The sequence below is a fragment of the Pseudomonas sp. LBUM1671 genome, from assembly GCF_059695685.1.
On the sequence record NZ_CP166782.1, the window covers coordinates 6265208 to 6322878 of the forward strand.

At 58.6% G+C, this 57671-nt stretch carries 48 protein-coding genes and 1 pseudogene (1 of these 49 cut by a window edge); 20 read left to right on the forward strand and 29 right to left on the reverse strand.

Translation table 11 applies throughout. From position 1 onward, the window contains the following. Together ACA060_RS28980 and ACA060_RS28985 are read left to right on the forward strand one after the other, a co-directional pair. Positions 1–37: the 3' end of a dihydroorotase gene (locus tag ACA060_RS28980; protein ID WP_497314624.1), read on the forward strand. It extends 1301 nt beyond the left edge of the window; 37 of the gene's 1338 nt are visible here — the last part of the coding sequence; the start codon falls outside the window, past its left edge; it ends in the stop codon at positions 35–37. A 30-nt stretch (positions 38–67) separates the two neighbouring features. Beyond that, positions 68–973 carry a His/Gly/Thr/Pro-type tRNA ligase C-terminal domain-containing protein gene (locus ACA060_RS28985; protein ID WP_497314626.1) on the forward strand — a complete coding sequence of 302 codons (906 nt, stop codon included), beginning with the start codon at positions 68–70 and terminating at the stop codon, positions 971–973. A 77-nt stretch (positions 974–1050) separates the two neighbouring features. Here ACA060_RS28985 and ACA060_RS28990 read toward each other — a convergent pair whose 3' ends face one another. Further along, positions 1051–1572 (reverse strand): DUF3617 domain-containing protein, encoded by a 522-nt coding sequence (locus tag ACA060_RS28990; RefSeq protein ID WP_461978026.1) that lies wholly within the window; start codon positions 1570–1572, stop codon positions 1051–1053. Positions 1573–1703: 131 nt separating this feature from the next. On the opposite strand from ACA060_RS28990, the gene cls reads away from it, so the two are divergent. Further along, a complete protein-coding gene (cls, locus tag ACA060_RS28995) occupies positions 1704–3143 on the forward strand; it encodes a cardiolipin synthase (protein WP_109626890.1) in 1440 nt (479 codons plus the stop codon). Here cls and cfaB read toward each other — a convergent pair. The 8 genes from cfaB to hflK (ACA060_RS29035) all read right to left on the reverse strand — a co-directional run bounded on the left by cfaB (position 3140) and on the right by hflK (ACA060_RS29035) (position 12426). Continuing rightward, a complete protein-coding gene (gene cfaB, locus ACA060_RS29000) occupies positions 3140–4324 on the reverse strand; it encodes a C17 cyclopropane fatty acid synthase CfaB (RefSeq protein WP_109626891.1) in 1185 nt (394 codons plus the stop codon). The genes cls and cfaB overlap by 4 nt on opposite strands. Before the next feature lie 85 nt (positions 4325–4409). Beyond that, positions 4410–5198 carry an HvfC/BufC N-terminal domain-containing protein gene (locus ACA060_RS29005; protein WP_109626893.1) on the reverse strand — a complete coding sequence of 263 codons (789 nt, stop codon included), beginning with the start codon at positions 5196–5198 and terminating at the stop codon, positions 4410–4412. After that, positions 5189–6034 carry an MNIO family bufferin maturase gene (gene bufB, locus ACA060_RS29010; RefSeq protein WP_497314629.1) on the reverse strand — a complete coding sequence of 282 codons (846 nt, stop codon included), beginning with the start codon at positions 6032–6034 and terminating at the stop codon, positions 5189–5191. The genes ACA060_RS29005 and bufB overlap by 10 nt, the downstream gene beginning before the upstream one ends. 64 nt (positions 6035–6098) lie before the next feature. Beyond that, positions 6099–6353, reverse strand: a complete 255-nt coding sequence (gene bufA2 / locus ACA060_RS29015; protein ID WP_109626897.1) for a BufA2 family periplasmic bufferin-type metallophore — start codon at positions 6351–6353, stop codon at positions 6099–6101. Positions 6354–6474: 121 nt separating this feature from the next. Continuing rightward, the gene (locus ACA060_RS29020; protein WP_497314631.1) at positions 6475–8385 is read right to left on the reverse strand and encodes a cation-translocating P-type ATPase; all 1911 of its coding nucleotides are present in this window, start codon (positions 8383–8385) and stop codon (positions 6475–6477) included. Next, positions 8382–9440 (reverse strand): protease modulator HflK, encoded by a 1059-nt coding sequence (gene hflK, locus ACA060_RS29025; protein WP_497314633.1) that lies wholly within the window; start codon positions 9438–9440, stop codon positions 8382–8384. The genes ACA060_RS29020 and hflK (ACA060_RS29025) overlap by 4 nt, the downstream gene beginning before the upstream one ends. Beyond that, positions 9437–10471 carry a protease modulator HflC gene (hflC, locus tag ACA060_RS29030; protein ID WP_497314635.1) on the reverse strand — a complete coding sequence of 345 codons (1035 nt, stop codon included), beginning with the start codon at positions 10469–10471 and terminating at the stop codon, positions 9437–9439. The genes hflK (ACA060_RS29025) and hflC overlap by 4 nt, the downstream gene beginning before the upstream one ends. Continuing rightward, positions 10468–12426 carry a protease modulator HflK gene (gene hflK / locus ACA060_RS29035; RefSeq protein WP_497314637.1) on the reverse strand — a complete coding sequence of 653 codons (1959 nt, stop codon included), beginning with the start codon at positions 12424–12426 and terminating at the stop codon, positions 10468–10470. The genes hflC and hflK (ACA060_RS29035) overlap by 4 nt, the downstream gene beginning before the upstream one ends. Before the next feature lie 217 nt (positions 12427–12643). On the opposite strand from hflK (ACA060_RS29035), the gene lpdA reads away from it, so the two are divergent. After that, positions 12644–14044 carry a dihydrolipoyl dehydrogenase gene (gene lpdA, locus ACA060_RS29040; RefSeq protein WP_497314639.1) on the forward strand — a complete coding sequence of 467 codons (1401 nt, stop codon included), beginning with the start codon at positions 12644–12646 and terminating at the stop codon, positions 14042–14044. A 126-nt stretch (positions 14045–14170) separates the two neighbouring features. Here the strand turns inward: lpdA and ACA060_RS29045 are convergent, their stop codons facing one another. Continuing rightward, positions 14171–14644: an Lrp/AsnC family transcriptional regulator gene (locus tag ACA060_RS29045; protein ID WP_497314640.1), complete on the reverse strand. Its 474-nt coding sequence runs from the start codon at positions 14642–14644 to the stop codon at positions 14171–14173. Positions 14645–14789: 145 nt separating this feature from the next. Between ACA060_RS29045 and ACA060_RS29050 the strand changes: the two genes are divergently transcribed. Beyond that, complete coding sequence (locus tag ACA060_RS29050) at positions 14790–15419, forward strand: LysE family translocator (RefSeq protein WP_109635909.1); 630 nt, start codon at positions 14790–14792, stop codon at positions 15417–15419. A gap of 3 nt (positions 15420–15422) precedes the next feature. On the opposite strand, the gene ACA060_RS29055 is transcribed toward ACA060_RS29050, so the two are convergent. The 6 genes from ACA060_RS29055 to ACA060_RS29080 all read right to left on the reverse strand — a co-directional run bounded on the left by ACA060_RS29055 (position 15423) and on the right by ACA060_RS29080 (position 23806). After that, positions 15423–17540 (reverse strand): hypothetical protein, encoded by a 2118-nt coding sequence (locus ACA060_RS29055; protein WP_497314642.1) that lies wholly within the window; start codon positions 17538–17540, stop codon positions 15423–15425. After that, on the reverse strand, positions 17527–18723 hold the full coding sequence (locus ACA060_RS29060) for a DUF3142 domain-containing protein (RefSeq protein ID WP_497314644.1): 1197 nt from the start codon (positions 18721–18723) through the stop codon (positions 17527–17529). Before ACA060_RS29060 ends, ACA060_RS29055 begins: the two co-directional genes overlap by 14 nt. A 182-nt stretch (positions 18724–18905) precedes the next feature. Further along, positions 18906–19733 carry a class I SAM-dependent methyltransferase gene (locus ACA060_RS29065; protein ID WP_497314646.1) on the reverse strand — a complete coding sequence of 276 codons (828 nt, stop codon included), beginning with the start codon at positions 19731–19733 and terminating at the stop codon, positions 18906–18908. Then, positions 19727–20884, reverse strand: a complete 1158-nt coding sequence (locus tag ACA060_RS29070) for an acyltransferase family protein (protein ID WP_497314648.1) — start codon at positions 20882–20884, stop codon at positions 19727–19729. Before ACA060_RS29070 ends, ACA060_RS29065 begins: the two co-directional genes overlap by 7 nt. Positions 20885–20936: 52 nt before the next feature. Then, positions 20937–22235: a glycosyltransferase gene (locus ACA060_RS29075; protein ID WP_497314650.1), complete on the reverse strand. Its 1299-nt coding sequence runs from the start codon at positions 22233–22235 to the stop codon at positions 20937–20939. Beyond that, positions 22229–23806 (reverse strand): glycosyltransferase, encoded by a 1578-nt coding sequence (locus ACA060_RS29080; RefSeq protein ID WP_497314652.1) that lies wholly within the window; start codon positions 23804–23806, stop codon positions 22229–22231. The genes ACA060_RS29075 and ACA060_RS29080 overlap by 7 nt, the downstream gene beginning before the upstream one ends. 428 nt (positions 23807–24234) lie before the next feature. Between ACA060_RS29080 and ACA060_RS29085 the strand changes: the two genes are divergently transcribed. The 8 genes from ACA060_RS29085 to ACA060_RS29120 are packed head-to-tail and all read left to right on the forward strand — an operon-like array spanning position 24235 to position 33221. Beyond that, the gene (locus ACA060_RS29085; protein WP_497314654.1) at positions 24235–25149 is read left to right on the forward strand and encodes a GDP-mannose 4,6-dehydratase; all 915 of its coding nucleotides are present in this window, start codon (positions 24235–24237) and stop codon (positions 25147–25149) included. Beyond that, complete coding sequence (gene gmd, locus ACA060_RS29090) at positions 25146–26117, forward strand: GDP-mannose 4,6-dehydratase (protein ID WP_109626923.1); 972 nt, start codon at positions 25146–25148, stop codon at positions 26115–26117. Before ACA060_RS29085 ends, gmd begins: the two co-directional genes overlap by 4 nt. A gap of 3 nt (positions 26118–26120) precedes the next feature. After that, a complete protein-coding gene (locus tag ACA060_RS29095) occupies positions 26121–27563 on the forward strand; it encodes a mannose-1-phosphate guanylyltransferase/mannose-6-phosphate isomerase (RefSeq protein ID WP_497314656.1) in 1443 nt (480 codons plus the stop codon). After that, positions 27564–28361, forward strand: coding sequence for an ABC transporter permease (locus ACA060_RS29100; protein ID WP_109626927.1), 798 nt, complete (start codon positions 27564–27566; stop codon positions 28359–28361). Further along, the gene (locus ACA060_RS29105) at positions 28361–29611 is read left to right on the forward strand and encodes an ABC transporter ATP-binding protein (RefSeq protein WP_497314658.1); all 1251 of its coding nucleotides are present in this window, start codon (positions 28361–28363) and stop codon (positions 29609–29611) included. Before ACA060_RS29100 ends, ACA060_RS29105 begins: the two co-directional genes overlap by 1 nt. Beyond that, entirely contained in the window at positions 29608–30975 is a 1368-nt protein-coding gene (locus tag ACA060_RS29110; RefSeq protein ID WP_497314660.1) for a glycosyltransferase family 4 protein, read from the forward strand. The genes ACA060_RS29105 and ACA060_RS29110 overlap by 4 nt, the downstream gene beginning before the upstream one ends. Next, complete coding sequence (locus ACA060_RS29115) at positions 30959–32089, forward strand: glycosyltransferase family 4 protein (RefSeq protein ID WP_497314662.1); 1131 nt, start codon at positions 30959–30961, stop codon at positions 32087–32089. The genes ACA060_RS29110 and ACA060_RS29115 overlap by 17 nt, the downstream gene beginning before the upstream one ends. A gap of 1 nt (position 32090) precedes the next feature. Continuing rightward, positions 32091–33221 carry a glycosyltransferase family 4 protein gene (locus ACA060_RS29120; protein ID WP_497314664.1) on the forward strand — a complete coding sequence of 377 codons (1131 nt, stop codon included), beginning with the start codon at positions 32091–32093 and terminating at the stop codon, positions 33219–33221. Between the two features lie 103 nt (positions 33222–33324). Here ACA060_RS29120 and ACA060_RS29125 read toward each other — a convergent pair whose 3' ends face one another. The 8 genes and pseudogenes from ACA060_RS29125 to ACA060_RS29160 all read right to left on the reverse strand — a co-directional run. Further along, a complete protein-coding gene (locus ACA060_RS29125) occupies positions 33325–33702 on the reverse strand; it encodes a DUF6124 family protein (RefSeq protein WP_497314666.1) in 378 nt (125 codons plus the stop codon). 365 nt (positions 33703–34067) lie between these two features. Continuing rightward, positions 34068–35003 carry an IS110 family transposase gene (locus ACA060_RS29130; protein ID WP_497312732.1) on the reverse strand — a complete coding sequence of 312 codons (936 nt, stop codon included), beginning with the start codon at positions 35001–35003 and terminating at the stop codon, positions 34068–34070. 311 nt (positions 35004–35314) lie between these two features. Then, positions 35315–37345, reverse strand: a complete 2031-nt coding sequence (locus tag ACA060_RS29135; protein ID WP_497314668.1) for a pyridoxamine 5'-phosphate oxidase family protein — start codon at positions 37343–37345, stop codon at positions 35315–35317. A 63-nt stretch (positions 37346–37408) separates the two neighbouring features. Beyond that, positions 37409–38035: a glutathione S-transferase family protein gene (locus tag ACA060_RS29140; protein WP_497314670.1), complete on the reverse strand. Its 627-nt coding sequence runs from the start codon at positions 38033–38035 to the stop codon at positions 37409–37411. A 131-nt stretch (positions 38036–38166) separates the two neighbouring features. Then, entirely contained in the window at positions 38167–39069 is a 903-nt protein-coding gene (locus ACA060_RS29145; protein WP_497314672.1) for a LysR family transcriptional regulator, read from the reverse strand. A 760-nt stretch (positions 39070–39829) separates the two neighbouring features. Continuing rightward, positions 39830–40264, reverse strand: a complete 435-nt coding sequence (locus ACA060_RS29150; protein WP_497314674.1) for a universal stress protein — start codon at positions 40262–40264, stop codon at positions 39830–39832. Positions 40265–40330: 66 nt separating this feature from the next. Continuing rightward, positions 40331–43063 (reverse strand): cation-transporting P-type ATPase, encoded by a 2733-nt coding sequence (locus ACA060_RS29155; RefSeq protein WP_497314676.1) that lies wholly within the window; start codon positions 43061–43063, stop codon positions 40331–40333. Positions 43064–43462: 399 nt separating this feature from the next. After that, a pseudogene (locus ACA060_RS29160) lies at positions 43463–44521 on the reverse strand (hypothetical protein); the annotation flags it as partial. 342 nt (positions 44522–44863) lie between these two features. On the opposite strand from ACA060_RS29160, the gene nhaA reads away from it, so the two are divergent. From nhaA to ACA060_RS29190, 6 genes are all read left to right on the forward strand, one after another. After that, positions 44864–46060, forward strand: coding sequence for a Na+/H+ antiporter NhaA (gene nhaA / locus ACA060_RS29165; protein WP_109626950.1), 1197 nt, complete (start codon positions 44864–44866; stop codon positions 46058–46060). A 185-nt stretch (positions 46061–46245) separates the two neighbouring features. Continuing rightward, positions 46246–47700, forward strand: coding sequence for a TrkH family potassium uptake protein (locus tag ACA060_RS29170; protein ID WP_497314678.1), 1455 nt, complete (start codon positions 46246–46248; stop codon positions 47698–47700). A 10-nt stretch (positions 47701–47710) separates the two neighbouring features. Further along, positions 47711–47809, forward strand: a complete 99-nt coding sequence (locus tag ACA060_RS29175) for a hypothetical protein (RefSeq protein ID WP_497314680.1) — start codon at positions 47711–47713, stop codon at positions 47807–47809. 217 nt (positions 47810–48026) lie between these two features. Beyond that, positions 48027–48980, forward strand: a complete 954-nt coding sequence (locus ACA060_RS29180) for a TAXI family TRAP transporter solute-binding subunit (RefSeq protein WP_497314682.1) — start codon at positions 48027–48029, stop codon at positions 48978–48980. A gap of 81 nt (positions 48981–49061) precedes the next feature. Next, positions 49062–51089 carry a TRAP transporter permease gene (locus ACA060_RS29185; protein WP_497314684.1) on the forward strand — a complete coding sequence of 676 codons (2028 nt, stop codon included), beginning with the start codon at positions 49062–49064 and terminating at the stop codon, positions 51087–51089. Then, positions 51086–51475, forward strand: a complete 390-nt coding sequence (locus ACA060_RS29190) for a DUF1850 domain-containing protein (protein ID WP_497314686.1) — start codon at positions 51086–51088, stop codon at positions 51473–51475. The genes ACA060_RS29185 and ACA060_RS29190 overlap by 4 nt, the downstream gene beginning before the upstream one ends. A 67-nt stretch (positions 51476–51542) precedes the next feature. Here ACA060_RS29190 and dctM read toward each other — a convergent pair whose 3' ends face one another. The 5 genes from dctM to ACA060_RS29215 all read right to left on the reverse strand — a co-directional run bounded on the left by dctM (position 51543) and on the right by ACA060_RS29215 (position 55950). Next, positions 51543–52826 carry a C4-dicarboxylate TRAP transporter large permease protein DctM gene (dctM, locus tag ACA060_RS29195; RefSeq protein WP_497314688.1) on the reverse strand — a complete coding sequence of 428 codons (1284 nt, stop codon included), beginning with the start codon at positions 52824–52826 and terminating at the stop codon, positions 51543–51545. After that, on the reverse strand, positions 52823–53455 hold the full coding sequence (locus ACA060_RS29200) for a TRAP transporter small permease (RefSeq protein ID WP_109626960.1): 633 nt from the start codon (positions 53453–53455) through the stop codon (positions 52823–52825). The genes dctM and ACA060_RS29200 overlap by 4 nt, the downstream gene beginning before the upstream one ends. Before the next feature lie 67 nt (positions 53456–53522). Beyond that, positions 53523–54518 carry a TRAP transporter substrate-binding protein gene (locus ACA060_RS29205; RefSeq protein WP_497314690.1) on the reverse strand — a complete coding sequence of 332 codons (996 nt, stop codon included), beginning with the start codon at positions 54516–54518 and terminating at the stop codon, positions 53523–53525. Between the two features lie 274 nt (positions 54519–54792). After that, positions 54793–54954, reverse strand: coding sequence for a hypothetical protein (locus ACA060_RS29210; RefSeq protein WP_497314692.1), 162 nt, complete (start codon positions 54952–54954; stop codon positions 54793–54795). A 93-nt stretch (positions 54955–55047) separates the two neighbouring features. Continuing rightward, on the reverse strand, positions 55048–55950 hold the full coding sequence (locus ACA060_RS29215) for a universal stress protein (protein WP_497314694.1): 903 nt from the start codon (positions 55948–55950) through the stop codon (positions 55048–55050). A 388-nt stretch (positions 55951–56338) separates the two neighbouring features. Between ACA060_RS29215 and ACA060_RS29220 the strand changes: the two genes are divergently transcribed. Next, positions 56339–57313 carry a TerC family protein gene (locus tag ACA060_RS29220; RefSeq protein ID WP_497314696.1) on the forward strand — a complete coding sequence of 325 codons (975 nt, stop codon included), beginning with the start codon at positions 56339–56341 and terminating at the stop codon, positions 57311–57313. Positions 57314–57671 lie beyond the last annotated feature (358 nt).

A 57671-nucleotide genomic window follows, 5' to 3' on the forward strand; every position in this document is an offset into this window, starting at 1 on the left:
CAACTGCCAGGGTTTACCCCTACGGTTTATGCGCTAACGCGCGTTTATTGCACTCGAGAGCACCGACATGATTCACATCACCCTGAGCGATGGTTCATTGCGTGAATACGACCAACCGTTGTCGGTGTATGAGTTTGCCGCGAGCATCGGTGCCGGGCTGGCAAAAGCGGCCGTGGCCGGCCGGGTGGACGGTGTTCTGGTGGACTGTGAATTCATGATCGAGGCCGATGCCCGGGTCAGCATCGTTACGCCTCAAGAGCCCGATGGGCTGGAGATCTTGCGACGCTCCTGCGCCTTGATGCTGGCGGTGGCCATCAAGCAGCTCTATCCAAAAGCGCAATTGCAGACTGGATCGGCGCTGGGTGATGGCTTCTTTTATGAGTTTGCGTTCGAGCGTCTGTTAAATCTGGTCGACCTTGCCGCCATAGAAGCGCGCATGAGGACCCTGGCGGCCACCAACCATTCGATCCGGCGCCGCAAGCCGGTATCCGGATCGGCACCCACGCAGAGGTCATTGCCCTACCTCCTCGGGGATTTCGAATGTGTGTCATCGGGCCCGCACGTTCCCGCCACCCGAGTGTTGCAAGCATTCGCGCTCGATCACATCAGCGGCACCGCGCCGCAGCGGATCTATGGCACTTGCTGGAGCTGCCAACAGGAACTGGAAGACTGGCGATCGCCGCCGCACGTAATCATCGTCAGCATGGACGAGCGTCAGGCGGATTACGCACAGTCCGTGACCGAGGCCTTGCGCCGAAGCGGCGTGCGCGCGCGTGCGGATCTGCGCAATGAGAAAGTCCGCCACAAGATCCGCGAGCACAGTCAGCAAGTGCCCTATCTGGTGGTGATCGGCGAGAAAGAAAAAGCAGGCGGGTTTGTCAGTGTGCGCAGCCGCACCGGGGAAGATTTCGGCAGGATGGCTGTGGAGGCAGTGTGCGACTGGTTGAGGTCAATAGGCATTGCGAGGGTCTGAACTGACGCCATCGCGAGCAGGCTCGCTCCCACAGGATTCACACCGACCCTGTAGGAGCGAGCCTGCTCGCGATGCTTTTAAGCCCTCGGCTTAACGGTCCCGCAATCCTGCCCCAACCAAACCGCACGGGTATCAAGGCTACCCTTCTGCTGAAGGCCGGTCGCATTGAACGTGCCGTTGACCTTGGTGGTGAACTCACGATCACTGAGGAAAGTGGCAACACCCGCACCTTGCGCTTTCGGACAGCTGAAGCGGAATTTCCACTGATTACCGCTGCGCTCAGTGATTTCCTGTTTGCAGCCCGATTGCGGATCCGTCAGCGGAATATTGTCTGACTTCACTTGCTCCGGCGTCAGACACGCCCGAATGCCTTTTCCGCCCATGGTGATGCCCTGCTTCTCCAGCTGCGCACGTTGTTGCGGGGTCATCTGGCCTTGCAACTGACCGAGGATCAACTGCAAATCCGGCAGGTTCTGGTCATCGACCTTCATGTTGCTCGTGGTCAATTCCCACAAACCTGGCTGCAGCATCTGCGCCTGAGCGGCCACAGGAAGTGCCAAACCAAAAGCCACGGCCAAACCCAGCAGACGAACGTTCATCGAGTAACTCCTGATCAGTAGTGGCCGTTAGACGTCAGCCAATGGCTTCGGTTCATGGGCCAATTAAATAGCGACATTCTGCACGGAACATGGTCTGTTAAGCATTGAATCTTCAGGAGCAAGGCTGCCCCATGGATTACTTTGGACCGCACATTTTCGGCTACATGATTGCACTGCTTCATACGCTGGGCCTGATCGCAGCCATTCACGCCGTACTCACCGTCCGGACCGCCCAAGGATCCATCGCCTGGGCCCTGTCGTTGATCTTCATGCCTTACCTCACGCTTATCCCGTACCTGGTCTTCGGCCGCAGCACCTTCGATGGCTACATCAAGGCCCGGCGCCAGGCCAACGAGGAAATGCGCAAGGCCATCTCCGAGCTCAACTGGCGGCCCTGGGTAGAAGAAGCGCTGACCGCTCGTGCTTCCAGTGCATACGCCTCCCTGAGAGCGATGCCGAAACTGGGGCGCATGCCGTGCCTGGCGAACAACGAAGTGCGTTTGCTGATCAACGGCCAAGCCACCTTCGACGCGATTTTCGAAGCCATCGACAACGCCAAGGAAGCGGTGCTGATTCAATTCTTCATCATCCACGACGACCGCCTCGGCCAGCGCCTGCAAACCCTGCTGTTGAAGAAAGCCGCCGAAGGCGTGGCAATCCACTTGCTGTACGACCGCATCGGCAGCCATTCCCTGCCCCACAGTTACGTGCAACCGTTGCGTGATGGCGGCGTCGAGGTCAAAGCCTTCGCCACCCGCAGCGGCTGGCTCAACCGCTTCCAGGTCAACTTCCGCAATCACCGCAAGATCGTCGTGGTCGACGGCATTCTGGGCTTTGTCGGCGGGCATAACGTCGGCGACGAATACATGGGCGAGAAACCACCGTTGGCACCCTGGCGTGACACCCACGTCCGCGTGCGCGGGCCGGTGGTGGCCTGCATGCAGGAATCGTTTGCCGAAGACTGGTTCTGGGCGGCGCGGTCGTTGCCACCGCTGATCCTGCCGGACGTGTACCCGGACGACGGTGTGCTCTGCCAATTGCTCGCCAGTGGCCCGGCCGATTCCTACGAAACCTGTTCGTTGTTCTTCGTCGAAGCCATCCATGCGGCGACAGAACGGGTGTGGATCACCAGCCCTTACTTCATTCCCGACGAAGCGGTGTTCGCGGCGTTGAGACTGGCGGTACTGCGCGGCGTGGATGTGCGGCTGCTGCTGCCATCACGACCGGACCACCGAATCGTCTACGCGGCTTCAAGTCTCTACGCCTTCGAAGCGGTACGCGCAGGCGTGCGAGTGTTTCGTTACCAGCCGGGTTTCCTGCATCAGAAGGTGGTGTTGATCGACAGCGAAATCAGCGCCATCGGCAGCGCCAATCTGGACAACCGATCGTTCCGGCTCAATTTCGAAGTGATGCTGCTGACCGTCGACAGCGCGTTCGCCGCCGAGGTGGAACAGATGCTCAACGATGACTTCGCCCAAGCCCACGAGATCGCCAAAGAAGAAAGCCGGGAGACCCGCCGCCTGCAACAGGTCGGCATGCGGATCGCCCGGCTTATTTCGCCGATTCTCTAAAGGTAGATGTCGTCTCGCGTCCAAGGCAGTTCATGGCTGCCATCGGCGTGGGCTTTCACCGCGAGGATCTGGTGCAGGTTGATCCAGCCTCTGGCGAACGCATAGGCGCATCCCGCCAGGTACAACCGCCAGATCCGCAGCGCCTGTTCCGGAACCAGTTTTGAAGCCGCTTCCAGATTGTCCTCCAGGCGTTCGCTCCAATGGTCCAGGGTGCGCGCGTAGTGCAGTCGCAGACTCTCGACGTCGACGATCTCCAGCCCCGCTTCGCTGATCTCGGCGGAGATCATCGACAGGTGCGGCAACTCGCCGTTGGGGAACACATACTTCTCGATGAACTCCCCGGCACCGCGTCCCACGGGTCGGCCATCCGTGTGCTTGGCGGTGATCCCGTGGTTCATCACCAGACCGCCCTCTTTCACTGCGCCGAACAAGGTCTTGCAATACTCGGCCAGGTTGGCGTGGCCGACGTGTTCGAACATGCCGACGCTGACCACTTTGTCAAAGCGCCCGTCCTGAGGCAAATCGCGGTAGTCGAGCAATTGCAGTTCAACCAAATCGTCCAGGCCTTCGGCGGTGACTCTTTCACGGGCCAGGGCCAGTTGCTCTTTACTCAGAGTAATCCCGAACACTTTGGCGCCGAACTCACGGGCCGCAAAGCGGGCCAGCCCTCCCCAACCGCAACCGACATCCAGCAGGTATTCGCCGGGTTGCAGCCGCAGCTTGCGGCACAGGTGGCGGAATTTGGCTTGCTGGGCTTGCTCCAGCGTTTCACTGCCGGTCTCGAAATAGGCGCAGGAATACGCCATGTCGCTGTCGAGCCATAGCTGGTAAAACGCGTTGGAAAGGTCGTAGTGGTAGGAAATCGCCTTCGCGTCGGTTTCCTTGTCGTGGACGGTGCGCACAGGCTGACTGTCGTCGTCCTCGCTCAACAACGCCTGGCTCCATTCATCACAGACGCGGATCACGTCGCTGATGGAGCCTTCGAGTTCAAGCTTGCCTTCGACAAACGCCGCTCCGAGCGCGTCCAGGCTTGGGTGGGTAAACTGGGTAACCATTTGTGGGTCCTTGACCACAATAGTGACGCTGGGCGCCGGCCCCAGGTTGAATTCATGGCCGTCCCAGAGTCGCAGGCGTAGCGGTAACTGCAGATTCTGTAAGGCCGGTGGAAGTTGCGCGAGCATGGAAAATCCCCCCTTGTTTCAGACGTCTGATGTGAGGTTAGACCATCCTGGAAAAATAGCTGGCTATCGATTTAATAGCCGTTTTCTATGATTCGCGGCGCTGTAACCAACCGTCATGAATCCACTGTTTCAGCCATGTAACAGCTTGAAGTGGTGCACCCTCACCATAGATGACTGCTAATTCGGAACACAGTTCAGCAAAACTCCAGCCGTGCTGAAACATACCTTTTAGAGCGGTTGCCTCGGCAGATTCGAGACTCCGGTAATGACAAACCAATTCGCTGCGCCAGATGACGACAACCTGGTGCGCCTCCAATCCTGTGCTCCCTGGAAACGCGGTTTCATCCTTCACTGCTCGCCACAGTGCGACGCTGTTGAAAGCACATTCCAACCACTGCACGGTGGTACCGGGACAGACTCGCAGCATCGGCCAGTCTTGCGGTGGCAAAGTGGCCATGTCCTGCATCGTCAGCGGTCGGGAATCAGGTGCGTCAAACGCCAGGGTGAAAGCCCATTCAAGCGCGGCTAACTCGGCAAGCGCAGCACTTTGTTCAGGTACCAGGTGCTGACGGATGAACATTTCAAAACCTTTACCGAGCCACCTCAAACTGAAATGTGTTGAGGGTGACTGGCGAATGTAAGCCGCGGCGAGCTGTGCGAATTCATCGTCGCCCAACCAATGCCAGATGGCCGGATAGTCCCCACGCAACACTTCCTGAAGCCGCGCCTGATAGGCGTTGTGATAGATCGCCAAACCAGTATTTACATCGAGTGTCGGGCCGCCGATCAGGCTTGCTCCCAGCTTGGGATCGGCTATTGCCCGCTCCCCTGACAGGTAATCCTCAAAGGCCAGTTGCCAATCGTTCAGACGCATTTCAGTCTCCGGGCCAGCACGCTATCGCCTAGCTCCCGGACCTTTTGCAATTCAGTCAGCAGCTCTGCAAAAGGCGGGAGGTGATCATCGCGTTCCAGAAGCGTGGCGACCGGGCCGAGGTGTTCGAGGGTTTTTTGATAGAGCGTCCAGACCGAATCACTCACGGGCTGATCATGGGTGTCGATCACGTAATGTCCGTAATCGCTGTGCCCTGCCAGGTGCAGTTGGCGAATCTTGTTCGCCGGCAAACCTTGGATGAACGTCCACGGATCGAAGCCGTGATTGCGCGAACTCACATAGACATTGTTCACGTCCAGCAACAGCTCGCAGTCGCTCAGTCGGCTGAGGGCTTCAAGAAACTCCCACTCGCTGAAATCGTCGCCAGCGCTACGCACATAACTGGAGACATTCTCCAGCACCAACGGCCGCTGCAAAACGTCCTGAACCTGTCGCACTCGGCCCGCCACGTAATGAAGGCTTTCCTCGGTGTAAGGCAACGGCAACAGATCATGAAGCTGATGAGCGTTGCCGCGGCTCCAGCACAGGTGATCGGAGATCCACGCGGGTCTCACTCGCTCAGCCAATAATTTGAGTTGATTCAGATAGTCTGGATCGAGGGCGTGAGGTCCGCCGATGGACAACGACACGCCATGCATCACCACCGGATAACGCTCGGCAATGGCGTCGAGGTAGTACAAAGCTTTGCCGCCCTGAACCATGAAGTTTTCGGAGACGACTTCGAACCAGTCAACGGGGGGCGACTGCTCGAGAATCTGTTGGTAGTAAGCACTGCGCAAACCCAGGCCGTAGCCCAGGCAAGGAAGGGATGCAGACATTTTGCGGACTCCTCGCAAAGTGGCCGCAGTGGCGCAAACCACTGCGGCGGCATGCAGTAGTCGATTACTCGCCGACCTTGCCACCTGCTTTCACACACTCGGTCTGAGTCATTGCCTTGAAGCCGTGACCTTTGCAAACACCCTGGCCCTTGCAGGCATTTTCAGCAGTCTTGCAATCGTTCATGCCTTTGCAAGAAGTCACGCCGTAGCAATGAACCTGAGCAGTGTCCGCGGCTTGGGCCTGAGTGGCGACACCGGCAAACAGGGTGGCAGCAGCGAAGGCGAGAGCAGCACCGGCGGTGGCGTTTTTGAAGTTCATTTTTATATCCTCGGTAATCGTCAGTGGTGTCGGCTGGACGGCTTGTCCAGTCCCGACACAGCACTAGAGCGCAGTGCCCCCAACGGCGTTACAGAGGGAGTAAAAAAGAGTTTCGCGCCCCTTAAAGCTCGTCCTTCAACTTGAGCAATGGCTCCTGAAAGCGCAGCAACCGTCCAGCGTTACCGAGTACCAGCAACGTGCTGAGGTTATGCAGCAACGCTGCGATCATTGCCCCCGCTGCACCGAGCCAGCCGAACGCGGCGAAGGCAACAATCGCCAGGGTCCAGCCCAGCCCGATGATCACGTTGACCTGCAAGGTCTGCCGACATTGGCGACTCAACCGCACACAGGTGCCGAGGCGACGCAGGTCGCTGCCGATCAGCACGATGTCCGCCGACGCCAGCGCGATGTCCGCACCACCCGCGCCCATGGCCACACCCACGACGCCGGCCTTGAGTGCCAATGAATCGTTGATGCCATCCCCCACCACCATCGGCCGGAAACCGTTGCCGATCTCCGCCAGCACGCGATTAAGTTTGTCCTCGGGCAAGGCCTGCGCTTCAACGTCGCTGATGCCGACATCGCGCGCCAGCGTGTGCGCCACGCTGTGCCGGTCACCGGTGAGCAGCAACTGACGGCCCAACCCCAGTTCACGTAATTCGCTCAAGGCAAATCGCGCCTCAGGTTTGACGCTGTCGGCCAGCAACAGCCAGGCAAGGAATTCACCGTTGAGTGCCAGCCCGGCAATCGGGCCATCGTGTTCGGGAACGACTGAAGTGGCGATGCCCAGTTGCGCGAACAACTCCGGGCGACCGAGCGCCGCCTCGCCTTGCTCCGTCATCGCGACGACGCCCAGACCTTGGCGCTCGTGGATGTCCGAGAGCAGCAGAAAATGTTCCTGAGTGACCAACCCGGCGAGCGCACGGCTGACCGGATGACTGCTGGCCGAGCCGAGGCTGGCGGCGAGTTTCAGCACGTGACTGCGGTCCGCCAACGGGCTGTCGATGGACTGCAAGCGCAAGGTGCCAAAGGTCAGGGTTCCCGTTTTGTCGACCACCAGCGACGTCAGGTCCGCCAACTCTTCCAGAAACGCCGAACTACGGATCAGAATCCCGTGCCGCGCCGCCACCGCCACGCCGGCAATTGCCGTGGCCGGTGCCGACAAAACCAACGCGCAAGGACACGCCGCCACCAACACCGCGAGCATCGCCTGGGCATCGTTGGTGACAAACCAGGTCACCGCGGCCAATAGCAACACCAACACCATGTAGCTGCCGGCGTAACGTTCGAGCAAACGGGTGATCGGCGGCTTCGAACGCTCCGCGCTTTGCATGAGGGCGATGACTTTACCGAGGGTCGATTCGCTGCCCGTGCGCGTCACTTCGAGGCGCAGCAGACCGTCGAGGTTGATCGCCCCGCCAAAAACCTGCATGCCGACGCCCGCCTCGACCGGCACCGACTCACCGGTGATCGATGCCGTGTCGAGGCTCGCCTGACCGGACAACACCCGACCATCGGCCGGCACCCGGTCACCGGCCCGCACCTCGACAATGTCGCCGGATTTAAGTGTGCCGTTGTCGACCTCGACGATGGCACCGTCCCCCTGAACCTTGCGTGCGTGACTGCGGGTCAGTTTGCCGAGCGCACGAATCGCTTCCTGGGAACCGATCACACTGCGCTCTTCCAGTACGTGGCCGAAGATCATGATGATCGGCAACAACGCGGCGGTCAGCAGATCACCCGTGGCCCAGGCGCCGAGCATGGCGAGGGCGATCAACTGATCGGTGATTCCGTGCAGGCTCGGATAACGCAAGCTGTACCACGCCGATCGCATCACCGGCACAGCCACCAGTAAGGAAGCAAAACCCAACAGCAATTGACTGACGCCGATCTGTTCCGGCGACAGCCAGCGCCAGACCAAACCGAGGCTGAGCAAGCCAAGGGCGAGCATGGCCAGGGTCAATTGGCGTGCAGCGCTGCGTTGTTCAGCCGAGGACAACAGGCTCGGTGCGGCGGCAGTTTCGGCGGTCATTGTGCGGCTCCCTGAATGATCAGGCGGGTATCGTCTTTCGGGTTGACCGTCGTCACCGAGCCGGCCTGGCCGAGAATCTTCGGCATTCGCTCGCGGTAGATACGCAGCAACATTTGCGGGTCGGTGCCCTGCTGTTGCGCCTTGGCCAGGCTCAACACCGTGGCCGTATCGGCCGAGGCTTTGGCCAGTCGTTCGCTCGCCTGGGCGTGGGCGACTTGCAGTGTTCGATCGCCTTGTTCATTGGCGGTCTGGGTCAACTTCTCGGCCTCGGTGCGCGCATTGGCGACGGCTTTATCCGCTTGCTGGCTGGCGGTCAGCACCGCATTGAACGCATTCACTGCTGGGCCGGGCAGACTTGATTGCACGTCGACTCGCGTCACTTCGATACCCAGTCCCTGCCCTGTCGCGGTCAGCTCGGCCAGTCGTTGATTGATGCCCTGCACCAAATCACCGCGCAGGCGTTCGCGGCGTTCGGCCGCCTGATTGTCGGAGCCGATCAGCTCCGGTCGTGCCACCAGAATGGTGTCGAGGTCGCGTGCGGCGGTGAGTGCAACGGCACTGCGAGTGACCAGTCGATCGAGTGCCGGCAGCACATGTTCACCTTGAAGCACGAAGGCATAAGGTTCGGTGATCTTGTAGAAAACCCGCACATCCAGTTGAACCACGCCCGCGTCACCGGTCAGCAAATAGCCCGAGCCAGCAAGCGCATCGCTCAGCGGAGTCGCGAAAGACGCTAGTCGGTCGGCCTGCAATGCAGCATCGCTGCGAAGCAGATTTTCTACCCGACGCTCGATCACCCGATCGGCTGCCGGCAACAAAATCACTTGCTCGAAGGGACGCGGCCACGCCAACAGCAACCCGGCATTCTGGATGCGATCCAGCGCGCCGAAGTGCAGGACCACAGCGCGATTCTGTGGATCGATCTGCCGCACATTGGAGAATGCCCAAGCTAGCGCGGCGAGAATTGTCACGCCGTATAGAGCCAGAAAAGCCAACCGCCCGGCCTGAATCCAGGGGCTACTTAACTCAAGTGTTCCACGTGGAACTAAATTCATGGCTGCGCCCCGGACTTGTTATCGAGGGTCGGCGGACCGTCAACCAACACCCGGAAAGGCGCGGCATCGGTGCGCAAAATCAGTTTGGTGCCTGGGGTGACGATCGTGCCCAAGGTGTCAAGGGAGCGCAGCAAGTTGTAAAGCTGCGGCGAACCGGCGTAGGCACGACCATAAATCTGCGCCGCTTCGACCCGTGATTGGGCTTCAATATCAGCCGCTTTGACCGTTGCATCGGCTTGCACGATGCGCGCATCACGCTCGGCAGCCGACCGGATTTGCGCGGCCTCTCGTTTGCCGATGGCGGTGCGTTCAGTGGCAATTGTTTCACGCTCGGCACGCATGCGATCGACGGTGGCGGTTAGCGTTACCGACGGCAGAGTCAAACGCTCGATGCCCACTTGCAGCACCCGGACGCCATACGTGGTCAGCAACTGTTGGTCGATCTGTTTACGCAGCTGCGCTTCGAAATCGGCAATGTGCACTTGATTGGCGTCGGTGTTCACCAGGTTGGCCAGATCAAAACTGCTCGCGGTGGTTTCCAGCGCAGAACCGACAAACGTACGAATCTGCCGCGCCGCTTCGTCCGGCTGATTCTGCACGGCGCGCATAAAGCGCTGCACGTTGTCTGGATCACCCTGCACCTGCCACGCCACGTACGCTTGAACAATGATGCGCAAACCGTCGCGCGTGCCCACATCCTGCAAGCCGCTGGAGGTGGTGCGCAGCCGCAAGTCGACAGGAATCGCCGCTTCAAACGGGGCCGGCCAGCGCCAGCCAAGGCCCGGCTCCAGCAACACCCGCGACGGATTGCCGAAGCGAGTGATCACCGTGGCTTCTCCCGAGCGAACCTGCACCAGACTCGCTGCCGCGATGGCGAATGCTACGAGCAACGCGGCCCAGCCCATGCGCCGCCACGGGAATGGACCGGCTTCCTGTGGATCACCGTGATGGTGGTGACCGTGGTGATGTCCGCCATGGCCGTGATCGTGGCCGGCGTGGTCGTCATGATCGTGAGTGTGCGACTGGCTCAATGGGCAGCTCCTGGCTGAGCGCTGGTGCGCGGCGACGCAGGATCGGCCGGCAGCGTGAAGGTTCGTAAGTCGATGGTCGGTGCATTGCCGCTGCCGCCGAGACGATGATCGAGCACCAGCAATTTGGCGTTGGCCAGGCCTTGGGTCAGTTGGCTGAGATACTGCTCCAACACGAACGCCTGGCCGGCGCTGGCATAAGCCTTTTGCTCGGCCGTGAATTTCAGATCAGCCGCCTGGGCGGTGGAATTGATTTCACGCGCACTGGCAGTCGCTTGATCGCGAGCGATGCTGGCCTGCAATTGCGCCTGATTGGTCGCCTCGGCTGCCGCGCCGCGTTCACGGGAGATCAACGCCTGGGCACCAATCTGCGCTGCTTGAACACCGTGATAAGCATTGGCCGCACCGGCCGGCGGATGGATCGCCTCCACCACCGTCGCGAGAATTTCCACGCCGCTGTCAAGTTTCTGCAGATCAGATTGCACGGCGCGACCGATCTCTTCGGCCAGCCCTACCCTGTCTTCGCCGAGCAAACCATCGAGGGTTCGCGAGGCAAAGTCGTGAACCAGAATCCGGCTGGCGGTGCTGCGAATCAACGTCGGTACATCGGCGCTGTTGTACGTCGCGGCCAGCGCCGCTTGATCGGTCAGACCGATGCGATAGACAAAACGCACGTCCATGTTGACGATTTGAAAGCTCTGCTTGTCGGCACGGCTGCTGGCGATGACCTGGGATTTATCGTTCACATGACTGGCGTCCCACAAGCGATTGGCTATCGCCGGCGCCGGGCCTTCCGCCGGCTCCAGGACGACTGGCGCCGACGTTTCGCCAACGCTCGTTGCCAACTCATGAACCACGCCGTTTTCAACATTCAGCACCCGACCCAATGGCCACGGCAGACCAGCGTGCAAACCTGGACCGAACACTTCCACCGGTTTGCCGAAACGTTCGTAGATGCCCCGCCCTTGCAGCGGTATTTCGTGAACGCCGGTGAGCGACCATCCGACAATCGCCACCACCGTCATCACCGGCAAAAACGCCCGACGCATGTAGGTGAAGGCCCAGATCTGCCGCAGGTCGATACCGAAGCGGTTATGCAATTCGTGCTGCAACGCCAGCAACGGTTGTGGTGGCCAGCGCAGCATGTCGGCGACAAAACTACGCGCCAGCAATGTCGGTTCAAGTTGTTCACGGCGAGGACTGAACAGCGACAGCACGGCGCGCAGCAGCAACTCGAATGCGACCAGTCCTGGCAGCAAGCCGATCAATACGGCGAGGCGTACCGGCCAGACCGAGGTTTCGCTACCGAACAACAAACACAACGCGCTGAGTACCAGGCAAATGATCGCCACCCGGCTCAGTTGCGCCAACGGCCCCGCTTCCGGCCATTGGGCGATGTTTTCCTGGGCGAGCTGACGCTCAAGCACCAGCAAACCGAAGGCCAGCAACAACGACAGCGCGGCGCCAACACTCGCCGATAAACCCAATGCAGCGGGCGGCAGCGCGAGGTTCCAGAACTGACTGATGCTGAAGATCGTTAACAGCGCCCAACCGGCGAGCCAGAGGGTTGGTGCGCCGATCTGCCCGAGCATGCGCACCCAGCGCTGGCTGAGTCGCTCCAGCAGCCGTTCATACCAGCCTTCAGGAGCAACGGTTTCTTCCGTTACCACTACCGGCAGCGTCGGGCTCATCGCTTGTGCGCGCCACTGAGTCACCCACCACGCCGATTGCAGTCCCGCAATCAGCACCAGCAAACCGGCACTTTGACTTACCAGCAACGGGGCCCACAACGACAGCGGCGCAAACAACCCGACGAAAAACGCCAACAATAGACCGACCGCCGCCAAGGCACTCAGGCCGATGGCGAACTGACGTAATCGCCGCCCTTGAAAGACCGCCTGCTGAAAGCGCGGCAGCCCGGCTACCTGCGTTCCATCGACTTCGAGATCGACTTGCATACCACCCCAGTGCTTATCATTAGCTGTATCGCAATTCGTTACGATATAACGAAAGTGGTGAAATTTTTGTACTAATTCGCTCTATCTAAAGATGCCCAACCTGTCGCCTTGCTGAAGCCTTGACCGAAATAGTCACAAACGCACATATTACGTCCGTAATTTTAATCAAAGACTACGGTTATCCAGCCCATTCCCCTTTCAGTCCAGGAGTACATCCATGAGCACTTATGACGTCGTGATACTGGGCGGTGGCCCGGGCGGTTACAACGCAGCGATCCGCGCAGGTCAGCTGGGCCTGAAAGCGGCGTGCGTGGAAGGCCGGGCGACGCTCGGCGGCACCTGCCTCAACGTCGGTTGCATGCCGTCCAAGGCGCTCTTGCATGCCTCGGAACTCTACGACGCGGCCATGGGAACAGAATTCGCCAACCTGGGGATCGAGGTCAAACCCACCCTTAACCTCGCCCAGATGATGAAGCAGAAAGATGAAAGCGTGACCGGGCTGACCAAGGGCATCGAGTTTCTGTTTCGCAAAAACAAAGTCGACTGGATCAAAGGCTGGGGCCATATCGACGGGCCGGGCAAAGTGACGGTGACCGACAGCCAGGGCGCCAAGACCGAACTGAACGCCAAGGACATCATCATTGCCACCGGCTCCGAGCCCACTCCCCTGCCCGGCGTCGAGATCGATAACAAGCGCATCCTCGACTCCACCGGCGCGCTGTCACTGGCTGAAGTGCCGAAGCACTTGGTGGTGATTGGTGCCGGCGTGATCGGCCTGGAACTGGGCTCGGTGTGGCGACGCCTGGGCGCTCAAGTGACGGTGGTCGAATTTCTCGACCGCATCTGCCCCGGTGTGGACGCAGAAGCAGGCAAAACCCTGCAGCGTTCATTAAGTAAACAGGGCATCAGCTTCAAGTTGAGCTCGAAAGTGACCAGCGCCACCACCTCGGCAAACGGCGTTCAGCTCAGCGTGGAGCCGGCGGCGGGCGGCACCGCCGAGCTGCTCGAAGCCGATTACGTGTTGGTGTCCATCGGTCGCCGTCCTTTTACCCAAGGCCTGGGGTTGGAAAACGCCGGCCTCACCACCGACAAGCGCGGCATGCTCGCCAACAAGGGACACCGCACCGAAGCTGCGGGCGTGTGGGTGATCGGCGATGTCACGTCCGGGCCGATGCTCGCCCACAAGGCCGAAGATGAAGCCATGGCCTGCATCGAGCAGATCGTCGGCAAGGCGGGAGAGGTCAACTACGACCTGATCCCCAACGTCATTTACACCAAGCCTGAGTTGGCCAGCGTCGGCAAGACGGAAGAGCAGCTCAAGGCTGAAGGCCGCGCGTACAAGGTCGGTAAATTCCCTTTCACCGCCAACAGCCGGGCGAAGATCAACCACGAGACCGAAGGCTTCGCCAAAGTGCTAGCCGATGAACGCACCGACGAGATTCTCGGCGTGCACCTTGTAGGACCGAGTGTCAGTGAAATGATTGGTGAGTATTGCGTGGCCATGGAGTTCAGCGCTTCGGCTGAGGACATTGCGTTGACTTGCCACCCGCATCCGACACGGTCCGAGGCGTTGCGTCAGGCGGCGATGAATGTCGAGGGGATGGCGACGCAGATGTAAGCCAGCCTGCCAGATTGATGCCGGCCGTCAGGCCGCCTTCGCGAGCAAGCCCGCTCCCACACTGGTTTTGTGAACGCCACAAATCCCCTGTGGGAGTGGGCTTGCTCGCGAAGGGGTCGACTCGGTCTAAAGCGGCAAATGCCCCAACGGCAACGCCCCCGGCGTCTTCACCGTGTGAATCGCAAAGTTGCTGCGGATATCACTCACACCCGGCAATTTCAGCAATCGCTCCGTGAGAAAGCGGTCATACCCGCGCAAATCCGGCACCACCACTTGCAGCAGAAAGTCCGATTCCCCTGACACCAGAAACGCCGAAATCACCTCGGGCAGTGCCGTCACGGCCAAGCGAAAGGCGTCGGCCTGTTCATCGTTGTGGCGCTCAACCTTGACCCCGACAAACACCGTCAATCCAAGCCCCACCTCATCACGATCAAGATTGGCCTGATAGCCGCGAATCACGCCCGCCTCCTCCAGCATCCGCACCCGGCGCAAACACGGCGACGCGGACAAACCGATCTCGTCGGCCAGTTGCACATTGCTCAGGCGCCCGTCCCGTTGCAGGGCTGCGAGAATTTTGCGGTCGTAGGCGTCCAGTTTCATGGTTTGGCAGATCCTGATGGTTTGATCGTCACGAAGTGGCAGGTTATGCCAATTATCGATCCATTAGAAGCTGACTACGCAAGCACCTGCCCCACTCTTGCGCCCTAGACTGGCGCTACCAAATCGACAACGAATGGGGTGCAAAGTGGAAGGACTCTGGCTGTTTTTCATGGCATTGGCGGTGGTGTATCTGTTGCCTGGCCCGGACATGATTCTGCTGCTGCAAACCGGTGCCCGTCAGGGCAAAGGCGCGGCATTGGCGACGGCGGTGGGTCTGGGCATTGCTCGCGGCTGCCACGTGGCGTTGGCTGCGCTGGGGCTGGCGGCGCTGTTCAAGGCTGCGCCGTGGACCTTCGACGTGGTGCGTCTGGCGGGTGCCGCGTACCTGCTATGGATCGGCATTCAGTGCCTGCGAACCACGATGTTGCCGAACCTGAATGGCGCAGCCACAACCGGTGAAAAATCGTCCTGGCGCGCATCGATCCAGCGCGGCTTGCTGACCAACCTGCTCAACCCCAAGGCGCTGCTGTTCTGCTCGGTGCTGTTGCCGCAGTTCATCAACCCTCACGCAGGACCCGTGCTCGCGCAATTTGCGGTATTGGGCGTGCTGCTGGTCGGCGTCGGTTTGCTGTTCGACAGCGCCTACGCCTTGACCGGCGCCGCACTGGGTCGCTGGCTGCAACGCAGTCCCTCGGCCCAGCGCCTGCAACAGTGGTTGTTTGGCAGTCTGTTGATCGGCTTCGCCCTGCGGCTGACCTTTGTTCAACAGGCCTGAACCTTACTGCGCCTTACGACGGCGACGGCGGTTGAGCAACAACAGCGCCGCAGTCACCGCGATAACACCACCGATCTGCAACGGCCACTTGTACGGCCGCAGCACCGAACGCGTGGCGTCAGTCACCTGGGTGACATAACGTTTGCTGGCATTTTCGAAGTCGGGATACGGGCACTGGTGGCCGAAATCCACCGCCCACTCCACGTACGGCCCTTCCTTGACATAGCGCTGGTACAGCGCGCTTTGGTCTTCAAGGCTGCTGTTCCAGCCCGCCGCTGAACACAACACCGCCGCAAAGGCCTGGCTGGTGTGAGGCAGGTTATCGGCGGCGCGGTTGGCCAAGGCCGTTGCGACGAATCGATAGTGGTAGCGTTCGTCGGGCTTCGCGGCACTGGCTTGCTGGCGCTGGACTTCACCCTCGGCCACCAATGGGCCAACCTTCAGCTCAGCCGTCTCCAGGCTGTAATTGCCGCCAAACGTGGCGTAGTCCGGGGCCATTTCATAACCGAGAATGTCCATGCCCCACTCGCGTGCCGTCCAGGCTGCGTTGAACAGAGCAGACGCACGCTTGGTCGGCCACCACGCCGCATCGGCGAGCTGCCGCTGTTGCGCATACAAACGGGCTTTTTTCTGTAGATCCGGGTTATCGAAGTAGACCAGCGCCTCGTCGTAGCGCTCTTCACGCAGCAAGCGACGCCCGAGCAGATTGCGCAGTTGCGCCGCCACCGGCAACGGCACGTAGTTGTCACGATCCTGCTGGCTGAGCGCTGGCGGCGCCGGCACCTGGGTGTCGACGTAATGCTTGAGTTCATCGACCGTCAATACGCGTTCGGCAACGGTCGCGGCGTCGAACCAATAGATGCTTTGGCTGCGATAAAGCTGATCGAACGCTTGCAGGTAATCGCCGCGTTGCAGCGCCAGGATCGCGCTTTCACCCTCGACCCGGCACTTGGGCTGCAGGCTTTCGAAATCGTAGTCGGGCGTACGTCGCTCGCCCCACGACTCGTTCTGCGGGAAAGCCTGGGCAGCCTTGGCATACGCCGCGGCGGCTGCGTTTTTGTCGCCGTCGCGCAGCGCCAGTTTCGCCCGCAGCCACCACGCCAGACCGCCGTCCCCGGCGTGTTCAAGGAACGCCTTGGCGCTGGTGTAATCGCCCTGCTGATAATTCATCGCCGCCAACCGATCAGCGTTGTCCAGACTGCCGCGCGTGCTGCTTTGCAGGAGTTTGATCAATTTCAGTTCGTTCGGCGGTTGATCACCGAATGACCAGCCCAGGCGACTGATCAACGACGCGGTCACCAGTTGCTGCACCGGTTTGCCCTTGAGCAACTCGGTCAACTGATCCTCAGGCATCGCAAGCAGGTCTGCCATCAACAGCTTCAGCGAGGTGTAACCCACCGCCGAACCATGACGATTTTGCGTGGCGTACAGGTTGATGGCGCGGTTCCAGTCGCCGGCGGTGCGCGCCACGCGGGCTTGTTCGCCGAGGCTGGCGACACCCAGCTCGAGCGGATCGTTGAAACCCTCGACGCTCAGCTGAAGGGTCTGTTCGAACGCTTTTTGCGCTTGTGCCAACAGGTCGGGGGCCGCGCCCGCTTCGGCGCTCATGGCAAACAGCGCCCGACCCAGCGAATACGCGGCCCAAGTGCTGCGCAATGCGCGTTGATCCACCGGCAGCGCCAGCACGTTCTGGAAGTACTCGGCGGCCAGTGCGTGATCACCGGCGTTGAACGCCACAGCACCCGCCAGATAGAACCGAAGCTCGGCCGGCAGGCTCGCGCCGTCGGTTTCGACTTGATGGGCATCGGTCAGCGCGCGCAGTTGTTTGACCAGGGCTTGCTGCTGCTCCGTCAAACCGGCCTGCTCGGCCTTGTCCCGCTGCTCTGCGTAGTCAGTCGCCTCCATGCTGTAAGGGGACGCCGCAACGTTCTTGAGCCCAGCGATCATGTGCCCGAGGCGATTGATCTCGAACTGGAAGTGGCCTTCCGGCAGCTCAGCCAGCGATTGGGCGCGGTTGTCCAGCAAGCGCATCGGGAAGTCCGGCCCGCAGGCCAACGCCGAACCCAGCGGCAAGCTGAGGCTCAGGCAAAGCACATGGCGGGGCCAGTTACGGGTGAACATTCGAACCTCCTTGATCAATGTGTGCGCAGCGTGCCCAACCGATGGCGCGCTGCTCGCCGGCCGGTATCCGGCCGTCGCGCAGGCGGGTGAAGGTAAGCAGATCCGGGCTTTGTTGCAATGTATAACCGGCCAGCGCATCGGCACCGTCGCAACCGCGAACCGCCAGCGTTACGCGTTCGGGCCAGGCGTTGTCGAGGTTGCCATGATTGCTGACGCTGATGTCATAGAGGTCGTCTTGCGCGATGAGTTTCAAACTCAAGCGACTGTCGAGGGAATCTCCGCGAGCTACGGCCCTCAGCGTGTTCAGGCTCCAGGCCCGACGATCACCCGCCAGCGGCAGACGAAACCAGATCAGGCCGGCCAGATGCTCCGGTGGATCGGCGCGTAGCTCGGTGGCGAGTGTGCTCAGCTGCACGGGGTCCGCCAGCAATTCCCTACGTTTGCCGGTGCGCTCGATGGGCACTTCGCTTTCAATGACCGGCGCACCACTGGCCCCCGGCAACAGAGCCACGCCATAGGCGGGCAGCGCGAGGTAAAAGGGTTTTGAGGTGATGCGGTTCCAGGCGTTGGCCCATTGCCTGGCTTGGTCCGGATCAAACAAACCACGACGCGGATCGCTCACCGCATGCACCTGCAAGACGCTGCTGTCGACAGTCGCCAAGAGTGCCGGCAATTCAGGGCTGTCGAGCCAGGCAGGCAATGCGGTGATGCTTAACGGTAAAGCGGCAGGTAAAACCGCGCGCAAGTGCGTGAGAAATTCGCGGTAAGCCGGTAGCCGGGCGCTACCGGCGTCGTGATCGATTTCCACGCCGGAAAGCGTCAGCCCCTGCCCTTGCCAGTCGCTGAGCACTTGCTGGATCTGCGCCGTGACGTCGTCCTGATCCAGCGCCGTGAGTTGGCCATCGAGGCGGATCACCGCAATAAGCGGCCGGCCATCACGCTTGAGCAACGCCGGATCGATCCGCGCCCGGCTCCAGCCCGCCTGGGGAAATGCCTGCAAGGCCAGCACCCGCAAGGTCGAAAAGTCAGCGCGACTGTCTTGCAGGGCGGCGTCGTGGGCTGACGTCCATTGCCGTTGCCAGACGTAGAGTTGCTGATCGAGCGGTGGCGCGTCTTGTTGCTCGCAACTGTTGAGTAGCATTACCGCGGCCAGCACTGCCGCCAGTCGAACAAAAAAATACATGAATCCCCTTTCTCTGTAGCAGCTACCGAGCAGCGCGCTGTGGCGAGGGGATTTATCCCCGTTGGGCTGCGAAGCAGCCCCCTGCATTCCTTCAGACGCACAGAGTTTGCAGGATTGACGGCTGCTTCGCAGCCGAACGGGGATAAATCCCCTCGCCACAAGGCAGCTGCTACAGAGAGTGCCTACACCAATGGCTTGCGGGCAATGATCACCTGACTTTTCGCCACGACCGCGTCCAGCGCTTGCTTGATCTGAGTCCCCCGGGGCGATGCCAGGATGGCCTGCCATGTGTCGGCCCAGTGGTTGAGCAGCGGGTGGTCGGGATTGCTGAAATCGACCTTGGCTTCCCAGAACAACAGCATCCACATCGACCAGTAAAACCCGTACTGGCTGTGGCTGAGCACTTCCAGGCCCGCGTCACTGACCATCGCCTTGAACTGCTCTTCGCTGATGATGCGAATGTGGTTGGGCTTCTGAAAATACTCGGGCGCCGCGATGTCTTTTTGCAGGTCTTCGGAGCTTGGGTGCGGGACGCTGAGCAAGTACAGCGCGCCCGGTTTGCCGACACGGACCAGTTCGGCGAGAAACTGCGCCGGATCGTCCACGTGTTCAATGACTTCGGTGGACACCACGCGGGTGGCCGTCGCATCGGCGATCGGCAGAGGATTGCAGTCGGTGACGTGGCATTCGACCTCGCGCGCCGGCGTGTCGCCCAGGCGCTGGCGGGTGGCTTCGACCTTGGCCGTGTCGATGTCGGCGATGATGATCTTCGCCCCGCGCATGCCGCAGAAATGCACGTTGCCGCCATCACCGCAGCCGACGTCCAGCAGCGTGTCCTCGGCGGTCACCGGGAACCCGGTGAACAGCTCGCCGGTTTGCTGATTGAACCAGCCGCTGAGCATCGCGTCGTGCAGGCCGAGCATGTATGGATCGACCTTCTCGACCTTGTCCACCACAGGCGCCACGGGAGCGGGCGTACCCGCCGTGAGTTTCTTCAAAAGGCTCAGCATGAGGTGGCTCCAGAGGTTTGGGCGGCTGTTCGGGACGTGCCCAGGCGTTTGACCAGCGAGGCGCCGCGGTTGCGCATGGGCATTTCGATAAAGCGGAAGTTGAGTTCGCTCAACAAGGCGATCAACCCGCCAGCAATCATCAGTGTCAGGATCGGATGGCCGCCGGGATTGGGCAGACCGGCACCCTGCAAGCGGAAGGTGAATTCGCGTACCAGCAGATAAGCCGGAATGTGGATCAGGTAGATCCCGTAGGAGCGACTGCCGACCCACGTCATCAGGTTCTTGAACGCGCCCCGTGGCAGGAGGTAATCGCGATTGTAGGAAGCAATCCACACCAGCACCGCGCACAACACGGCAATCGTGCCGATGCGGTAGTTGGTAAACGTGAAGCGATCCGTCGCCATGAAACTGAGCACCAGCGACAGCGCGATCAACGCCGTCAGACCGGCCCATGGACGGCGTAAAAACGTCGGCTCCCAGCGCAGATACGAAGGTTGTGCACTCCACATCGCCAGCAAGATACCGAGTGCCAGCGCATCGGTGCGAACCACCATCAGGATCGGCGTGCGCAACGTGAACAACTGCACCGCGACCAGCGCCAGCAAGGCCCAGACCAGGTGCTTGCGACAAAGCAGAATCAGCAGCGGAAACAGCAAATAAAACTGTTCCTCCAGCGACAGGCTCCAGTACACGAAACTGGTGCCGTACTCATAGTTATAGAAGCTGTCGGCGAAGCGGAAGTTGGCGTACTGCGCGACCCCGGCCAGGGTCGCTTGCAGGTTGGCGTGCAGCGTGCCGAACGCCCCGGAGCGATTGAGGAAAATACACGCCAGCAACATCAGCGCCAGCCACAACCACGCCGACGGCAACAATCGAAAGGCTCGGCGCAGCCAGAAGTTGCGCGTCTGCTGCCAGTATTCCTGGCGTGTGCTGCAACCCTGCAACGCAGGGATCAGGCTGCGTGCGATGACAAACCCGGAGATAGCGAAAAACAGATCCACGCCCCACCACGGCTGCCCCCACGCGGTGATGGCTTGCAACAGCGGCACCGGGGCCGCAAACAGGCTGTCTTGCAGGTGATGGAACAACACGCCGAGCACTGCAATGCCGCGCAACAATTCGATGTCCATGATCCGTCTGTCGTTACTCATGTCGTCCTCCTGGACGCTGCTCCGCTATATACCCGATGCAACGCTGCGCGGGTCATGCTTCGGGGGTATCCACGGCGACGCAGGTTTCAAGGAGCTGCGCGAAGAAGACTTTCAGCCGTTGCTCGGCAGTGGCCTGGCTGCAGAATTTTTCCAGGCTGGCCACCGAATGCGCGGACATCTGCGCGTAACGCCCGGCATCGTTTTTGGCGACGTCATAGCTGGCCCGATAAGCGCGGCACAACGACGCCCAGTTCGTCACGTACCTCAGGGTCCGGAACGCCCTGCGCGGGTCGTGAGGCCAGGCGGTCAGCTCGTCGGTGGAGTCGATCAGGAACGCATTGTCGGCATCCAGGTAATCGATCATCGCCGTGGTCCGTGGCGCCACGGCCGGTTTGCCGCAGGACATGAACTCCATCAACGGCAAGCACTGGCCTTCGCCGTAGGAGGTGTTGACCACGTAGCTGGTTGCCTGCACCAGCTGCTCGTAGTCCGCATCCGCGAGGTAGCCGTAAATCAGCACGATGCGGCAGCGGTAAGACTGGTTTTTGTACAAATGGTGAAGGATGTCGGTCAGCGCCGCTTCGGCGTCGTGGTGGGTCAGTTTGAGCACCAGCGTCGCGTCATCGACCTCGCGGAACGTCACGCAGAAGGCACTGAGCATGTCTTCCCAATTCTTGCGCCCGTCACCCGGGTTGAACACTGAGGTGTAGATCACGCCGTCGAGCACCAACTCGTGTTCACGGGGCGGCGCCTCGAAATCGATACCTTCACCTTCGCGTAAAGGCGCCGGCCCAAAGGCCCGCAAGTCGAGCGTGCGGCTGTCTGCCACCAGGCCTTTGATCTTCAGTCGCACCTGGCTGGCCAGTGGTTGACGCTGCAACTGGGCGCCACGCGCCGAGAATCGGTCCCACACCGGCGCCGGCACCGCGACGATCGGATAGTCGGCGCCCATCGCCTCGTGCACGGCGTTCACGGTGTAGCCGGAATGGGTAATCGCCGCGCCTGAAGCGCGCAAAACCGTGCGCCAGTCATTGCGCGGCTCACCGGCAAAGGGTTCGTTGGGAATGGTGCTGAATTCCCACGCAAACACCGGCAAGGTCGGACAGGCGAAGTGCATCGGCGTGCAATGCGGCGGCGAGAACGACAGGAATATGCAGTCTTCGCCACGGGACAGCGCGTCGAGGTACAAGGCATCGACTTCGGTCTGCGGATCCCTGACTTCTACCACGCGCCCCAGGCGTTCCAGCACCGGCCGGTACTCCTTGAGCACGAAGTAATAGCTGTACTCCGAACGGCCAAGGTTCTGGGCAATGGTGTGCTGGTTGGTTTCCGAATGAATGATGATCAGCATGAGGCGTTATCCGTCACAGCCGCTGCCGGCAAAACCTGCGGCGTCAGCCCGAAAAAATCCGCCAGGCGCTTCTGCACCGGGGCGAAGGCGCAGTAGTCGCGCATACGCTCGACCGCGTCGGCAGACATGCGCTGGTACGCCTGCGGTTGCTCCTTGGCCATCCGATAGCTGTTTTCGTAGGCGATTTTCAGCGACCCCCAGTCCGGTCGATAACGCAGGGTCCGGTAGATGATCCGGGTGTCCTGGGGCCAGATGGTCAGCTCTTCGCTGGACTTGACCACAAACGCCACACGCTCATCGATGTAATCCTCCATGGCGGTGTGGTTCGGGGCAATCACCGGTTTGCCGCTGGCCATGAACTCCATCAGCGGCAGGCATAAACCCTCGCAGCGCGAGGCGTTAACGTAATAACTGGCCGCTTCGTACAGCCGGGCATATTGCGGATCGTCCAGGTAGCCGTGCATCACCACCACCCGACAGGCGAACGGCGAAAGTTGCGCGAGCAAGGTCATCAGTTCGTCGTAATAGGACGACAGGTCGCTCTGGGTAATCTTCAGCACCAGCGTGGCGTCCTCCGTTTCGCGGAAGGCCCAGCAGAAGGCGGTGATCAATTGATGCCAGTTCTTGCGACCGTCCCGGGGGTTGAACACCGTGACGTACACCACGCCGTCGACGTGAGTCTCGACCTGGCCAGTGGTGTCCGGCCATTGACGCGGTTCAGGCTCATGCACGGCCATCGTCTGCGGGCCGGCGATGGCCGGCAAAACCCCGGCAAGCCGTTCATGGGCTGTATCTGAAAGAAGGTCGCGAACGCCTTCCCAATACCACTGGCTCAGAAAGTGCGTGCGATGCACCGGGACAGGCAAGGTTTTGCCCATGTCCCGACGCCACAGGTGCAGGTAATGGCGAGCAATGACGAAGCGGCGTTTCAAGGTCAGCGGCGGTGGCTTCGCGGCTTCCGCTTCAGCCTCTCGCGCGGCGATTTCTTCGGCCGTGGGCACGACCGGGATCAGTGCGTCAGCGCTGAGCCCGAGGGTACGGGTGTCGAAAATGCAGCCCTTGATCTCCAGAGTTGAACCGGCATTGACCGGGACGCTGGTGTGGTTGCTGCGAATCGTCGCGAAGTTCTCCCACAGTGGCGTGGGCAAAACCAGCACGGGGAAGTCTTCACCCATGGCTCGCCGAATCGCCCGGGCCGTGTGACTGGAAAGCGTAATGACCCGACCCTGGCGCGCGAGCATTTGCGTCCAGTCCTGGCGCGGGTCGTTGTCCCACTGCTCATCGGGAATGGAGTCGAACTCCCAGGCCACCACGCAGATCGTCGGGCACTCAAGGTCGTTCGGGGTTTTCTGCGGCGGCGTAAAGGACAGGAACAGGCTGTCTTCGCCGGCAGCCAACAGTTGTCGATAAAGAGGATCGACCTCGGCGGTGGAGGACACCACATGCACCCGCCCGAGGCTTTCGAGCACCGGGCGATACGCCTTTAGCACGAAGTAATAACTGTATTCGGGACGGCCGAGGCTCTGGCTGATGGAGCTGTCGTTGACGTCCGAGTAAAGAATGAAATTCATGGCATCCCACGATGAAACCGCCATCCCGGCAGCCTCACTCTATGACGGCAAAGCCACGGATCGACCCGGGGTTTGCCGGTCGTCGTCCATCGTCTTCTTGCCCGTCTACGTTCTTGTTTTAATGGTCAGTTTCGCGGGGTGTGAATACCACCCGGCCGAACCCTGGGTAATCGTGACGAGGGGCATTCTAAACACATCCGCTGAGGATTCGTGAACCGCCCGGCGAGAATAAATCAGGCTACGCTAACGAGAACTGACCGGTCACGGTGGGACCTGTTGAAATTGCCGCGTAATTGGCACAGATTGGCTACCAAACAACTACAACAAACGTTTCGCCTGTCTTTCGACCAAGGAATCCACCCGGTCTGTCAGACATCTCCATAGAGCCTGTGGGGAATGGACGAAATGCATGACCAAGGGGCTGCTGTTTGAAAAAGCGTCTGTTCGTTACGGGTCTCAGTGGATTCGTAGGACAACACATCCAATCTCGCCTGCAGGCCGGTGCCTCGGAATGGGAGCTTCTGCCTGTCGCCGCCCGTTACGATCTCGCTGAGCCCGGCACCCTCGACGGCCTCTGGCCCGAGATGCCCGACGCGGTCATTCACCTGGCTGGCCAGACCTTCGTTCCCGAAGCCTTCCGCGATCCGGCACGCACGCTGAATATCAACCTGCTCGGCACCCTGAACCTGCTTCAGGCACTCAAGGCCCGCGGCTTCAACGGGACCTTTCTGTACGTCAGCTCCGGCGACATCTACGGCCAGGTGATGGAATCAGACCTGCCGATTACCGAGCTCCAGCCACCCTGCCCGCGCAACCCCTATGCCGTGAGCAAACTGTCGGCCGAGTTCCTCAGCCTGCAATGGGGCCTGAGCGAAGGCTGGCCGGTACTGGTCGCCCGCCCGTTCAACCACATCGGCACCGGTCAGAAAGACAGCTTTGTCATCGCCAGCGCCGCGCGCCAGATCAACCGTATCAAACAAGGCCTGCAAGCCCCACAACTGGAAGTCGGTGACATTGATGTCACTCGCGATTTCCTTGATGTCGGCGATGTCGTGTCGGCCTATCTGGCGCTGCTGGAAAAGGGCACGCCGGGGCAGGTCTACAACATTTGCTCGGGGCGCGAGCAGAGCATCCGCAGTTTGATCGAACAGTTGGGGGACCTCGCCCAGGTCGACATGCAATTGATTCAGGATCCGGCGCGTCTTCGCCGCGCGGATCAGCGTCGCGTTTGCGGCAGCCATGCCAAGCTTGCCCAGACCACAGGATGGACGCCTGAAATCACAACACAACAATCCCTGCGGGCGATCCTGTCCGACTGGGAGAAGCGAGTACAAGAAGAATGACAAAAAGTGCATTGATCACAGGGATCACCGGTCAGGACGGCGCTTATCTGGCCAAACTGCTGCTCGACAAGGGTTATAAAGTTCACGGCCTGGTGGCACGGCGCAGCAGCGATGCGCGCTGGCGTCTGCGTGAGATGGGGGTCGAGGGCGACATCGTTTACCTGGACGGCGACATGGCCGATGCGTGCTCGGTGCAGCGTGCGGTGATCAAGTCCGCCCCGGACGAAATCTATAACCTGGCGGCGCAAAGCTTCGTCGCGGCCTCCTGGGATCAACCGGTCACCACCGGCATCGTCGACGGGCTGGGCGTGACTCATCTGCTCGAAGCGATCCGCCAGTTCAGCCCGCACACGCGTTTTTACCAAGCGTCGACCAGCGAAATGTTTGGCCTGATCCAGGCCGAGCAGCAGGACGAGAACACGCCGTTCTACCCGCGCAGCCCTTACGGCGTGGCCAAGCTGTACGGCCACTGGATCACCGTGAACTACCGCGAAAGCTTCAACCTGCACGCCAGCAGCGGGATCCTGTTCAACCACGAATCACCGCTACGCGGCATCGAGTTCGTGACCCGCAAAGTGACCGACGCCGCCGCCCGCATCAAGCAGGGAAAACAGCAGGAACTGAGCCTGGGCAACATCGACGCCAAACGCGACTGGGGGTTTGCCGGCGATTACGTCGAAGCCATGTGGCTGATGCTGCAACAGGACAAGCCTGACGACTTCGTGGTCGCCACCGGCGTCACCACCACCGTACGCGAGATGTGCCGCATCGCCTTCGACCACGTGGGGCTCAACTACCGCGACTTCGTCAAGATCGACCCGGCGTTCTTCCGCCCGGCCGAGGTCGAAGTGCTGCTCGGCAACCCGGCCAAAGCCCAGCGCGTACTGGGCTGGAAGCCAAAAACCGATCTGGATACCTTGATCCGCATGATGATGGATGCGGACATGAAACGCGTCGCCAAGGAGTAGGCCATGCTGATTCCTGTGATTCTCTCCGGCGGTGCCGGTACTCGCTTGTGGCCGGTGTCCCGCGAGGGCCATCCCAAGCCGTTCATGACCCTGCCCGACGGCCAGTCGCTGCTGGGCAAGACCTATCGGCGGGCGGCCGGGTTGCTCGATGGCTGGGGCGATATCGTCACGGTGACCAACCGCGACTATTACTTCCAGAGCAAGGATCACTATCAGGAGGCGCAGCTAAGTCGCCATCGCGGGCACTTTCTGCTGGAGCCGACGGGCCGTAATACGGCCCCGGCCATCGCTGCCGCGGCCCTGTCGCTGCAAGCCCTGCACGGCGATGAAGCGATCATGGTGGTGATGCCCGCCGACCATTTGATCCTCAACGAAGACGCCTTTCAGACGGCGGTCGAACACGCCGTGGCACTGGCCAAAGATGGTTTCCTGGTGACGTTCGGCGTGATGCCGACTGCCCCGGAAACCGGTTTCGGCTACATCGAGACCGGCGCCGCGCTGGACGGAAAAGGCGCCGCAAAAGTCCAGCGCTTCGTCGAAAAACCGGATCTGCAAACCGCCACCCATTACCTGGAAAGTGGCAAGTTTCTGTGGAACTCGGGAATGTTCTGCTTCTCGGTCGCGACCGTACTGGCCGAACTGCAGGTCCACGCGCCCGAGCTGCTGGAGCAGACGCAAACCTGCATGGCGCAAAGCGCCCCCGTGGAAACCGCCGGGTGCCTGCAACAGGAATTGTCCCCGGCGCTGTTCGCCGAGATCACTGACATTTCCATCGACTACGCCTTGATGGAACGCTCCGACAAAGTGGTCGTGGTGCCCGCCGGTTTCGACTGGAGCGACATCGGTTCCTGGGGCGCAGTGGCCGCGCTGGTACCGGCGGATAGGCAAAACAATCGCGCCAGCGGGGACGCGGTGTTCGTCGACAGCCACAACAACTTTGTCCAGAGCGAAGACCGGCTGGTGGCGGCAGTGGGTGTGGATAACTTGATCATCATCGACACCGCCGACGCGGTGCTGGTGGCCCATGCCGATCGCGCCCAGGATGTGCGCCGGGTGGCCAAGCAGCTCAAGGACAAAAAGCACGAGGCCTATCGCCTGCACCGCACGGTCAGCCGCCCTTGGGGCACCTACACCGTGCTCGAGGAAGGCCCGCGCTTCAAGATCAAGCGCATCGTGGTCAAACCCGGCGCCAAGCTGTCGCTGCAAATGCACCATCACCGCAATGAACACTGGGTGGTCGTCGAAGGCATGGCCAAGGTCACCAACAATGGCACCGGCACTCACCTGGTGGCCAAGAACGAATCGACTTTCATTGCCGCCGGCCACAAGCATCGCCTGGAAAACCCGGGCGTGATCGACCTGGTGATCATTGAAGTGCAAAGCGGCGAATACCTGGGAGAGGACGATATCGTTCGCTTCGAAGACCAATATGGCAGGACGGTTTGAATGCTGCTTTCCCTATACCGCTCACTGTGCAGCCATCGAGGGTTCATCCTCGGTAGCGTCCAGCGAGAGTTTCAGGCGCGTTACCGCAATTCGCTGTTTGGTGCCCTATGGCCGGTGCTCAATCCCCTGTCGATGATCATCGTCTACACCGTGATTTTTTCTCACATCATGCGCGCCCGCCTGCCGGGTGTGGATGACAGCATGGCCTACAGCGTGTACCTGTGCGGCGGCTTGCTCGCCTGGGGACTGTTTGCGGAAATCACCCTGCGCAGCCAGAACATGTTTCTGGAAAACGCCAACCTGTTGAAGAAAATCAGCTTCCCGCGGATCTGCCTGCCGGTGATTGTCTTGATCAACGCCGGCATCAACTTCGCGATCATCATCGGCCTGTTCCTGGGTTTTCTGCTGTTCACGGGACGTTGGCCGGGCATGGCGTTGCTGGCGTTGATACCGCTGATGGCGTTGCAAATGATGTTCTGCGCCGGGCTGGGAATGATACTCGGCGTGTTGAATGTCTTCTTCCGTGATGTCGGGCAACTCTTCGGCATCTGCCTGCAATTCTGGTTCTGGCTGACGCCCATTGTGTACCCGATGAGCATCCTGCCGGACTGGGTTCAGCGCCTGCTGCAACTCAACCCACTGACCAACCTGATCGTCAGCTATCAAAACATGTTTCTCTATGGGCAATGGCCGGTCTGGAGTTCGCTGCTGCCGATTTTTGTCACCGGCGTGGTGTTCTGTCTGATCGGGCTGCGTCTGTTTCGCCAGCGCGTCGGCGAAATGGTGGATGAACTCTGATGGGGCATATTCGCGTCACCGGCCTGGGCAAGGCCTACAAGCAATACCCGAACCGCTGGAGCCGACTGGCCGAGTGGCTGATCCCGTTTTCGCCCAAGCGTCACCACGAGCACTGGGTGCTGCAAGACGTCGCATTCGAGATCGCCCCCGGTGAAGCGGTGGGCATCGTCGGGGTCAACGGCGCCGGTAAGAGCACCTTGTTGAAGATGATCACCGGCACCACCCAACCGACGTGCGGCAAGATCGAACTCGAAGGCCGGGTGGCGGCGCTGCTGGAACTGGGCATGGGGTTTCACCCGGACTTTACCGGTCGACAGAATGCAATCATGGCCGGGCAATTGCTGGGCATGCAGGTCGATGACATTGAAGCGCTGATGCCCGAGATCGAACATTTCGCGGAGATCGGCGAAGCCATCGACCACCCGGTGCGGACCTACTCCAGCGGCATGCAGATGCGCCTGGCGTTCAGCGTGGCCACCGCTCGACGTCCGGACATCCTGATCGTCGACGAAGCGCTGTCCGTGGGCGATGCCTACTTCCAGCACAAGAGCTTCGAACGCATCCGCAGCTTTCGCAAGGCCGGCACCACCCTGCTGATCGTGTCCCACGACCGCTCCGCCATCCAGGCGATTTGCGATTCGGCCATCCTGCTCAAAGACGGCCGCATGGCCATGCACGGCAAACCCGAAGCGGTCCTGGACTATTACAACGCCATGATGGCCGAACGTGAAGGCCAGATCGTGCGTCAGGAAATGCTCGCGGACGGGGAAGTGCAAACCATTTCCGGCACCGGTGAAGCGGGCATCCTCAGTGTGCGGTTGCTGGACGAGAATGAACGTTCCATCGACGCCGCCGAGGTCGGTCAGGCCGTGGTGCTGGAAGTCCAGGTCGAAGTCCGTCAGGACATCGAGCGCTTGGTGCTGGGCTTCATCCTCAAGGACCGCCTGGGTCAGATGATGTATGGCATCAACACCCATCGCCAGGACAAGGCCCTGACCGATCTGCACGCAGGAGAGCGCTACACGTACCGTTTTGCCTTCGTCATGGGCCTGGGCAAGGGCAATTATTCCGTGTCCCTGAGCCTGTCGCGGCTGGACTCGCACCTGGACCGCAACTACGAATGGCGCGATTACGGGCTGGTGTTCCATGTGATCAACAACCGGCATGAAGACTTCGTCGGCTGCTCGTGGCTGGCGGCGAAAACCACCATTACCCGCTCCGGGTCGACTGTTCCGGAGCGCACGCCATGACCCGTCTCCTGGTGGAATGCACCCACGTGTTCCAGCACCCCAAGGTCAATTCGGGCATTCAGCGGGTGGTGCGTAACGTCATCAATCAGCTGCCGGACAGTGTCGAGGGTGTCGAGTGCATTCCGGTGGTGATGCTCAAAGGCAAACTCTATCGGGTGCTGAAACTCGGCGCGTTGAACATCCCGTTTTTCGATGGTTTGATGACCTTCGGCGGACGATTGGGACGCCTTGCTCATCGTTTCTGGCAACTGCATCAACGCTTGCACAAACGCAGCAACTCGCGAGTGATCAAGCGCCTGCTGCACGTGGCCTACCGCCTCACAGCCATTACCTGCTTCAGCCTGCCGATACGGCTGATCGAGGCCATCAACCAGTATCAACTGCCCAAACGCTGCTCGCCGCTGCAGCATCAGCCGGGCGATCAACTGGTGTTGCTCGACTCCTCCTGGCACAGCGATTTCTTCCCGTTTGCCGAACAGCTCAAGCGTGAAGGCGTGGGCATCGTTTCGGTGATCTACGACCTCATCCCGCTGACTCACCCACAGTTCTACGACACGCGGCTGGTGCAGATTTTCAACGAGTGGTTCAACTGGATCACCCAAACCGCTGACGGCTACGTGGCGATTTCGGCCACGGTGCGCGATCAGGTACGAGAAGAACTGCAGCACCGGCTGGGCCCGGCCAAAGCCGATGCGCTGTGGTTCGACTATTTTCACCTCGGTTCCGAGCTGGACCTGAGCGAAGCCACCGCTGCCGTCGAGCCACGACTGACGCGCGTATTCGAAACGCCGGAACCGGTGTTTTTGATGGTCAGCACCATCGAGCCGCGTAAGAACCACGATTACCTGCTCGACGCTTTCGAACGCGCCTGGGCCTCGGGTTCGCACGCCCGGTTGTGCATCGCCGGGCGTATCGGCTGGAAGTGCGACGCCCTGCTCGCTCGCGTGCGCAATCACCCGCAACTGAACCAACGCCTGTTCATGTTCAACGACCTGAGCGACACCAGCCTCGAACACGCCTATTCCCACGCCAGCGCACTGGTGTTTCCGTCCTGGGTCGAAGGCTTCGGCCTGCCCCTGGTCGAAGCGATGCAGCGCGGTTTGCCGGCCATGGGCAGCGACATTCCGATCTTTCGCGAAATCGGTGGCGAGTTCATGGCGTACTTTGATTTGGCCGAACCGCAAAGCCTGGCAGACCTGGTCACCGGTTTCGAACGCTCGGGGCAATTCCCGGCGGTTCGCAGTGTGGCGGACTGGCAGTGGATCGGCTGGCGTGAAGCCAGTGCGCAACTGGCCGAACGAACCCTGAGCAATCTGGCAGAAGCGCCGGTCGAGCAAGAGAGGCAACATGCGAATTGCCCTTAACGCCCGGATCCTGCAAGCCCCGCGCACCGGTATCGGCCATTACGTCGCCGAACTGGCGAGCGCCCTGGCTGATGAGCCCGATGTCGAGCTGACGCTGTTCCACGGTTGGGGCTGGAGTTCGGATTTGCCGGAAGCCGCCATGCCCGGCTACTCGCGACTGACGCCGTTGCTGCGACAGATTCCGGGGGCTTATCAGGCGCGGCGCTGGCTGGAGCAGAAACGCTTCGATCAAGGGCGCTCGAAGACCATCGACCTCTATCACGAACCGAGCCTGTGGCCGCTGTCGTTCGACGGCCCGACGGTCATCACCCTGCATGACCTGACGCACCTGCACTACCCCGAGACGCAACCCCCCTCGCGCCTGCGGGAAATCGAGCGGCGACTGGCCGACGGCGTGCAGCGGGCGAGTCTGATTCTCACCGACTCGCAGTACATTGCCGACGAAGCCCAAGCGTATTTCGCACTGCCGGCCGAGCGTTTTGTCGTCGCGCCGCTGGGCGTGGCCGCACGTTTCCATCCACGGGAACCTGAAGCCATCGACGCGGTGCTCAAGGCCCACGGCGTTGAGGCGCGGGAATACTTTCTGTGCGTCGGCACCCTTGAGCCGCGCAAGAACCTGACGCTGGCCCTGCGTGCCCACGCCCGACTACCGGAAGCCGTGCGCCAGCGTTTTCCACTGCTGATCGCCGGCATGGCCGGTTGGCAGGGCGAACAGTTCAGTGACGAATTGCGCGCCGCCCTGGCCACCGGCGATGTGTGCCTGCTGGGCTATCTGCCCGATGAAGCGCTGGCACAACTGCTGGCCGGCGCCCGGGCCTTGGTCTTTCCCTCGTTGTACGAAGGGTTCGGCCTGCCCGTCCTGGAAGCCATGGCCAGCGGCACGCCGGTGATCCTGACCCGGCATTCGGCCATGCCGGAAGTCGCGGGCGCCGCCGGCAACTACATAGCACCGGACGATCCGGACCAATTGCGCGATGCCATGAGCCGACTCATCGACGACCCGCTGCATTGGCAGGTCTGTCGCGAAGCCGGTTTGCAACAAGCGAAGCTTTTTTCCTGGGCGCGTTGCGCGAAGGCCACGGCCCGCGCTTACCGCCAGGCTATGGGAGACTGATATGCGCGTACTGCACTTCTATAAGACCTATCTGCCGGATTCGATGGGTGGCATCGAACAGGTCATTTTTCAACTCTGCGAGAGCGGCGCGCGCCACTCGGTCGACAGCACGGTACTGACGTTGAGCAACAACCCGGCACCTGGCGCGATACAGATCCGTCAGCACCAGGTTCATCAGGCCCGGATGGATTTTCAGATGGCCTCCACCGGTTTTTCCTACAGCGTCTTCAAACAGTTTCGTGAGCTGGCGGCTGAGGCGGACGTGGTCAATTACCACTTTCCCTGGCCCTTCATGGACCTGGTGCATTTTTTCAGCGCCACTAAAAAGCCCTGCGTGGTGAGCTACCACTCGGACATCATTCGCCAGCGCCATTTGCTCAAGCTCTACCGTCCATTGATGCGTCGTTTCCTGAACAGCGCCGACCGAATCGTCGCAGCCTCCCCCAACTATTTTCATACCAGCGATGTGCTTCAGGAGTACCGCGATAAAACCCGCGTCATCACCTACGGGCTGGACAAGTCAGGTTATCCACAGCCTGAAGCGGAACGTACCGAACGCTGGCGCAAACAGGTGGGCGACCGCTTCTTCCTGTTCGTCGGCGTCATGCGCTACTACAAGGGGCTGCATATTCTGCTGGACGCGATGCAAGGGCTGAATTATCCGGTGGTGATCGTTGGGGCCGGACCGCTGGAAGTCGAACTGCATGCCCAGGCCAAGGCCTTGGGATTGCAAAATTTGCACTTCCTGGGGCGTTTGGGTGACGAGGACAAGGTGGCCTTGCTGGAGTTGAGTTACGCGGTGGTGTTTCCGTCACACCTGCGCTCGGAAGCGTTCGGCATCTCGCTGCTCGAAGGCGCGATGTACGGCAAGCCGATGATCTCCAGCGAAATAGGTACCGGCACCAGTTACATCAACATCCACAATGAAACCGGGCTGGTGGTGCCGCCGAGTAATCCACAGGCGTTCCGTGAAGCGATGCGCACGCTGTGGGAAAACCCGACGCGTGCAGCGGAAATGGGCGTGAAGGCTGAGGCGCGGTATCGGCAGTTATTCACCGCTGATGAAATGGGCCGCAAGTGGACCGAGCTGTATGAAGAACTGCTGGAAGAAAAATCCCTGTCCTACGCCTGACTGCTTTTCTGTGGGAGTGAGCCTGCTCGCGATAGTGGTGTATCGGTCGACATCAATGTGACTGTCAGGCCGCCATCGCGAGCAGGCTCGCTCCTACAGTGGTTCAGCGGTGTGGTGCAGATTTTGGTACGGCAACGTTATCCAGCATCCGGTTCACCGCCAGTTCCGCCAGCATCACAATCTGCTGAATCGCCATCGCCGTATGCCGATGCGGCCCTTCCAGATACCCCGCAAAATCACTCGCCATCACGCTGGCCTGAGCCAACGACTCACAGGTGTGGGCCAACAGGTCTTCATCTTTGATATCCGGCGCGATCATGAACATCGTGCTTGGCTGGCGGGCCACGGGGGATTTGAGCGCGGACGGGTTGAGGTAGTGATCCAACGCGCGCTCGGCGGCGTCGTTGAGTTTTTTGGAATCGATGGATTCGTAGGGGGAAACGTCGTCGGTTTCCGGGGGATTGGGTGTTTCTTTAATCATGGTGACACTCCGAATGAGAGGGTGGCTGCCACTGATCGCTGCGACGCGATGTGAAGGAGGCAGCTGTACGCGGGGTCGCAGACCGAGCCATTCGGAAACTCGGCATACCCGAAGGTATCCCGCGCACAGCCGCCATTAAGCGGGGCCGGCGATTATGCACCAAATGAACTGAACGGACTGCGACGCCCGGTCGCTGATGTGCAGCGACACCCAAAGCCTATCCCCCCGACTTCCGACACAACAACCGCTAGAACGTGTCGGAATCATCCCCAGGAACGCTCAAGTTTGTAGGACCCTCGCCGCATTTTTTCGGCCAACATCGGCCCAATGTGGGAGATTCTATGTTGCCCGGCAACCCTGAATTCTCAGGCTGACAGGTATTCGCTCTGATTTTTCATCAGGGCAAATGCCACTCGACAGAGCTTTCGGGCCAAGGCAACCAAGGCCTGGGTTTTCGAGAAGCCTCTAGCCAGGTATGCCTCGTAAAACGGCTTCCATTTAGGCGAGCGACACGCCGCCATTGCGGCGTTGTACGCCAAACGACGAACCTCCGGATCTCCTTTTTTGGTCAGGTACCGCTGCCCATTCTTCTTGCCGGAGTCTTCGACTGCCAAGTCCATTCCCAGGAATGCGATGAACGCATCGCTGTTCGCAAAATCGCCCCGCATAAAGGTCGTCGCCAACCCGGTTGCGGTCAGTTCCCCAACGCCTTCGATGGCTTTGCAGCGATCAATATTCGCCTCAATTCCCGCCTCTTTGCTGACCTTGCGCAGCAGTTTCTGAATCGCCTGATCCGCTTGCTTGAACGCCTTCTGCTGAGCGACCTGCACTTTCTTCAACAAGGGTTCATTGGCCCAACTCAACATCAGCCCAGCATGGTTCTGGATCAGCGTTGCACGTCTGTGAAGCAGGCTTTTCAGCGAGCTGTAGGCCTTGGGTGGCGGGCTCCAGACCCGCAGTTTGCTTTGTTCATTCTCCAGGTAACGCGCCAGCAAACGCGCATCGCAGGGATCGTTCTTGGCTCGTTGGCCAACGCCACGGCGGTAATGACTCACGCGATAAGCATCCACCACGTAGACCTGATGACCCATCTCATGGGCCAGCTCTACCGTGTCCAAGTGGTAGATGTTGGTGGCTTCAACGGCGATAGCGCTTTGGGCAGGCAGGGTTTTAAGCCAACGCTTGAGGGCGGTTCGATCGTTCTTGATGTCTTGAATGATTTGCAGGTCGGTGCGATAGACAGCAATTTGGGCCTTGGCGATATCGATACCAACAACCGTCTGCGAAGTAAGGATTGTCATGACGAATCCTCGGAGCTAGGGTTTAAGTGCTTGTTGGGGTCTACCGTTGCGCTGGCTTGTCTCTATCGTCGGTTTACCGATGAATTCCTTATCGGCGCTTTGGGTAGAAGGGGCGGGACGAGAAGTCTCCCACAGTCTGTACTGGTCAGAGTCAGAATCGAGTCTGTAGTCCCACCCACCCCTTCAAGTCTAAACATACAAGCGAGCCTGCTCGCGATGGCTGTTTAACATTCAACATTGAAGTTGGCTGACACACCGCCATCGCGAGCAGGCTCACTCCCACAAGGGATCTTCTGTGCATTCCCGATTGGTTACAGATCCAGCACCAACGGCTGCGAACCCTGCGCCGGCACCGCGCAACAAATCAGCACCTCTCCCGCATCGGGCACTTCCGCCGGGGGCTGTGGATAATTCACTGCGCCGCTGATCAGACGAGTCTTGCACGTGCCACAGGAACCACCGCGACAGCTGAATTCCGGACGCAATCCACGGCTTTCCGCCAGCTCCAGCAAACTCCCGCCCTCCGGCTGCCAGCGCGCCTCTTTGGCCGAGCGCTGGAACACGACAGGCACCGAAACCGTGGCGGCCGGCGGTTGCTCGATGACCACGGCGTCCGGGTCCGGCGTGCGACGCAACGTCGAAGGCCCAAAGGTTTCGGCGTGAATCCTGGAGTCGCGAATGTCCAGGCCCCGCAGGGTGTCGTACAGCCCTTGGGTAAAACTGCCCGGACCGCAGAGGACAAAGTCCACCTGGTCGAAGTCTTCCACTTCAAGGATCGTCTTGAGCAAGTCGCCGTCAATCCGCCCGGTCAGGTCGAAATCTTCACCTTCGCGGGCATCCGGCTCCGGTTGGCTGAGCAGCCGCAGAACGCGCACCGCGCCACCGAGGCCATCAAGCAAGCGGTCCAGCTCGGGACGAAACGGCTGATCGGCCAAGGTTCGCGAACTCTGGAAAAACCAGGTCGGGCGGATGCCCCGCGTGCGCAGACCTTGATAAACCACCTCACGTACCATCGACAGCAGCGGCGTGACTCCGACGCCAGCGGCCAACAGCACCAGCGGCCGCCGCTCATTGGCCGTCACGGTGAAATGCCCCTGAGGTGCGCGGGCTTCCAGCACATCGCCGACCCGGATCTGCTCATGCAGGTACGACGACACAAGGCCTTCACGCTTCACACTGATACGGAAAAAGTCATCGGACGGCGCGCTCGACAGGCTGTACGTGCGGATATGCACATCGCCCCCAATGTTGAATCGCAAAGGCAAATGCTGCCCGGACTGAAACACCGGCAACCCGGCGTCATCGGCAGGCTCCAGATAGATCGAACGGATGTTGTGGCTCTCCTGTTCGATGCGCGCCACCCGCAGCGGCCGCCAGAGATCGCCCAAGGCCTTGGCTTGCAGGCGTGCGTTTGCCTGCGCCCAGGTACCGGTCAGCAAACTGGTGGGCGACACGCCGTCAAAGCGCCAGCGCAACGCCAACGCCGCAGGCCTCCGCACCACGCGCTCCACGTCGAACGTCCACAGCCGCTCGGCGCCTTGAAAGGCTTCGACTTGCTCGCCTTCGAGGATGACTTGCGCGCGGCCGCTGAGGTGCAGCAGGTCGCCCGTATTGAAATCGATGAACAGCAAACCGGCCCGAGGATTAATCAGCAGGTTGCCCAAGGTGTTGAAGAACAGGTTGCCGGCAAAGTCCGGGATGGTCAGGCGATTGCCTTCCACCTGTACGAAACCGGCCTGTCCGCCTCGATGAGAAACGTCCACCGAGCGTTGGCCTTCGACGTCGACATAACTGGCGACAAAGAAGGTATCGGCGCCGGCGATCATGGCTTGGGCCGCGTCATCCAGCGCATTGAGGTGTTGCGCGACACGGGTCGCCGGATCCGCCAAGGGCACCGAACGAAACTGGCGCAACTGGATGTATTGCGGGCAATTGCCGAAGGATTGCTCCACCGTGACCGCGAAACCATCCTCGGTGACAGCGCCGACTCGGCCGTTCATACGGTTGCGGCGTCGGGTGTGCAGCTCGATACCGAGCAGACCGATCGCCGCACCTTCTTGCAACTGCGCAGGGTCGTCGCTGCCAGGCAGGCTGGCGAACTGCAACAACGCAGGTGCCGGGGAATGAGCAAACCCCGGTGCCCCTTCGAGAATGCTGGCCCAAGGGTTGCCGTCGGCATCCACCGCGCCGTACAGCATGAACGGCAATTGCTGATAGAACTGGCGGTGCTGATCCGGCATCTCGCCGCGAATCACCCTACGACCTAATGTGTCCATTCGCTCGGCCACACCCACGTGAGCCTGCAACTGTTTCTCGCCTGCGTGCCAAGGTGAACGGTCCATAACGGCTTCTCCCCTGCGCTCATCGCGCAACCAGAACGGCCCGACAGAGTCGGGCCGTTAACATCAGGCAGTTTTTTGCAAACCGACGACGGTGCGCGGCATGCCGACAAACCCTGGCAGGGCTTCGATGCGAGCCAGCCAGGCGCGGATATTGGCGTAGTCGTCCAGCGACACGTTGCCTTCCGGCGCATGGGCGATGTAGCTGTAGGCCGAGACATCGGCGATGGTCGGCTCATTGCCGACAAGGTATTGCGTGGCGGCCAATTCCTGATCGATCGCTTTGAGCCAGGTGTGGGAGTAAGCGATCACTTCTTCGGCGTTGTAAGACGCACCAAACACAGTGATCAACCTTGCTCTAGCTGGGCCAAAGGCAATCGGCCCGGCGGCGATCGACAACCAGCGCTGGACCCTGGCCGCACCGACCGGATCGGTTGGCAACCAACGCCCGTTGCCGTATTTCTGCGCCAGGTAAACCAGAATCGCGTTGGAATCGGCGAGCACCACGCCTTGATCATCAATCGCCGGCACCTGACCCAACGGATTGAGTGCCAGGTAATCCGGCTGCTTGTGCGCGCCTTTGGCCAGATCGACGAAGATCAGCTCGGTCGGCAGTTGCAGCAGGGACAGCATCAGCTCCACACGATGAGCATGGCCAGAGCGAGGGAAGTTGTAGAGTTTGATGGCTTGCATGGTCGACTCCGCTGGGTAGTGGCGCCGTTCCAGGGAAGATCAGCGCCGATAGGAGCTATCTTCCCCTCTCAACCAAAACAACAGAATAACCAGCAAACGCAATCCATTATTTCAGCCAGCGCAATAACCCATCAGCCGTGCAAGGCCGGGTGATCACGCAGCTCTTTCACCGCGAAGTCGACAAAGCTGCGGACCCGCACCGGCGCCTTGCGTCCACCCTGATAGACCACATGAATGGGCAACGGCGGCAGTTCGAAGTCAGCCAGCACGATTTCCAGCTCACCGGCGGTGATCTTGCTCGCCACTTGATACGACAGGACTCGGGTCAGGCCCAGCCCCAGGCTCGCGGCGGTAATGGCTGCCTGATTGGCCGTGACCACAAGCCTCGGCTCCGGGCGGGCACTCAGTGGCTCCCCCGCCTCAAGGAACGGCCAGGTTCTCAGTTGGCCAATGGACGAGGTGGCGATAATCGGTTCCCCGTTTAAATCATTGGGGTGCAGAGGCTTGCCGCGCTTCGCCAGAAACTCCGGAGAGGCGCAAATAACCCGCCGCACCTCGCCCACATGAATCGCATGCTGGTTGCTGTCAGGCAATTCACCGATGCGCACCGCCACATCGATGCCCTCCTCGACCATGCTCACCACCCGGTCGACGAGCAGCGCGTTGATGGTGACTTCAGGAAACTGATTGAGGTAGCCGACGGTGAGCGGCGTGACGAACAACTCACCGAACAATACCGGTGCGGTGATCGTCAATTGCCCACGAGGCTGTGCGTGACTGCCGGCCGCCGAATCCTCGGCTTCCTGCACCTCGGCGAGAATCCTCCGACAGTCTTCCAGAAAGCGCTGCCCCGCCTCGCTCAAATGCACGCTGCGGGTGGTTCGTGTCAGCAACTGCGTGCCAATGCGCTTCTCCAGCGCCGCCACCGCCCGGGTGACACTGGCCGCCGACATCCCCAAACGCCGCGCCGCCGCGGAGAAGCCTTGATCCTGGGCGACGGCGACGAAGACCTGCATTTCCTGGAATCTGTCCATGGGGCAATGTCCTCCATTCGGATAAAAAAAATCGCAACCATAGGCTGCGATTTTTAGTGTTGGCGCTGAACAAAACATTTTGACACTAGCAGGTCAGTAAATACGAGGGCAAACGTATTAACCTGGCACGCAGCCAGGTGGTGTTTTGCCGTTAACGAAGTTGCTCGACGTGTCGCCGGAGGTGCTGGATCTGATTGCCTGCTCGGCCCCTTGCCAGCCGGCCTGGCGCAAAGCGTAGAGCAAGGTGGCGGCAGCCAGCCCCGGCACCGCATGCCCGTTGCCTTCGGAATCATCGAAATATCAAACATCCAAGGCTGATGAAGCGAGGGGGGAGATTCGCGGGGGGGCTTATGTCCCGAAATAGTCTTCCGGGCCTGACTAATTCATCATAAACCAACCAACTCTCTCTAGAGGCGAGTGGATGGTGGGCAAAGCCGCGAAGGTTGGGGTACCGGCAACTAGTACCGGCCACCCTTTCGGGCGCCCGACGCGACCCCGCCCATAACGCAGACAACGCGATAATTCACAGAGGCCCTAAGCAATCCCGTTGGATTCACCGACGGGCTTCTTGGTAGCAATTCTAGGCTAATCGATATCAAGTCTTTGTCGAGAAAGTATTTGATTCAAAAAACATCACTCCCCCCGATAGGAGCAGTGTTCCATGGTCGGCTACGGGCAAGGCTCAATCAAATCCTTTCCAGAACACCCCGTCTTCGATAATCCATTTACGGGGCCGTGCTATCAAGCAATTCGCGATCGCTTATTTGACTAAGGTGATTGGTACTTCTGAGAGCTGAATCACCTTAGCCGCGACAGAACCCAGAAAGATCCCCGCCAGAAAACCGTTACCATGGGAACCTAGGATGATGCTGTCACATCCTAGGGATTGCGAGCTCGCCACGATTCTGCTGGCAGCATCGCCTTGTAACGTATGGAATGTGAATGCAATGCCTTCTTGTGTCAGAAGCGTCACAGCCTTTTGTGAGTCTTCAGCACTTTTATCACCGTAGTAACGATCAATCTCATCCTCGCTCATATCGTGTGCGATTCGAGTGGGTAAAAGTGGCTGCACATTCACCAGATGTACCTCAACACTCCCGCCCAGTAATCCGCCATCTTGGATCAGCCCAATAAGGTAACGAACCGCGCGCTCCGAATGCTCGGAACCATCGACAGCTACAAGTATTTTATGCATTTTCTAAACCCTCTTTCAGTGGCATGAAGATGCTTGTCGATAGGTATGGCCAGCTTGCAATCAGTTCTACTCGGACAAGCGGATTCGAATTTGTTTTTCAATCTCGATGATCGCAAAGAGCGCAACACCAACTCCGATGATCAGTAGGCCATCAAGGAAGGGTATCGCTTCTGTGGCAAACACCTTTTGCAGCGGTGGCGCATACGTGATGGCGAACTGAGCGATGGTAACCACTGCGACGGTCATCCACACGACCTTGGTGCCACGAATGCCCTTCCAGGTAAGCGATGTGCTGTAGAGATTACGAATGAAGAACAAATGGAATATTTCCATCACGACTAACGTGTTCACCGCGATGGTTCGGGCCAACTCCACCGAGTAGCCTCGGTCGAGCGCATACGAAAAAATACCGTAAACGCCGCAGAGAAACAGAATAGAAACAAGCACCATATGCCAGACTAAAGCACCGCTTATCAGCGGCTCTTTGCGCGAACGGGGCGGTCTAAGCATGGTGTTTTCTTCGGTGGGCTCAAACGCTAGTGCGATGCCGAGCGTCACTGCGGTTATCAGATTGATCCACAGAATCTGTATCGGCGTCACCGGCAGTGTAAGGCCGAGTAGCAGGGCCACGATGATGGTCATGGTCTCGCCCGCGTTTGTAGGCAGCGTCCAGCTCAGCACTTTCTTGATGTTGTCGTAGACTGTCCGCCCTTCGCGCACTGCAGCCACGATGGACGCGAAGTTGTCATCGGCCAGCACCAGGTCTGCGGCTTCCTTGGCGGCCTCACTGCCTTTTCCACCCATGGCGATACCGGCATCGGCACGCTTTAGCGCTGGTGCATCGTTAACACCATCGCCGGTCATGGCCACAGCCATGCCATTCGATTGCAGCAGCATTACCAGCCTGAGCTTATGTTCGGGGCTGGTACGAGCAAAGATATTGACGTCCTTTACCGCCTCCTTGAGGGCGGCATCGTTCATGGCGTCCAGGTCTACACCAGTCAGCACCTTGTCGGGATTTTGCAGGCCAATCTGGTAACCGATGGCGGCGGCGGTGCCGCCATGATCGCCAGTAATCATTTTTACGACAATGCCCGCCGCTTGGCATTGTTGAACTGCCTTTATGGTCTCGGGTCTAGGCGGGTCAATCAGCCCGACCATACCCAGCAAGGTTAATGTCCCTTGCACGTCCCCAAACTCCAACACGGTGTGCTCGGGCTGAACTGATCTAACTGCAAAAGCCAATACACGCTGCCCTTTGGCAGCAATCGTGTTTGCCTGTTCGTGCCAGTAGTCCGCGTTTAGCGTCTCAGTCCCGCCAGCGTTTACGAGTTGCTGCGTGCTCATGGCCAATATTTGCTCTGGCGCACCTTTCACATAAATAGAGGCCTTCCGATCATGGTTGTGATGCAGGGTCGCCATAAAGCGGTGTTTCGCGTCAAACGGAATGGCATCGGTGCGGGGCCAGGCCCGATGATCTTCATCGCTATCTACTCCGGTCTTTCCGGAAAATGCCAGCAAGGCACCCTCCATCGGATCTCCCTCTACCTTCCATAAGTCTTCATGCAGGCGCAGCACAGCATCGTTGCACAGGCCGGCTGCTCGCCCCAGTTCTGCCAACGCAGGATAAGTCGATATATCGACTAGCTGATCTGCAAGACTGATGCTTCCCGCAGGCTGATAACCTGCGCCATCGACCTTGAAGACGAGATCGTTCGTGACGACCGATGCCACCATCATTTCGTTGCGGGTGAGTGTGCCGGTCTTGTCAGTGCAGATGACGGATACCGAGCCTAGCGTTTCGATGGCAGGCAGGCGACGCACGATGGCGTTGCGGCGAGCCATTGCCCGAACTCCGACAGCCAGAGTGATAGTAAGGACGGCGGGTAGCCCTTCAGGTATCGCCGCGACTGACATCCCGACCACGACCATGAAGATATCGGTGAACTCGTAGTGCCCGACATAATGGCCGAACACGAGCAAAAGGCCGCCGACTAACAAGATCAAGATCGTCAGCCAGCGCGCAAATACGTTCATTTGCTGCACCAGCGGAGTGGTCAGCGTTTCTACTCCTGCAAGCAGCGTACTGATGCGTCCGATTTCAGCTGCTGCTGCGGTAGCAACTACAACCCCAGTTGCTTGTCCGCAAGTCACGAGCGTGCCGCTGAACGCCATGCAAGTACGATCACCCAGGGCGGCTTCAAGACCCACTGGTTCGGTATGTTTTTCTACTGGTACGGATTCACCGGTGAGAATTGCTTCATGAATTTGTAGTCTGTTCGCGTGCAGCAGTCGTAAATCAGCAGGTACTTTGTCTCCGGCCTCCAGCAAGACAATATCGCCCGGTACTAGCTCCTCGCCTACAACACTCAAGCGTTCGCCTGCACGAACTACTGCGGCGTGCGGTGCCAGCATCTGCCGGATAGCGTCCATGGCTTTTTCCGCTTTGCCTTCCTGGACATATCCAATGATTGCGTTTGCAATAACCACTGCAAGAATCACCACCGTGTCCCACAGATGCTGCAGCATCGCGGTAATCGCAGCGGATCCTAGAAGTACATAAATCAGAATGTTGTGAAATTGCAGCAGGAATCTGAGCCACGCAGGTCGACGTGCTGCTTCTGGTAGCCTGTTGAAACCAGTGCGGGCAAGCCTGGCTTGAACTTCGGCGGCCTCCAGCCCAACATGCTCATTGACCTCAAGCAGGTTCGTCACCTGCTCTGCAGGCAGGGAGTGCCAGGCCACGGAATGCGGAGGGATTGGTGTTTGCTCAACTGCTGCATCGACCACCTGATTCATCAATAATTATCTCCTGTGCGCACAGCTCAACTGAATCGGGCTGAGGTGGTCATGAGCGAGCGTGGCTATATCAGAATGCTGAAAAATCGTTCGTCGTTCTTACATTCTCTATGTCATCTAGCTGATACGAACTAAAAGATACATGCAACCAATCGCTCGATGATTATTGACTTAAATCAAATTGTTGGCAGTCGGTAGTGTGACAAGATATTTTGCTGAGTAAGCTATTCTTCGATCTAAGTTTCTGGTGATTAAGGGTGTCAGCCCCCTGATATTATTGTTTAGTAAGTTTGATCTGTAAGCCTTTTGAATACCGTTACTGCAATACGTTGATAAATCATTACGTTACAGTCCGCCTATTGGTTGCACTCGACGTCAGAGTGCAACCATACGGGGTACCTAGCTTGATTGAGCACCGCTGTCGACCGGATTCTCATCCAGCACTTCTAGTGCTTCTGGCAACTCGGTAATCACGCTGAAGTCGCTCACCTCAACGGCACCCAATCCATAGCCCAACAAGTGGAACGAAAACGCCTTACGCGACTGCGGATTGTCAAAACTGAAGTCCATCTCCAGTGGCTGGTCTGCAGTGACGACCATTTCGGCTGGCAGGCCCAGTTGGACATCCTGTTCCAGCTCCTTGGCCTTGAGCAGTATGTAGGCGTTCTGTTGTGGATCTACCGAGCGCACGGTCAGACGCACGCGAGTATGTGAGCCCTTGGGCATTTCCAGGTACTGAGCACCGATAAGGTTATCGGCCCAGTCATCCTTGATCTGCGCCTGAAGCGGGATGATGGCGGGACTGCCGAACTGGTACTGCTGGTTCAACGGTGTCCGGAGCAGCGAATGATCCAGTGCCGTCGCTCTGGCTACGATTTGGCGGGCACGCTGGCCCCCATACTGCCCCGTCAAGGTTGCACGCTCGGCAATGAAGCCGGCGCTGGCGTAATACCGACAGCGCTGTTGAAAGTCACACTCGGTCAAGATGCCTTGCAGCCAGTCGCCTATAAGTTTGATCCGTTGATCCATTGGGGACTCTCGATTCCAGGGCATGGTCAGGCACCTCCTGACCATATTTCACACCTGTAAAGAATGTCTCCGGTTTAAAACGTAAAGGATGTCTCCGGTTTCTACCGCTTGGCGGTTGACGCCGACGTAAGCGCCGGGAATACCTTCCCGCGCGATGATCAACACATTGCGCGCACGCCCCGGTGCCGCGAGCAATTTCTGTCCGTCCAAATCGAGTTGAGTGAGCCCCGCCATTTGCGGTGGGACATCGACAACATCACCTTCCAACCACTCTTCTGCGCTTGCCTGAACATCGCCAACGCTCGCGGCCATCAACTGATGCGGGAGGTTGAACAAGCGCCACTGGTCTTCCTCTGAGGGGCACAGGTGCTGAGCGCCCCAATGGGCGATCAATAGCAGTAGCGGTGCTCCCCACGCGCTTCGTGGCAAGCCCGGAGCGGCAGTGGAGCGCCCCAGATACTGCGTGATCAGCCAAATCACCAGTCCAAGAAACAGAGTGGCGGCTAGCCAAGGCTGGGCGAAACCACCACCGGTAGAGTTTTCCAAAAACTGAGGGTCGATCAGGTAGTGGGGGTATGGAGCCGATGGGCGCATGTATATTGTTTCGCATGCCAATAGGTTCTGGTCTAAAACCCCATTCCAGAGTAATGAATGAACAGCATTAATGCCCGGTTATGGCCTTGAACATTAACTGTTTCAGGCTGTTTAACGCCGCCATTCGTGTAGGCCAGATGTTAATCTATTACCTTTTAAGTGATCCCAAGGACGTTGATGACCAAGCATCAAGCTAAAGCCGAAACCCCTAGAGCAGCCGCGATTCTGGCTCGCTTCCTGTCGTCGGAATCCGCTGGCGGTCTCGTGTTGATGGGTGCAGCTCTGGCCGCTCTGATTGTTGCTAACTCGCCTCTATCCCAGAGTTACTTTGCAGCGTTGCACAGCGTTTGGATGGGCATGTCTGTAGAGCATTGGGTGAATGATGGTCTGATGGCGATCTTCTTTCTGATGGTCGGTCTAGAAATCAAACGAGAGGTGCTGGCTGGTGGGCTTTCCACTTGGGGGCAGCGAGCCTTACCTGGATTTGGTGCTTTGGGCGGCATGGTTGTTCCTGCGCTGATCTACATCGCAATCAACTGGGGTAATCCTGAGACCTTGGGGGGGTGGGCGATCCCGGCCGCTACTGACATCGCATTCGCCTTAGGTGTTTTGTCGTTGCTGGGTAAGCGAGTCCCGACTTCGCTGAAGGTGTTCCTTGCTGCCTTGGCGATCATTGACGATCTGGGCGCGGTGGTGATCATCGCCTTTTTCTATACGTCGGGCCTTTCCATGCCGATGTTGCTGGCCTCGCTTGCGACTCTGGTCATTCTGATCGCAATGAATCGATTGGGCGTAAGGCGATTGTTCCCGTATCTCCTGGTCGGTGGTGTGCTGTGGTTCTTCGTGCTGCAATCGGGTGTCCATGCCACGCTGGCCGGTGTCGCTGTGGCGCTGTGCATCCCCATGGGCAAGCCAGAAGAGGAAGCCCGATCTCCGCTGCTTTTCCTGGAAGAGAAGCTGCACATGTGGGTAGCTTTCGCTGTGGTGCCGATTTTTGGTTTCGCCAACGCGGGTGTTTCATTGGCCGGTATTTCGATGGAGAACCTGGTCGATCCGGTTCCACTGGGTGTCGCTCTGGGGCTGTTGGTGGGCAAGCAGGTCGGTATTTTCCTATTGGCTGCTATGGCGATTCGTATGGGCCTGGCCAAGCTGCCGGAAGGGAGTACCTGGGTTCAACTCTATGGCGTAGCACTGTTGTGCGGCATTGGTTTCACTATGAGCCTATTCATTGGCAATCTGGCGTTCGCCGGATCAGCTCTTTTGATTGATGAAGTCAAAGTCGGTGTATTGATCGGATCGATTCTGGCAGCGTTGGGCGGCGTTATAGTCCTTCGCCGCAGCAGCGTCCTAACGAGTGCTGCCGTAGCCAAATAATCTCTCCTGATATGACCACAGTATTTCTCGAAGCCTAGAAATACTGTGGTTTAAGAACCTGCGTCAGCCACTTAACAACCGATCCTTGTTTGACTGATTGCCCGTAGAAATTTTACGCAAAATTTACGGGGCGTGGAGGTTGAGCATTCGATACTGCGCGGCGCTAATTTGGCAGGCTACTTTCTATGTCCCTCGCAGCATTGCGGCTCATCGGCTTCATCATAGGCATTTTTTTGATCACGCTGGCCGTAAGCATGGCTATTCCCATGATTACGCTGGTGGCCTATGAGCGTAACGACGATCTGTCGGCTTTTCTCTGGTCGAGTTTGATTACCTTCATCAGCGGCCTTCTTTTGATCGTGCGTGGGCGCCCTGATACTGGCCAGCTCCGTCCGAGGGATATGTACCTGTTGACGACTGGCAGTTGGGTGGTGGTGTGTACCTTCGCAGCGTTGCCAATGGTGTTCATCAGTCACATCAGTTACACCGACGCTTTCTTCGAAACGATGTCCGGCATCACGACCACCGGCTCAACTGTCCTGAGTGGTTTGGATAGCGCTTCACCGGGATTGTTGATCTGGCGCTCGATGCTGCACTGGCTGGGTGGTATCGGCTTCATCGGCATGGCTGTGGCGATCCTTCCACTGTTGCGAGTGGGTGGCATGCGTCTTTTCCAGACAGAGTCCTCAGACTGGTCGGAGAAAGTGACTCCTCGCTCCCATGTGGCAGCCAAGTACATCCTTTTGCTCTATCTGGGACTCACCGGTGCCGGAGCTCTGGCACTCTGGATCGCTGGGATGACGCCGTTTGAAGCGGTCAACCACGCAATGTCGTTGATCTCTACTGGCGGATTCTCCACTTCAGACGCCTCGCTTGGGCATTGGACGCAGCCAGCGATTCACTGGGTAGCGGTGGTCATCATGATTCTGGGCAGCCTGCCTTTTACCTTGTACGTCGCAACTTTGCGCGGCCATAGGCGTGCGCTACTGAAGGATCACCAGGTACGCGGATTTCTTGGATTCCTGATTGTCACCTGGCTGGCTGTGGGTACATGGCTATGCTTTCACAGCGACTATGTTTGGTGGGATGCATTTCGTATTGTGGCGGTCAACGTGACCTCCGTCGTCACGACCACAGGAGTTGCAGTTGGCGATTACACACTATGGGGTAGTTTTGCCGTTCTGTTGTTCTTCTATCTGACGTTTGTCGGCGGATGCTCAGGCTCGACGGCTGGCGGACTGAAAATCTTTCGCTTCCAAGTTGCTGCCGCCCTACTCGTGAGTAGTTTGAAGCAGTTGATCCATCCTCGAGCCGTGATTCAGAAGAAGTACAACGGTCACCCCATTGACGAGGAGATCTTGCGCTCACTTTTAACCTTCTCATTTTTCTTCACCATCACCATTGCGGTAATCGCCCTAGGGCTCGCTTTAATCGGACTGGATTGGACGACGGCTTTAAGTGGCGCTGCTACTGCTGTGTGTAACGTTGGGCCAGGCCTGGGCACGATTATCGGGCCTGCCGGTAACTTCTCATCACTACCTGATGCAGCAAAATGGTTACTGACCATTGGCATGTTACTGGGGCGGTTGGAAATCCTGACCGTGCTGGTACTTATTACGCCAGTCTTTTGGAGGTATTAGCCTACCTATTGTGAGTTTGAGACTGGCTGCCCAAAACCTCCATCGCCAATTGAAAGAATGGAAAACCGAGTTAGGTGCAGATGTTGTTGAGTCGTGGCGCACTCAATAACATCATTTGTAAGTACAAAGGGCCCTGTGAGGGTAATGCCAGTCAGCCAAGCTGACTGGCATTTTTTTCGGGGGTGAGAATCCCGATTAGGCGTCATCGCAGCGACCGATTGAGAAGCCCAAAGTTATTAGGCTAACTCAGCTTCCCACTCAAGGCGTTGGTTTCGACTACAGTAGAAAGACTCTGCATAAAGCCATAACAAGACGGAGAGTTTTCCATGCGAGTAAACAAACGCTTTAGCCTCTTTGCGGCCACCACTGCGTTGACAGTCTCGTGCGCAGCTAACGCCGCACCGGTGTTCATAAACATCCTTACAGGTGGTACTAGCGGGGTTTATTACCCCATTGGGGTTGGGCTGTCACAGATATACAGCGATGGGATACCGGGGGTGAAGACTTCTGTCCAAGCGACCAAAGCCTCGGTGGAAAATCTCAACCTTTTACAAGCTGGTCGTGGGGAGCTCGCTCTGGCGCTTGGGGACTCTGTGGCTGATGCAAAAAACGGAGTGGAAGATGCCGGATTTAAGGCCCCGCTGACAAAGTTGCGAGCAATTGCCGGAGCCTATCCGAATTACATTCAAATTGTTGCGAACAAAGAGTCCGGCATCAAAACCTTGGCGGATCTGAAAGGGAAAACCATCTCCGTCGGCGCCCCCAAGTCCGGTACCGAGCTGAACGCGCGTGCGATCTTCAAAGCTGCGGGATTGACGTACGAAGACATGAGCAAAGTCCAATACCTACCCTTTGCGGAGTCGGTCGAGCTGATCAAAAACCGTCAGTTAGATGCCACGCTTCAGTCCTCGGGGTTAGGAATGGCGGCTATCCGCGACCTTTCCTCAACCATGCCATTGAACTACGTCTCCATCCCTCCCGATGTGGTTTCGAAAATCGGCAATGCCGCGTATCAGCCTGCACAAATTCCAGCCAATACCTATGACGGACAGCCTGAGTCAGTGCCTACGGTGGCGATCACTAATATTTTGGTGACGCGCGAGGATGTCTCGGATGACGTTGCCTACCAGATGACCAAGCTGATGTTCGAAAACCTCACTCGTTTAGGTAATTCTCACTCAGCCGCCAAGGACATCAAGTTGCAAAACGCTGCCAAGAATCTGCCCATTCCACTTCACCCCGGCGCCGAGCGCTACTACAAGGAAGCTGGAGCGCTGTAATCCAAAAATGCGCCACGGGGATGGTCGCTAGAGCGATAGAGCGGTTCGTACCCTTCTATGTAGTTTTGAGGCAGGTACCCAATGAGCGAAGATCATCATGGCATAGCCGCCAATCCACGCGACTGGCCTAAGACGCTGTTCTACGTGGCGTTGTTGTTTTCAGTTTTCCAGATTATCACCGCTGCGTTTGCGCCTGTTTCCAGCCAGGTGCTGCGCGCGGTGCACGTTGGTTTCCTGCTGTGGGTGGTGTTTTTAAGTTACCCGGCGTATGGCAGAGCACGTCCTTGGCAGCCGTTGGCCTGGATATTGAGTCTCGCTGGGATTACCACTGCCTTGTATCAATGGTTCTTCGAGGCGGATTTGATCCAGCGTTCGGGTGACCTGACATCTGCAGACATGGTCGTTGGGCTGGTATTGATCGCATTGGTGTTTGAGGCGGCTCGTCGGGTGATGGGTATCGCATTGCCCGTCATCTGTGGACTGTTTTTGGCATACGGTTTATTGGGTGAATACCTGCCAGGCGACTTGGCACATCGAGGCTACGGATTCGATCAAATCGTCAACCAGTTGTCCTTCGGCACCGAAGGTCTCTACGGGACACCCACCTACGTTTCCGCTACCTATATTTTCCTGTTCATTTTGTTCGGGTCCTTTCTCGAACAGGCCGGCATGATCAAATTGTTCACAGATTTCGCGATGGGACTGTTTGGCCACAAACTCGGGGGGCCGGCAAAAGTATCGGTAGCGTCATCGGCTTTGATGGGGACGATTACAGGTTCAGGCATTGCAAACGTTGTCACGACAGGACAGTTCACAATTCCATTGATGAAGCGCTTCGGCTACAAGGCAGCATTTGCTGGCGGCGTAGAGGCGACTTCGAGCATGGGCAGCCAACTGATGCCACCTGTGATGGGAGCTGTGGCCTTCATTATGGCGGAAACAATTAACGTACCGTTCGTAGAGATCGCCAAAGCTGCGTTAATTCCAGCCATCCTGTATTTCGGTTCGGTATTCTGGATGGTTCACCTTGAGGCAAAACGCTCCGACCTTAAAGGGCTACCCAAAGACCAATGTCCCAGCGCATGGGGTGCGGTAAAGGAAAGCTGGTATTTGCTGATTCCGCTTTTTGTCCTGGTCTACCTGCTGTTTTCCGGACGTACCCCGCTATTCTCCGGAATGGTGGGGCTGGCGCTAACAGCCATCGTTATTCTCGGTTCGGCAATCATTCTTCGGGTGTCCAGTTTCGCGTTGCGGTGTGCGTTCTGGATCGCTCTTGGTGTCCTCTGCGTCGGTTTTTTCCAGTTGGGTATCAGCGTGATCTTTGCGGTGATCGCCACGTTGGTGGTCATCTGCTGGTTCATTCAGGGAGGCCGAGAAACCCTGAGTATTTGCCTGCATGCCTTGGTCGAAGGTGCTCGTCATGCTGTGCCGGTCGGGATTGCTTGCGCGCTAGTGGGAATCATCATCGGTGTAGTGTCATTGACGGGCATAGCCTCGACCTTCGCCGGTTACATACTGGCCATCGGCAGGGATAACTTGTTGTTGTCACTCATACTGACGATGGTTACCTGCCTGGTGTTGGGTATGGGTATCCCGACGATTCCCAACTACATCATCACCAGTTCGATTGCAGCACCCGCCTTGCTGGAATTGGGTGTGCCGCTGATCGTGTCGCACATGTTTGTTTTCTATTTCGGAATTCTTGCAGACCTTACTCCACCGGTCGCTTTGGCATGCTTTGCCGCAGCACCCATCGCCAAGGAAACAGGATTCAAGATCAGTCTGTGGGCGGTTCGTATTGCACTGGCAGGCTTCGTCATTCCTTTCATGGCGGTCTACAACCCTGCGCTCATGATGCAAGGCGACAATTTGTGGATGACGGCCTATATGTTGGTGAAGACGGTGTTGGCCGTTGGCCTCTGGGGAATGGCGTCCACAGGCTATCTGCAACAGAAGATGCCGATTTGGGAGCGTTTATTGAGTTTCGCCGCAGGTGCTTTGTTGGTCGTTGCGCTGCCGTTGACTGACGAAATCGGTTTCGTGCTGGGTGTGTTGATAATACTTCAGCATGTCTGGCGGTCTCGTCGTGTCGGACCGGCCATAGCATGATTGGCTTGTGCCTGGGTTTGGCCGGCGTCGCCTGGGCTCAACTCCCAATCTCAAGCTTTACACTGGCTTGGAATCACACAATTGAAAAAATTCGTTGGGAAGAAGACTACCGCGTCTCGAAACAGGGACTGGTGCTCACTGAGGCCAGGGTCAAAGGGAATGGCGCAGGCATGGAAATTCCCCCGGAGGCCAGGTTGGAAAAAGGCAGTTGGCACTATCAGCGCCAACTGCCGCCCTTGCAGCCTCTGAGTCTGGGACGTACCCCGCAAGCAGGTGACTACCAGCTATGCTTCGATCAGCAATGTCATGAGATGAGCGAGTGGCTGGGGCCACCTGTCAGCAATCCGTCCTCCGTGGAGCTATGGAGTTGCTGGACGGACTCATAAGTGGCCAGAAGCCCAAACGTGAAAGCCCTGTCCGGATACGAACGTCCAGTACCCGGACAGGCAGGCATCAACTCATGCCCAGCCAGTTTGGCAAAACCAGGGAAATCCAAGGCACATAGGTAATCAGGATCAGGAACAGGAACAGAATCATTAGCCAGGGCATGGCGGCTCTGATGGTTGCCGGCAGTGTCATGCCCGTCACAGCAGAGGTCACGAACAGGTTCAGACCCACGGGCGGCGTGATCAAGCCGATCTCCAGATTCACCACCATAATGATGCCCAGGTGAATCGGATCGATACCCAGCTTCATGGCGATGGGGAAGAGGATCGGTGCCAGGATCAGGATGATGGCCGAGGGTTCCATAAAGGCCCCTGCAATCAACAGCACAATGTTCACCACCAGCAGGAACATCACCGGCGTCAGGCCCGCTTCAATCACCCACGCGGTGATCTGTTGCGGTAGCTGCTCGGTCGTCAGCACATGGGCGAAGAGCATGGCGTTGGCAATAATGAACATCAGCATGATGCTCAGCTTGGCCGAGTCCAGCAGGACTTTTGGCGTATCGCGAAACGTCAGGTCTTTGTAGACGAACAAGGCGATGAAGGCCGAGTAAACGGCCGCCACCGCCGCAGCTTCAGTCGGGGTGAACATCCCGGAGTAGATACCTCCCAAGATGATGAACATCAGCAGTAGACCCCAGATCGCCTCGCGTGCCGTGCCAAGCCATTCACGGAACGTCGCGCGCGGCATGGCGGGCAGGTTTTTCTTCACGGCGACGATGTAGATCGCCACCATCAACGCCAGCCCCAGCAGCAGGCCAGGTAACACGCCAGCCATAAACAGTTTGCCGACAGAGGTTTCTGTCGCGGCGGCGTAGACCACCATCACGATCGAAGGTGGGATCAGGATGCCCAACGTCCCCGCGTTACAGACGATCCCCGCACCGAAGGCCTGCGGATAACCGGAGCGGACCATGCCGGCAATGGCAATTGAACCCACCGCGGCGACAGTGGCCGGGCTCGATCCGGAAAGGGCCGCGAACAACATGCACGCCAACACGGCAGCGATGGCCAGACCACCACGGATATGGCCGACGCAGGCATTGGCAAAGTCAATCAGCCGCCGAGCGACGCCACCGGTGGTCATGAAGGCCCCCGCGAGCAGAAAGAACGGGATGGCCAGCAGCGTGTAGTGCTCCGACGTCTCGAACAGTTTGATCGCCAGGGAGCGCACGGAGTCAGGGCTGAAGAAAACGATGGTCAGTGAGCCCGCCAACCCCAGGGAGATGGCAATGGGAACACCGATAAACATCAGCACGAACAGCGATATAAACAGGAAGGCAATGGTCATGACTTGTCATCCTCGTGTTCAGTCAGTTTCATCGCATCGGCGGCTTCATCGGCCAGGCCCAGGCCGGTCTGCCTGTTTTGCAGGATGCGCACGAGAATTTCAGCGAAACGGATGAAGACCAAGGCGAACCCTACGGGGACGATCAACCCGATGTGCCATTGCATGATCCCGTACTGGCCCAGGTCTTCGGCACCTATGCGCGCAATCATCAGGGTCTGGATCCACCCGAAACTGGCAATGCTGAGCAGTCCGGCATAAGTCAGGCAGAAAAGGCAGGCGATGACGCCAATGAACCGTTGCATCGGTTTGCTGGCCAGCCTGACCAGCGCGTCGACGCCGATATGGCCTGCCGTGCGGACGCCGTACGACAGCCCGAAAAATATCAGCCAGCCAAACAAGGCCTTGGTCAGTGAGGTGCTCCAGGTCATCGCCTGGGCCATTCCCATGACCCCGTCGCCGATGGCGAACAGCGATTCGCTAGCGCCTTCCCAGCTCTCGGCGAGACTGTAGAACAGGGTGTAGAGATTGTTGAGGACAACGTAGACAAATGTTACCAACGTCATGGCGGCCAGAAGAAAGACGATGAAGCCTTCCTCGAAGTGTTCCCAGATGCGCCGAAAAGCATTCATGGATGGCATCTCCTCTAGCGGATGACAGGCAGGTGCTGCCAGGACGGCAACACCTGTCCTCCACCGATCATTGGGCCTGGTTGGCAGCTTCAGCAGCAGTGATCAGCTCGGCGCCGATATCGCCTTCGAACTTCTTCCACACGGGCTTCATCGCGACACGCCATTGGTCGCGTTGCTCAGGCATCAGGGTGATGATCTCGGTAGTTTTGGCCGCAATGATGCTCTGCTTGGCGTTCTGATTGAGTTGCTCGGCCTCTTTGTTCACATGGGCGGTGACTTCGACGAGGATCTTTTCCAGTTCGCCACGAAGCTCCGGCGATAAACCGCTCCAGAACTTGGTGTTGGTGATTAGCATGTAGTCCAGTACACCGTGGTTGGATTCGGTGATGTACTTCTGCACTTCATGCATTTTCTGGCTGTAGATGTTCGAGTAAGGATTCTCCGCGCCGTTGACGACACCGGTCTGCAAGCCCTGATACACCTCGGCGAAGCTCATCTTGCGCGGATTGGCGCGTATGACCTTGAACTGCTCCTCAAGCACTGCAGAAGCCTGCACCCGGAACTTCAGGCCACGGGCATCACCCGGTACTCGTAGCGCTTTGTTCGCGGACAGTTGTTTCATCCCGTTGTGCCAATAGGCCAGTCCTGTGATGTTTTTGTCTTCCATGGACTTGAGCAGTCCCTGGCCCTGCGGGCTCAGCTGGAAGCGGTCAACAGCGGTGATGTCATCAAACAGGAAAGGCAGGTCGAACAGTTGAACGGTCTTGGTGTAATGCTCGAACTTGGCCAGCGACGGTGCAATCATCTGTACGTCCCCGAGCAGTAAGGCCTCCATCTCTTTGCCATCGCCAAACAACGAGGAGTTGGGGTAGACCTCGACTTTGACCTTGCCGGGCAAGCGTTCTTCCACCAGTTTCTTGAACAACAGGGCGCCCTGGCCTTTGGGAGTCTGCTCAGCGACGACGTGGGAAAATTTTATAATTACCGGGTCTGCAGCCATGGCCGTACTCATGGTGCCAAGAGCAAGGGCGCAGGCGACTGCTTTCCACATAGGCTTGAACATTGGGGGGATTCCTCTTGTTTTGATTTTTCGTACAGTTCCATGCTCCGAAAGCATGTGCACGGCGGACAAGAGCAAGTCTAGGCAGAAAACTGGAATTTGGAGGGTGATGACTGAATGTAGTTAGAAATCTTGTACGTAATAAGGTGTTGCCTCTGGAAACAACTTATTACAATTAATGTTTGAGACGATTGCGATAAGGGGTAGCGGTTTTAAGAGCCATCTATACCGATTAAAATCTCATCATCGATCAACGCACCACAACAAGGGCATCTACTTAGCTCATGCTCATCGCTTCAGAATAAGAGGGTATATAGGTCAGTTGGCCTTTTTGCCGACGACGCCCATTTCGATCGGGAGTCTTAATAAAAAACACGGAAATTTCTTCGTCCTCCAATAGCTTGAACAACGTTCCGGACTCGTCCTCGGTGATGGTCATGCGTAGACCGCCTAAGGGTCAGCTGAAGTCAGCAGCTTGGGTCAAAACCACATCAGCACCAACAGCCGGCTGCGATAGTGGCGGTTTTTTCGTTCAGTGATCCGCTTCTCCCTTGATGGCCAAAACGCTGCAGGGCACCTGATACAGAACATGCTCCGTGGTACTGCCAATCAGCTTGTCCACCCCTTTGTGATGGGTATTTCCCATTACGAAGACATCCGCTCGAGTATGAGTCGCAAAGTCGGCCATCGCTTTGGTTGGCGGCCCTGCAATGAAGTGTTGTCGCTCAGGTGGCACGCCGTAGCGTCCAGCCAAGGCAACGAAGCACTTTTCAAGTGATCGGCGCACATCGTTGCTGAAGCCGGGCATCGTCACGGCGCCAGCACCTGCATCAGAGAAATGTGTGTGTGTCAGTTCATAGGCATACAGCATGTGCAATTCAGCATCACATTGCGTCGCCAATTCGTTCGCCGCCTGAATGACGCTGTCGTTGATTCCGCTGATCTGACCCTCTGGATGCGATGGATCAACCGCCGCCACAATCACCCGAGGAAGAGGACACCTGACTTCGCTGACCAGATGTATGGGGGTCGGACATTCGCGCAATAATTGCCAATCCAAAGGCGTGACGAATACGCGTTTGAGCGCTGATTCATGATGTACGTCCTTGATAATCAGGTCCGGCTGCATTTCAGCTACATGCCCGAGGATCTCTTGCAGTGGGTCACGGGTCAATGCAACTTCGGTGGTCACATTGATACCCTTCCTGCGCATGAGTTCGGCCTCATCCGCCAACCACTGCAGGTTCTCCTGCCGGCAACTCTCACGAAGTTGTGCACTGTTGCTCATTAATCGCATAAGGTCGAAGTCTTCGATGAACACCGCAATATGCAGCGCTGCGCCTGTGGCATCGGCAAGTGCGATTGCCCGCTCCATCGCCGGCGAGTGACGCATGGTTGGACCTGCGATCAGAAAGAGTCGTTGATACTGCCTCATGTGACACCTCCAAACGTTCCGGGTTATCCGCTAGCGCCCCCCAGCACTCTCGCTTGTCCCACCATTGGCGATCTTTTATCGCCTCAACTATCTGGATCGACACTATCAATATACGCCTGCATCACCGGCTTAGCAGTTGCCAAGCCTTTCGAAGGGTGTAGCAGACCTTTTCATCACGATCGAGCAGGAGGCGGGACTGCTGGAGCCGCGCGCCATGCCACCCGCCGTGACCACGGAGCAGAACCAATGCAATTGCCGGTAGTTGAGTACCTGAATCAATACTTCGTAAAAAACGAACTATTCGCAACGAATAAACGATTTTTGTTGATGTAACAGGCTCGTTAGCATGACTCCTCCAGCCTATTGCTGCTTCATGCGGAGACAGTAAATGACCGCCATCAGCGTCGGCCAATCCTGGATGTGGGCCGCCTTCATCGTGTTCGTCCTTGCCATGCTGGCGCTCGATCTGTTCGTCTTCGGCGGACGTAAGGCGCATCGTGTTTCGGTGCGCGAAGCGCTGGCCTGGGTCATCGCCTGGACCAGTTTGGCGTTGATCTTCGCCGTCCTGCTCTGGTGGTATCTGCGCAGCATGTTCGGCGCCGAAGTGGCCCAGCGTACAACGCTCGAATTCCTGACGGGCTACCTGATCGAGCAGTCGCTGTCGATCGACAACATGTTCGTTTTCGTGATGATCTTCGGCTACTTCGCCGTGCCGCCAGAGTTGCAGCGCCGCGTCCTGCTTTATGGCGTGCTGGGCGCCATCATCATGCGGGCCGGTATGATTTTCGCCGGTGTCTGGCTGGTGCAGGAGTTTGCCTGGCTACTCTATGTCTTTGGTGCTTTCCTCGTCATCACCGGCATCAAGATGCTGATCTTCGCCAACCAGCAGCCAGACCTCGAAAAGAACCCTTTGCTGCGCTGGATGCGTAGCCATCTTCGCATCACCGACGGCTTTCATGGCGAGCGCTTCTTCGTGCGCCAGAACGGCCTGCTCTGGGCGACGCCGATGTTCCTGGTGCTGGTACTGATCGAGGCCAGCGATTTGGTGTTCGCGGTCGATAGCATCCCGGCTATCTTCGCCGTCACCACCGACCCCTTCATCGTGTTCACCTCCAACATCTTCGCCATCATGGGCCTGCGCGCACTGTATTTTCTGCTTGCCGACATGGCCAACCGCTTCCACTTGCTCAAATATGGCCTGGCCATCGTACTGGTGTTCATCGGCGGCAAAATGCTGGTCGCGCCGTGGTGGCACATGCCGATCCAATGGTCGCTGACCACAGTCGGCGGCGTCATATTGATTTCGGTACTGTTGAGCCTGACTTTGACGAAGAGCAAAACACGGGTTACGGGAGAACAATGATGAATCAGAGATGTTGGCGCTGAGGCGGTTTTGACCCAGGCTACCGGAAATCAATGACCTACCCGAATACTTGGTAATCGATGGTCTTATGGGTGTCTTCACAGGCAGCCAAAGGGGCAGCTGAAGTCAGCAGCTTGGGTCAAAACCGCACCAGCACCTGCACCAACATATATAGATCCGACATCTAGCTAATATCCTATCGGTCGATACACGACTCAACATCGTCAGGAGTAGCTGTATCGCGGTTTCGCGCTCTGGATCATTAGGATCAAGAGCGCAGTACGGTGACGCGAGATCTTGGCGAACAGTTTCGGCACTTGCCCTGCATTAACCGCCGCGCCTGCATCGCCCTTGACTG

Bases quoted from the DNA above. Each gene is read 5' to 3' on its own strand.
- ACA060_RS28985 (WP_497314626.1), top strand. From the start codon at position 68: ATGATTCACATCACCCTGAGCGATGGTTCATTGCGTGAATACGACCAA.
- ACA060_RS28990 (WP_461978026.1), bottom strand. From the start codon at position 1,572: ATGAACGTTCGTCTGCTGGGTTTGGCCGTGGCTTTTGGTTTGGCACTT.
- cls (WP_109626890.1), top strand. From the start codon at position 1,704: ATGGATTACTTTGGACCGCACATTTTCGGCTACATGATTGCACTGCTT.
- cfaB (WP_109626891.1), bottom strand. From the start codon at position 4,324: ATGCTCGCGCAACTTCCACCGGCCTTACAGAATCTGCAGTTACCGCTA.
- ACA060_RS29005 (WP_109626893.1), bottom strand. From the start codon at position 5,198: ATGCGTCTGAACGATTGGCAACTGGCCTTTGAGGATTACCTGTCAGGG.
- bufB (WP_497314629.1), bottom strand. From the start codon at position 6,034: ATGTCTGCATCCCTTCCTTGCCTGGGCTACGGCCTGGGTTTGCGCAGT.
- bufA2 (WP_109626897.1), bottom strand. From the start codon at position 6,353: ATGAACTTCAAAAACGCCACCGCCGGTGCTGCTCTCGCCTTCGCTGCT.
- ACA060_RS29020 (WP_497314631.1), bottom strand. From the start codon at position 8,385: ATGACCGCCGAAACTGCCGCCGCACCGAGCCTGTTGTCCTCGGCTGAA.
- hflK (WP_497314633.1), bottom strand. From the start codon at position 9,440: ATGAATTTAGTTCCACGTGGAACACTTGAGTTAAGTAGCCCCTGGATT.
- hflK (WP_497314637.1), bottom strand. From the start codon at position 12,426: ATGCAAGTCGATCTCGAAGTCGATGGAACGCAGGTAGCCGGGCTGCCG.
- lpdA (WP_497314639.1), top strand. From the start codon at position 12,644: ATGAGCACTTATGACGTCGTGATACTGGGCGGTGGCCCGGGCGGTTAC.
- ACA060_RS29045 (WP_497314640.1), bottom strand. From the start codon at position 14,644: ATGAAACTGGACGCCTACGACCGCAAAATTCTCGCAGCCCTGCAACGG.
- ACA060_RS29055 (WP_497314642.1), bottom strand. From the start codon at position 17,540: ATGTTCACCCGTAACTGGCCCCGCCATGTGCTTTGCCTGAGCCTCAGC.
- ACA060_RS29060 (WP_497314644.1), bottom strand. From the start codon at position 18,723: ATGTATTTTTTTGTTCGACTGGCGGCAGTGCTGGCCGCGGTAATGCTA.
- ACA060_RS29065 (WP_497314646.1), bottom strand. From the start codon at position 19,733: ATGCTGAGCCTTTTGAAGAAACTCACGGCGGGTACGCCCGCTCCCGTG.
- ACA060_RS29070 (WP_497314648.1), bottom strand. From the start codon at position 20,884: ATGAGTAACGACAGACGGATCATGGACATCGAATTGTTGCGCGGCATT.
- ACA060_RS29075 (WP_497314650.1), bottom strand. From the start codon at position 22,235: ATGCTGATCATCATTCATTCGGAAACCAACCAGCACACCATTGCCCAG.
- ACA060_RS29080 (WP_497314652.1), bottom strand. From the start codon at position 23,806: ATGAATTTCATTCTTTACTCGGACGTCAACGACAGCTCCATCAGCCAG.
- gmd (WP_109626923.1), top strand. From the start codon at position 25,146: ATGACAAAAAGTGCATTGATCACAGGGATCACCGGTCAGGACGGCGCT.
- ACA060_RS29095 (WP_497314656.1), top strand. From the start codon at position 26,121: ATGCTGATTCCTGTGATTCTCTCCGGCGGTGCCGGTACTCGCTTGTGG.
- ACA060_RS29100 (WP_109626927.1), top strand. From the start codon at position 27,564: ATGCTGCTTTCCCTATACCGCTCACTGTGCAGCCATCGAGGGTTCATC.
- ACA060_RS29105 (WP_497314658.1), top strand. From the start codon at position 28,361: ATGGGGCATATTCGCGTCACCGGCCTGGGCAAGGCCTACAAGCAATAC.
- ACA060_RS29110 (WP_497314660.1), top strand. From the start codon at position 29,608: ATGACCCGTCTCCTGGTGGAATGCACCCACGTGTTCCAGCACCCCAAG.
- ACA060_RS29115 (WP_497314662.1), top strand. From the start codon at position 30,959: ATGCGAATTGCCCTTAACGCCCGGATCCTGCAAGCCCCGCGCACCGGT.
- ACA060_RS29120 (WP_497314664.1), top strand. From the start codon at position 32,091: ATGCGCGTACTGCACTTCTATAAGACCTATCTGCCGGATTCGATGGGT.
- ACA060_RS29125 (WP_497314666.1), bottom strand. From the start codon at position 33,702: ATGATTAAAGAAACACCCAATCCCCCGGAAACCGACGACGTTTCCCCC.
- ACA060_RS29130 (WP_497312732.1), bottom strand. From the start codon at position 35,003: ATGACAATCCTTACTTCGCAGACGGTTGTTGGTATCGATATCGCCAAG.
- ACA060_RS29135 (WP_497314668.1), bottom strand. From the start codon at position 37,345: ATGGACCGTTCACCTTGGCACGCAGGCGAGAAACAGTTGCAGGCTCAC.
- ACA060_RS29140 (WP_497314670.1), bottom strand. From the start codon at position 38,035: ATGCAAGCCATCAAACTCTACAACTTCCCTCGCTCTGGCCATGCTCAT.
- ACA060_RS29145 (WP_497314672.1), bottom strand. From the start codon at position 39,069: ATGGACAGATTCCAGGAAATGCAGGTCTTCGTCGCCGTCGCCCAGGAT.
- ACA060_RS29150 (WP_497314674.1), bottom strand. From the start codon at position 40,264: ATGCATAAAATACTTGTAGCTGTCGATGGTTCCGAGCATTCGGAGCGC.
- ACA060_RS29155 (WP_497314676.1), bottom strand. From the start codon at position 43,063: ATGAATCAGGTGGTCGATGCAGCAGTTGAGCAAACACCAATCCCTCCG.
- nhaA (WP_109626950.1), top strand. From the start codon at position 44,864: ATGACCAAGCATCAAGCTAAAGCCGAAACCCCTAGAGCAGCCGCGATT.
- ACA060_RS29170 (WP_497314678.1), top strand. From the start codon at position 46,246: ATGTCCCTCGCAGCATTGCGGCTCATCGGCTTCATCATAGGCATTTTT.
- ACA060_RS29180 (WP_497314682.1), top strand. From the start codon at position 48,027: ATGCGAGTAAACAAACGCTTTAGCCTCTTTGCGGCCACCACTGCGTTG.
- ACA060_RS29185 (WP_497314684.1), top strand. From the start codon at position 49,062: ATGAGCGAAGATCATCATGGCATAGCCGCCAATCCACGCGACTGGCCT.
- ACA060_RS29190 (WP_497314686.1), top strand. From the start codon at position 51,086: ATGATTGGCTTGTGCCTGGGTTTGGCCGGCGTCGCCTGGGCTCAACTC.
- dctM (WP_497314688.1), bottom strand. From the start codon at position 52,826: ATGACCATTGCCTTCCTGTTTATATCGCTGTTCGTGCTGATGTTTATC.
- ACA060_RS29200 (WP_109626960.1), bottom strand. From the start codon at position 53,455: ATGAATGCTTTTCGGCGCATCTGGGAACACTTCGAGGAAGGCTTCATC.
- ACA060_RS29205 (WP_497314690.1), bottom strand. From the start codon at position 54,518: ATGTTCAAGCCTATGTGGAAAGCAGTCGCCTGCGCCCTTGCTCTTGGC.
- ACA060_RS29210 (WP_497314692.1), bottom strand. From the start codon at position 54,954: ATGACCATCACCGAGGACGAGTCCGGAACGTTGTTCAAGCTATTGGAG.
- ACA060_RS29215 (WP_497314694.1), bottom strand. From the start codon at position 55,950: ATGAGGCAGTATCAACGACTCTTTCTGATCGCAGGTCCAACCATGCGT.
- ACA060_RS29220 (WP_497314696.1), top strand. From the start codon at position 56,339: ATGACCGCCATCAGCGTCGGCCAATCCTGGATGTGGGCCGCCTTCATC.